Annotated in this window: 52 protein-coding genes and 1 other RNA gene (2 of these 53 running past the window's edge); 33 read left to right on the top strand and 20 right to left on the bottom strand. The window is 73.3% G+C overall.

The annotated features are described in order from the left end of the window. The 4 genes in view from OF852_RS01370 to OF852_RS01355 are tightly spaced (at most 21 nt apart) and all read left to right on the top strand, a layout consistent with a single transcriptional unit that may run on beyond the window. Window positions 1-487, top strand: the 3' portion of a protein-coding gene (locus OF852_RS01370; protein WP_271120025.1) for a crotonase/enoyl-CoA hydratase family protein. 311 nt of this gene lie to the left of the window's left edge; 487 of the gene's 798 nt are visible here — the last part of the coding sequence; its start codon lies off the left edge, out of view; the stop codon is at window positions 485-487. Window positions 488-508: 21 nt separating this feature from the next. Then, window positions 509-1,939: a dihydrolipoyl dehydrogenase family protein gene (locus OF852_RS01365; protein WP_271120024.1), complete on the top strand. Its 1,431-nt coding sequence runs from the start codon at window positions 509-511 to the stop codon at window positions 1,937-1,939. Beyond that, window positions 1,936-2,358 carry a hypothetical protein gene (locus tag OF852_RS01360; protein WP_271120023.1) on the top strand — a complete coding sequence of 141 codons (423 nt, stop codon included), beginning with the start codon at window positions 1,936-1,938 and terminating at the stop codon, window positions 2,356-2,358. The genes OF852_RS01365 and OF852_RS01360 overlap by 4 nt, the downstream gene beginning before the upstream one ends. Further along, window positions 2,355-3,167: an SDR family NAD(P)-dependent oxidoreductase gene (locus OF852_RS01355; RefSeq protein ID WP_271120022.1), complete on the top strand. Its 813-nt coding sequence runs from the start codon at window positions 2,355-2,357 to the stop codon at window positions 3,165-3,167. Before OF852_RS01360 ends, OF852_RS01355 begins: the two co-directional genes overlap by 4 nt. On the opposite strand, the gene OF852_RS01350 is transcribed toward OF852_RS01355, so the two are convergent. Both OF852_RS01350 and OF852_RS01345 read right to left on the bottom strand, forming a co-directional pair. After that, window positions 3,164-3,520, bottom strand: a complete 357-nt coding sequence (locus OF852_RS01350) for an SIP domain-containing protein (RefSeq protein WP_271120021.1) — start codon at window positions 3,518-3,520, stop codon at window positions 3,164-3,166. The genes OF852_RS01355 and OF852_RS01350 overlap by 4 nt on opposite strands. 70 nt (window positions 3,521-3,590) lie before the next feature. Next, complete coding sequence (locus tag OF852_RS01345; protein WP_271120020.1) at window positions 3,591-5,015, bottom strand: amidase; 1,425 nt, start codon at window positions 5,013-5,015, stop codon at window positions 3,591-3,593. Window positions 5,016-5,156: 141 nt separating this feature from the next. On the opposite strand from OF852_RS01345, the gene OF852_RS01340 reads away from it, so the two are divergent. From OF852_RS01340 to OF852_RS01330, 3 genes are read left to right on the top strand one after another with little or no spacing between them, the layout of a single operon-like run. Beyond that, window positions 5,157-5,513 (top strand): GntR family transcriptional regulator, encoded by a 357-nt coding sequence (locus tag OF852_RS01340; protein WP_271120019.1) that lies wholly within the window; start codon window positions 5,157-5,159, stop codon window positions 5,511-5,513. Beyond that, window positions 5,510-6,406 (top strand): ABC transporter ATP-binding protein, encoded by an 897-nt coding sequence (locus tag OF852_RS01335; protein WP_271120018.1) that lies wholly within the window; start codon window positions 5,510-5,512, stop codon window positions 6,404-6,406. The genes OF852_RS01340 and OF852_RS01335 overlap by 4 nt, the downstream gene beginning before the upstream one ends. After that, on the top strand, window positions 6,403-7,170 hold the full coding sequence (locus OF852_RS01330; protein WP_271120017.1) for an ABC transporter permease: 768 nt from the start codon (window positions 6,403-6,405) through the stop codon (window positions 7,168-7,170). Before OF852_RS01335 ends, OF852_RS01330 begins: the two co-directional genes overlap by 4 nt. Before the next feature lie 88 nt (window positions 7,171-7,258). On the opposite strand, the gene OF852_RS01325 is transcribed toward OF852_RS01330, so the two are convergent. From OF852_RS01325 to OF852_RS01305, 5 genes are read right to left on the bottom strand one after another with little or no spacing between them, the layout of a single operon-like run. Continuing rightward, window positions 7,259-7,837: a GNAT family N-acetyltransferase gene (locus tag OF852_RS01325; RefSeq protein WP_271120016.1), complete on the bottom strand. Its 579-nt coding sequence runs from the start codon at window positions 7,835-7,837 to the stop codon at window positions 7,259-7,261. 17 nt (window positions 7,838-7,854) lie between these two features. After that, entirely contained in the window at window positions 7,855-8,661 is an 807-nt protein-coding gene (locus OF852_RS01320; protein ID WP_271120015.1) for an ABC transporter permease, read from the bottom strand. Beyond that, complete coding sequence (locus OF852_RS01315) at window positions 8,658-9,566, bottom strand: ATP-binding cassette domain-containing protein (RefSeq protein ID WP_271120014.1); 909 nt, start codon at window positions 9,564-9,566, stop codon at window positions 8,658-8,660. The genes OF852_RS01320 and OF852_RS01315 overlap by 4 nt, the downstream gene beginning before the upstream one ends. A gap of 25 nt (window positions 9,567-9,591) precedes the next feature. Continuing rightward, window positions 9,592-10,275, bottom strand: a complete 684-nt coding sequence (locus tag OF852_RS01310; RefSeq protein WP_271120013.1) for a uracil-DNA glycosylase — start codon at window positions 10,273-10,275, stop codon at window positions 9,592-9,594. After that, entirely contained in the window at window positions 10,272-11,000 is a 729-nt protein-coding gene (locus tag OF852_RS01305; RefSeq protein WP_271120012.1) for a Type 1 glutamine amidotransferase-like domain-containing protein, read from the bottom strand. Before OF852_RS01305 ends, OF852_RS01310 begins: the two co-directional genes overlap by 4 nt. Before the next feature lie 59 nt (window positions 11,001-11,059). On the opposite strand from OF852_RS01305, the gene OF852_RS01300 reads away from it, so the two are divergent. Continuing rightward, a complete protein-coding gene (locus tag OF852_RS01300) occupies window positions 11,060-12,532 on the top strand; it encodes an MFS transporter (RefSeq protein WP_271120011.1) in 1,473 nt (490 codons plus the stop codon). Here OF852_RS01300 and OF852_RS01295 read toward each other — a convergent pair. Continuing rightward, window positions 12,504-13,292 carry an SDR family oxidoreductase gene (locus OF852_RS01295; protein WP_271120010.1) on the bottom strand — a complete coding sequence of 263 codons (789 nt, stop codon included), beginning with the start codon at window positions 13,290-13,292 and terminating at the stop codon, window positions 12,504-12,506. The two genes, OF852_RS01300 and OF852_RS01295, sit on opposite strands and share 29 nt — an antisense overlap. A gap of 33 nt (window positions 13,293-13,325) precedes the next feature. Here OF852_RS01295 and OF852_RS01290 point away from each other — a divergent pair, with 33 nt between their 5' ends. The 7 genes from OF852_RS01290 to OF852_RS01260 all read left to right on the top strand — a co-directional run bounded on the left by OF852_RS01290 (window position 13,326) and on the right by OF852_RS01260 (window position 21,492). After that, the gene (locus tag OF852_RS01290; RefSeq protein ID WP_271120009.1) at window positions 13,326-14,459 is read left to right on the top strand and encodes an acyltransferase family protein; all 1,134 of its coding nucleotides are present in this window, start codon (window positions 13,326-13,328) and stop codon (window positions 14,457-14,459) included. A gap of 117 nt (window positions 14,460-14,576) precedes the next feature. Continuing rightward, entirely contained in the window at window positions 14,577-15,896 is a 1,320-nt protein-coding gene (locus tag OF852_RS01285) for a bifunctional o-acetylhomoserine/o-acetylserine sulfhydrylase (RefSeq protein ID WP_271120008.1), read from the top strand. Window positions 15,897-15,951: 55 nt separating this feature from the next. After that, window positions 15,952-17,157, top strand: coding sequence for a homoserine O-acetyltransferase MetX (gene metX / locus OF852_RS01280; protein WP_271120007.1), 1,206 nt, complete (start codon window positions 15,952-15,954; stop codon window positions 17,155-17,157). A gap of 26 nt (window positions 17,158-17,183) precedes the next feature. Beyond that, window positions 17,184-18,041: a hypothetical protein gene (locus OF852_RS01275; RefSeq protein ID WP_271120006.1), complete on the top strand. Its 858-nt coding sequence runs from the start codon at window positions 17,184-17,186 to the stop codon at window positions 18,039-18,041. 313 nt (window positions 18,042-18,354) lie between these two features. Beyond that, entirely contained in the window at window positions 18,355-19,521 is a 1,167-nt protein-coding gene (locus tag OF852_RS01270; RefSeq protein WP_271120005.1) for a sensor histidine kinase, read from the top strand. Continuing rightward, the gene (locus OF852_RS01265) at window positions 19,518-20,768 is read left to right on the top strand and encodes a hypothetical protein (RefSeq protein WP_271120004.1); all 1,251 of its coding nucleotides are present in this window, start codon (window positions 19,518-19,520) and stop codon (window positions 20,766-20,768) included. The genes OF852_RS01270 and OF852_RS01265 overlap by 4 nt, the downstream gene beginning before the upstream one ends. A gap of 103 nt (window positions 20,769-20,871) precedes the next feature. Continuing rightward, complete coding sequence (locus OF852_RS01260; RefSeq protein WP_271121088.1) at window positions 20,872-21,492, top strand: response regulator transcription factor; 621 nt, start codon at window positions 20,872-20,874, stop codon at window positions 21,490-21,492. Here the strand turns inward: OF852_RS01260 and OF852_RS01255 are convergent. From OF852_RS01255 to OF852_RS01245, 3 genes are read right to left on the bottom strand one after another with little or no spacing between them, the layout of a single operon-like run. Beyond that, window positions 21,489-22,745, bottom strand: coding sequence for an MFS transporter (locus tag OF852_RS01255; RefSeq protein ID WP_271120003.1), 1,257 nt, complete (start codon window positions 22,743-22,745; stop codon window positions 21,489-21,491). The genes OF852_RS01260 and OF852_RS01255 overlap by 4 nt on opposite strands. A 58-nt stretch (window positions 22,746-22,803) precedes the next feature. Beyond that, entirely contained in the window at window positions 22,804-23,136 is a 333-nt protein-coding gene (locus tag OF852_RS01250; protein WP_271120002.1) for a thiamine-binding protein, read from the bottom strand. Continuing rightward, the gene (locus OF852_RS01245) at window positions 23,133-24,422 is read right to left on the bottom strand and encodes a glycosyltransferase 87 family protein (RefSeq protein WP_271120001.1); all 1,290 of its coding nucleotides are present in this window, start codon (window positions 24,420-24,422) and stop codon (window positions 23,133-23,135) included. The genes OF852_RS01250 and OF852_RS01245 overlap by 4 nt, the downstream gene beginning before the upstream one ends. A 138-nt stretch (window positions 24,423-24,560) precedes the next feature. Here OF852_RS01245 and OF852_RS01240 point away from each other — a divergent pair, with 138 nt between their 5' ends. Genes OF852_RS01240 through OF852_RS01230 form a run of 3 tightly spaced genes read left to right on the top strand, consistent with a single transcriptional unit; the run spans window position 24,561 to window position 27,009 of the window. Beyond that, window positions 24,561-25,400 carry an ABC transporter substrate-binding protein gene (locus OF852_RS01240; protein ID WP_271120000.1) on the top strand — a complete coding sequence of 280 codons (840 nt, stop codon included), beginning with the start codon at window positions 24,561-24,563 and terminating at the stop codon, window positions 25,398-25,400. Next, the gene (locus OF852_RS01235) at window positions 25,397-26,245 is read left to right on the top strand and encodes an amino acid ABC transporter permease (RefSeq protein WP_271119999.1); all 849 of its coding nucleotides are present in this window, start codon (window positions 25,397-25,399) and stop codon (window positions 26,243-26,245) included. Before OF852_RS01240 ends, OF852_RS01235 begins: the two co-directional genes overlap by 4 nt. Beyond that, entirely contained in the window at window positions 26,242-27,009 is a 768-nt protein-coding gene (locus OF852_RS01230; protein WP_271119998.1) for an amino acid ABC transporter ATP-binding protein, read from the top strand. The genes OF852_RS01235 and OF852_RS01230 overlap by 4 nt, the downstream gene beginning before the upstream one ends. A 6-nt stretch (window positions 27,010-27,015) precedes the next feature. On the opposite strand, the gene OF852_RS01225 is transcribed toward OF852_RS01230, so the two are convergent. Beyond that, window positions 27,016-27,840 carry an ADP-dependent NAD(P)H-hydrate dehydratase gene (locus OF852_RS01225; protein WP_271119997.1) on the bottom strand — a complete coding sequence of 275 codons (825 nt, stop codon included), beginning with the start codon at window positions 27,838-27,840 and terminating at the stop codon, window positions 27,016-27,018. A 22-nt stretch (window positions 27,841-27,862) separates the two neighbouring features. On the opposite strand from OF852_RS01225, the gene OF852_RS01220 reads away from it, so the two are divergent. Further along, the gene (locus OF852_RS01220) at window positions 27,863-28,489 is read left to right on the top strand and encodes an HAD family hydrolase (RefSeq protein ID WP_271119996.1); all 627 of its coding nucleotides are present in this window, start codon (window positions 27,863-27,865) and stop codon (window positions 28,487-28,489) included. Next, the gene (locus OF852_RS01215) at window positions 28,489-29,595 is read left to right on the top strand and encodes an NADH:flavin oxidoreductase/NADH oxidase (protein WP_271119995.1); all 1,107 of its coding nucleotides are present in this window, start codon (window positions 28,489-28,491) and stop codon (window positions 29,593-29,595) included. Before OF852_RS01220 ends, OF852_RS01215 begins: the two co-directional genes overlap by 1 nt. A 27-nt stretch (window positions 29,596-29,622) precedes the next feature. On the opposite strand, the gene ald is transcribed toward OF852_RS01215, so the two are convergent. Continuing rightward, window positions 29,623-30,738, bottom strand: a complete 1,116-nt coding sequence (ald, locus tag OF852_RS01210) for an alanine dehydrogenase (protein ID WP_271119994.1) — start codon at window positions 30,736-30,738, stop codon at window positions 29,623-29,625. 129 nt (window positions 30,739-30,867) lie between these two features. Here ald and OF852_RS01205 point away from each other — a divergent pair, with 129 nt between their 5' ends. Continuing rightward, entirely contained in the window at window positions 30,868-31,365 is a 498-nt protein-coding gene (locus tag OF852_RS01205) for an Lrp/AsnC family transcriptional regulator (protein WP_271119993.1), read from the top strand. A gap of 117 nt (window positions 31,366-31,482) precedes the next feature. On the opposite strand, the gene OF852_RS01200 is transcribed toward OF852_RS01205, so the two are convergent. The 3 genes from OF852_RS01200 to OF852_RS01190 form a co-directional block, all read right to left on the bottom strand. Further along, window positions 31,483-32,526 (bottom strand): hemolysin family protein, encoded by a 1,044-nt coding sequence (locus OF852_RS01200; RefSeq protein ID WP_271119992.1) that lies wholly within the window; start codon window positions 32,524-32,526, stop codon window positions 31,483-31,485. Beyond that, a complete protein-coding gene (locus tag OF852_RS01195; protein WP_271119991.1) occupies window positions 32,523-33,842 on the bottom strand; it encodes a hemolysin family protein in 1,320 nt (439 codons plus the stop codon). The genes OF852_RS01200 and OF852_RS01195 overlap by 4 nt, the downstream gene beginning before the upstream one ends. 138 nt (window positions 33,843-33,980) lie before the next feature. Beyond that, window positions 33,981-35,420, bottom strand: a complete 1,440-nt coding sequence (locus OF852_RS01190; protein WP_271119990.1) for a GuaB1 family IMP dehydrogenase-related protein — start codon at window positions 35,418-35,420, stop codon at window positions 33,981-33,983. Window positions 35,421-35,581: 161 nt separating this feature from the next. On the opposite strand from OF852_RS01190, the gene OF852_RS01185 reads away from it, so the two are divergent. Beyond that, window positions 35,582-39,400, top strand: a complete 3,819-nt coding sequence (locus OF852_RS01185) for a multifunctional oxoglutarate decarboxylase/oxoglutarate dehydrogenase thiamine pyrophosphate-binding subunit/dihydrolipoyllysine-residue succinyltransferase subunit (protein WP_271119989.1) — start codon at window positions 35,582-35,584, stop codon at window positions 39,398-39,400. Window positions 39,401-39,466: 66 nt separating this feature from the next. Here the strand turns inward: OF852_RS01185 and OF852_RS01180 are convergent, their stop codons facing one another. After that, complete coding sequence (locus tag OF852_RS01180) at window positions 39,467-39,703, bottom strand: anti-sigma factor family protein (protein WP_271119988.1); 237 nt, start codon at window positions 39,701-39,703, stop codon at window positions 39,467-39,469. Next, a complete protein-coding gene (locus OF852_RS01175; protein WP_271119987.1) occupies window positions 39,700-40,350 on the bottom strand; it encodes a sigma-70 family RNA polymerase sigma factor in 651 nt (216 codons plus the stop codon). Before OF852_RS01175 ends, OF852_RS01180 begins: the two co-directional genes overlap by 4 nt. Window positions 40,351-40,458: 108 nt before the next feature. Here OF852_RS01175 and aroA point away from each other — a divergent pair, with 108 nt between their 5' ends. From aroA to sufU, 10 genes are all read left to right on the top strand, one after another. Next, the gene (aroA, locus tag OF852_RS01170) at window positions 40,459-41,880 is read left to right on the top strand and encodes a 3-phosphoshikimate 1-carboxyvinyltransferase (protein WP_271119986.1); all 1,422 of its coding nucleotides are present in this window, start codon (window positions 40,459-40,461) and stop codon (window positions 41,878-41,880) included. 13 nt (window positions 41,881-41,893) lie between these two features. After that, window positions 41,894-42,928 (top strand): ribosome small subunit-dependent GTPase A, encoded by a 1,035-nt coding sequence (rsgA, locus tag OF852_RS01165; RefSeq protein WP_271119985.1) that lies wholly within the window; start codon window positions 41,894-41,896, stop codon window positions 42,926-42,928. Next, window positions 42,925-43,713 carry an inositol monophosphatase family protein gene (locus OF852_RS01160; protein ID WP_271119984.1) on the top strand — a complete coding sequence of 263 codons (789 nt, stop codon included), beginning with the start codon at window positions 42,925-42,927 and terminating at the stop codon, window positions 43,711-43,713. Before rsgA ends, OF852_RS01160 begins: the two co-directional genes overlap by 4 nt. An 88-nt stretch (window positions 43,714-43,801) precedes the next feature. After that, a complete protein-coding gene (locus OF852_RS01155; protein ID WP_271119983.1) occupies window positions 43,802-44,320 on the top strand; it encodes a septum formation family protein in 519 nt (172 codons plus the stop codon). 128 nt (window positions 44,321-44,448) lie between these two features. Further along, window positions 44,449-46,725: a glycoside hydrolase domain-containing protein gene (locus tag OF852_RS01150; RefSeq protein ID WP_271119982.1), complete on the top strand. Its 2,277-nt coding sequence runs from the start codon at window positions 44,449-44,451 to the stop codon at window positions 46,723-46,725. Beyond that, window positions 46,722-47,990: a glycosyltransferase gene (locus OF852_RS01145; RefSeq protein WP_271119981.1), complete on the top strand. Its 1,269-nt coding sequence runs from the start codon at window positions 46,722-46,724 to the stop codon at window positions 47,988-47,990. Before OF852_RS01150 ends, OF852_RS01145 begins: the two co-directional genes overlap by 4 nt. Before the next feature lie 74 nt (window positions 47,991-48,064). After that, the gene (locus OF852_RS01140) at window positions 48,065-49,411 is read left to right on the top strand and encodes an O-acetylhomoserine aminocarboxypropyltransferase/cysteine synthase family protein (RefSeq protein WP_271119980.1); all 1,347 of its coding nucleotides are present in this window, start codon (window positions 48,065-48,067) and stop codon (window positions 49,409-49,411) included. An 8-nt stretch (window positions 49,412-49,419) separates the two neighbouring features. Continuing rightward, window positions 49,420-50,739 (top strand): LLM class flavin-dependent oxidoreductase, encoded by a 1,320-nt coding sequence (locus OF852_RS01135; protein WP_271119979.1) that lies wholly within the window; start codon window positions 49,420-49,422, stop codon window positions 50,737-50,739. Between the two features lie 72 nt (window positions 50,740-50,811). Next, window positions 50,812-52,107 carry an aminotransferase class V-fold PLP-dependent enzyme gene (locus tag OF852_RS01130; protein ID WP_271119978.1) on the top strand — a complete coding sequence of 432 codons (1,296 nt, stop codon included), beginning with the start codon at window positions 50,812-50,814 and terminating at the stop codon, window positions 52,105-52,107. Next, window positions 52,104-52,559 carry a Fe-S cluster assembly sulfur transfer protein SufU gene (gene sufU, locus OF852_RS01125; protein WP_271119977.1) on the top strand — a complete coding sequence of 152 codons (456 nt, stop codon included), beginning with the start codon at window positions 52,104-52,106 and terminating at the stop codon, window positions 52,557-52,559. Before OF852_RS01130 ends, sufU begins: the two co-directional genes overlap by 4 nt. Window positions 52,560-52,734: 175 nt before the next feature. Here the strand turns inward: sufU and ssrA are convergent. Beyond that, window positions 52,735-53,105: a transfer-messenger RNA gene (ssrA, locus tag OF852_RS01120) on the bottom strand. 118 nt (window positions 53,106-53,223) lie between these two features. On the opposite strand from ssrA, the gene OF852_RS01115 reads away from it, so the two are divergent. Then, window positions 53,224-53,904, top strand: coding sequence for an SIMPL domain-containing protein (locus tag OF852_RS01115; RefSeq protein ID WP_271119976.1), 681 nt, complete (start codon window positions 53,224-53,226; stop codon window positions 53,902-53,904). 546 nt (window positions 53,905-54,450) lie between these two features. Here the strand turns inward: OF852_RS01115 and OF852_RS01110 are convergent. Continuing rightward, on the bottom strand, window positions 54,451-55,762 hold the 3' portion of the coding sequence (locus OF852_RS01110) for an MFS transporter (protein ID WP_271119975.1). 152 nt of this gene lie beyond the right edge of the window; 1,312 of the gene's 1,464 nt are visible here — the last part of the coding sequence; the start codon falls outside the window, past its right edge; the stop codon is at window positions 54,451-54,453.

Below are 55,762 nucleotides of genomic sequence, written 5' to 3'. Positions count from 1 at the left end.
GCCGGTCGTCATGGCGGTGCAGGGCGGCTGCCTGACGCTCGGCGTCGAGCTGGCGCTCGCGAGCGACATCGTCGTCGCGGCGGACTCGACGCGCTTCGGGCAGATCGAGGTCGGCCGCGGCATCCTGCCCTTCGGCGGCGCGACCATCCGCTTCCCCCGCCTCGGCTGGGGCGATGCCATGCGCTGGATCCTCACGGGCGACGAGCTCGACGCCGCCGAGGCGCACCGCATCGGGCTCGTGCAGGAGCTCGTGCCGCACGGCGCGCAGCTCGAGCGCGCGATGGCGATCGCGCGGCGGATCGCGGCCCAGGCGCCGCTCGCGGTGCAGGCGACGCTCGCGAGCGCGCGGCTCGCGGTGCGCGAGGGCGAGGCGGCGGCCGAGGCGCGACTCCAGCCGGAGCTCGTCCGTCTCGCGCAGACGGAGGATGCCGCGATCGGCATGCGCGCGTTCCTCGCGCGCGAGGACGCCGAGTTCATCGGCCGCTAGGCCGCGGAGAGAGGAGCCGGGATGGCTGAGATCAGGATCGAGACGGATGTCGTCGTGATCGGGGCGGGCGCCGTGGGCGAGAACGCCGCCGACCGCACCGTGCAGGGCGGGCTCGACACCGTCGTCGTCGAGGCCGAGCTCGTCGGCGGCGAGTGCTCCTACTGGGCGTGCATGCCCTCGAAGGCGCTGCTGCGGAGCGCCGCCGTGCTGCGCGAGGTGCGCGCCGTGCCGGGCGCCGCGGAGGCGGTGACCGGCGAGCTCGACGTCGCCGCGGTCCTCCGGCGCCGCGATGCCTTCACCCACGACTGGGACGACCGCTCGCAGGTCGAGTGGCTCGACGGGGCCGGCATCCGGCTCGTCCGCGGGCACGCGCGGCTCACCGGCGAGCGCGAGCTCCTCGTGACGGCCGAGGACGGATCGCGCACGCGCGTCCACGCGCGCCGCGCCGTCGTCCTGGCGACCGGCTCCGCCGCCCTCCTGCCGGACATCGCGGGCCTCGAGGACGCCCGCCCGTGGACGAGCCGCGAGGCGACGAGCGCGAAGCGCGGCCCCGCATCCCTCGCGATCCTCGGCGGCGGCGTCGTCGGCGTCGAGATGGCGACCGCCTACGCCGGCTTCGGCACGGCGGTGACCCTCGTCGCGCGCGGCGGTCTGCTGAGCTCGCTCGAGCCGGCGGCGGGCGATGCCGTGCTCGAGGGGCTGCGGGAGCTCGGCGTCGAGGTCCGGCTCGGGGTGGAGACGATCGGCGCGAGCCGCGGCGAGGCGGGCGTGACGCTCGCCCTCGGGGACGGCTCCAGCGTGACCGCCGAGGAGCTGCTCGTCGCGGTCGGCCGAGCCCCGCGCACGGGCGACCTCGGCCTCGAGACGGCGGGTCTCGAGCCGGGCGCCTGGCTGGAGGTCGACGACGCGCTGCGCGTGAAGGGGCTCGACTGGCTGTGGGCCGTCGGCGACGTCAACCACCGGGCGCTCCTGACCCACCAGGGCAAGTACCAGGCGCGCGCGGCGGGCGACGCGATCGCCGCCCTCGCCCGCGGCGAGGAGCTCGACGACCGTCCCTGGGGCGCGCACGTCGCGACGGCGGATCATGACGCCGTGCCGCAGGTGGTGTTCTCGCATCCCGAGGTCGCCGCGATCGGGCTCACCGCCGCGGAGGCCGAGCGACGCGGGCTCCGGAGCCGGGTCGTCGACTACGATCTCGGCGGGATCGCGGGCGCGAGCGTCGAGCAGGACGGCTATCAGGGCACCGCGCGGCTCGTGGTCGACGAGGACCGCGGCGTCGTCGTCGGCGCCACCTTCGTCGGGCCGCGCGTCTCGGATCTGCTGCAGGCGGCGACGATCGCGATCGTCGGCGAGGTGCCGATCCGGAGGCTGTGGCACGCGGTGCCGGCCTACCCGACGGTCAGCGAGATCTGGCTGCGGCTCCTCGAGTCCCTCGGGCGCGAGACGGCGTGACCGCTCGCCTCGAGCGCACCGCGCAGCGCCTCGAGCGAGCCGGACGCCGTGTCCCGGGGCTCCGAGCCGTGCTCCTCAGCCCGGTCGTCGCGCGCCCCGGCTACTGGTTCGCGAGCGCGTGCGGCTGGATCTGGGGCGCGGCTCTGCTCCTCGCGGCCCGTCCGCGACGGGAGGGCGGCCTGCTCGTCTGCGACGGCCTCCCGTCGTGGGCGTTCGGTCGCGGCGGCACGACGATCGGCGCCGTCTACCTCACCACCTCGAACACGGGCCCGGACGTCCTCGCGCACGAGGCCGTGCACCGCGCCCAATGGCGCCGCTACGGCCTCGTCTTCATCGTCCTCTACGTCGCGGCAGGAGAGGATGCCATGAGCAACCGCTTCGAGATCGAGGCGGGACTCGAACGGGGAGGCTACGCATGACCACGATCGTCATCACGGGCGCGAGCTCGGGGATCGGCGCCGCCGCCGCGAGAGAGCTCGCGGGCCCGGGCGTGGAGCTCGCCATCGTCGGACGCGACGCGGAGCGCACGGCCGCCGTCGCGCAGGAGGTCGGCGGCATCGCCTTCCTCGCCGACTTCGACCGGCTCGAGGACGTGCGCCGACTGGGCCGCGAGCTCCTCGAGGCGTACCCGAGCATCGACGTCCTCGCGAACAACGCGGGCGGCCTCCTCCGGCACCGCGCGCTCAGCGCCGACGGCGTCGAGCGCACCTGGCAGCACAACGTGCTCGCGCCCTTCGTGCTCACGCAGCTCCTGCGCGAGCGGCTCACGGCATCCGACGGCCGCGTGATCTTCACCGGGAGCGTCGCCCATCGCTGGGGCGCGCTCGAGCTGCGCGATGTCGAGTTCGAGCGCCGCCGCTGGCTCGGAGGCTGGCCCGCCTACGGGCAGGCGAAGCGGGCCGACATGATGCTCGGCCGCGAGGTCCCGCGGCGGCTCGGGATCGCGGCCTACAGCTTCCACCCGGGCTATGTGCGCTCGAGCTTCGCGGCGGAGAGCTTCGGCACCGGCCGCTTCAGCGAGCTCGCGCGCTCGGGCTCGATCCCGCCCGAGGCGGGTGCGGCGCCGCTCGTGCTCCTCGCGGGCTCCGAGGATCCCGGCGTCCCGGCGGGTGCGTACCTCGATCAGCTGCGCTACCCGGGGCGCGTCGCGCGGCAGGTCGACGACCCGGCGGCGACGGCGGCGCTCTGGACCTTCCTCGAGCGCCAGGCGGAGCGACTCGGCGGCTAGTCGCTCGTGAGGGCGTGCGCGGTGCCGGAGCCGGCGATCCACGCGTAGAGGCGGTGCTCGCGGTCGAAGCTCACGGGGAGCATCTCCGAGACCCAGGCGTCGACCGAGCGGCGCAGCTCCTGGCCGCGCTGACGGACGAGCCAGGTGACGCAGACGCGACCGGGGGCCGCGAGCTCGCCCACCTCGGCATCCGTCTCGACCTCGACGAAGACGCGGCCGCGCGCCTTGGCGGGCAGCGTCGCGAGCACCGTCTCGATGACGGGCAGATCCTCGCGCGTGCCGGCGAGCAGCACGACGTCGCGCTCGGCGGGCTGCCAGGCGATCGTGGCGGGGAGGAGGTCGGAGAGGAGCATCGTCAGGCCAGTATGGCATGCCTCACCTGACTTTGCTGAGGCTACCCTCACAAGCACTGGACTGCGCGCCTCACCACCGGGGCGGATGCCGCCGGTGCCAGCCGAGCCGGCGCTCGAGCTGGGCGCCGATGGCGAGCAGCACGCGCTCGCCGCCCGGCCGACCCACGAGCTGCACCGCCATCGGCAGCCCCGCCGCCGTCTCGTGGACGGGCAGCGAGATCGCGGGGAGGCCGGCGACGTTCACGAAGCTCGTCCAGGGCGTGTACGCGACCTGCTGGGCGAAGTTCCGCTCGGGATCCTCGTGGTCGTACCAGCCGATGGGACGCGGGGTCATCGCCATGCCGGGCATGAGGACCGCGTCGAAGCGCGAGAAGGCGCGGATCGTGCGTCGCTCGACGCCGTTCAGCGTGCGCTGCGCCGCGACGAGGGCGGAGGCCGGCAGGCGCCGTCCGGCCTCGACGAGCCAGCGTGTGAGCGGCTCGAGCAGCGCCAGCCGCTCCCCCTCGACCGGGATCGCCGAGGCGCCCGCCTGCCATGCGACGCGGAAGGCGTCCGAGTACTCGGGCTCGGGCGGCAGGTCGAAGGGCTCGAGCCCGTGGCCGATGGCGTCGAGCTCGCGCCGCGCGACGTCGAGCGCCGCGAGCGTCTCCGCCGAGGGGGCGAGCTCGAAGTCGTGCGCCCAGGGCGACCAGCTCGTCGCCCCCAGGTTGAAGCGGCCCTCGCCGCGCACGGCGGCATCCAGGTAGGCGCCGTCGGCCCAGCCGGGCGCACGGGTCGCGGAGTCGTAGTCGCCCTGCTCGACGAGCGCGTCGAGCAGGAGCGCCGCATCGGCGACGGTGCGCGCGAGCGGGCCCGGCACGACGAGCGCGCCGGGCGAGCCGAAGCCGGTGCCCGCGGGCACGAGGCCCCGCGAGGGCTTCAGCCCGACGAGCCCCGTCGCCGCAGCGGGGATCCGGATGGAGCCGCCGCCGTCGGACCCGGGGGCGAGCGGCAGGAGCCCGGCCGAGACGGCGACGGCCGCGCCGCCGCTCGATCCGCCGGCGCCGAGGCGCGGATCCCACGGCGTGCGGGCGGGTGGCGAGACGAGCGACTCGCTGTGGCTCGGCATCCCGAACTCGGGGGCGACCGTCTTGCCGAGGCTGACGGCCCCCGCGGCGTCCACCGCCTCCACGATCTCGTCCGAGGCCTCGGGCACGAAGGCGGCGAAGGCCCGCGAGCCGAACATGGTGCGGATGCCGGCGCGCGCCGAGAGGTCCTTGTCGGCGAGCGGCAGCCCCCACAGGGCGGCGGCGCGACCCGGGGATGCGGCGAGCGCCGCGGCGCGCCGCCGTGCGGCCTCGGGCGTGACGGTCGCGAAGGCGCCGAGCGCCCCCTCCCCCGTGTCGAGGCGCTCGATCCGGGCGAGGTAGTGGTCGACGAGCTCGAGCGGCGTCACCTCGCCGCGCCGCAGCCAGTCGAGCTGCTCGAGGGCGGTGAGGTGGTGCAGTTCGAACATGCGCTCGAGCCTACGGCGATGCGCGTGCGGAACGCGGGCTTGACATCGCCGGGTGAACATGGTTGGTTCATTACATGACTAATGAACCTACGAACCGCCACGAGGCAGCGAGGTTCCCCGCCCGACGGATCGCGCCCGGTCATGGATGAGGGTCGCCCGATCTTCCTCCAGATCGCGGAGCGGATCGAGAACGACATCATCTCGGGGGCGCTTCCCGAGGACACGCAGGCACCCTCCACCAACGAGCTCGCGGCCTTCCTCCGCGTCAACCCGGCCACCGCCGGGAAGGGGATCAACCGGCTCGTCGACGAGGGGACGCTCATCAAGAGGAGAGGGATCGGCATGTTCGTCGCCGAGGGCGCGCGCGCCCGGCTCGTGGCCATCCGCCGCGAGCAGTTCACGGCACAGTACGTCGCGCCGCTGCTCGCCGAGGCCGCCAAGCTCGGCATCAGCGGAGCGCAGCTGGCCGACATGATCCGAGAAGGAGAGAAGGCATGACCACCGTCATCGAGCTCGAGGGCGTCACGAAGCGCTACCGGGACGTCACCGCCGTCGACGACGTCACCCTCCGCATCGAGGAGCACCGGATCGTCGGCCTGCTCGGTCGCAACGGGGCCGGCAAGACGACGCTCATGTCGCTGCTCACCGGGCAGGAGTTCGCGACGGCCGGCGACATCCGCGTCTTCGGCGAGACGCCGGTCGAGCACGCCGCGGTCCTGCAGAACATCTGCTTCATCAAGGAGAGCCAGCGCTACCCCGAGGACTTCCAGGCCCGGCACGTGCTCCGCAGCGCGCCCTGGTTCTTCGCGAACTGGGATGCCGACTTCGCCGAGCAGCTCATCGCGGAGTTCCGCATCCCGCTCAAGCGCCCCATCAAGAAGCTCTCCCGGGGCCAGCTGTCCGCGATCGGCGTCGTCATCGGACTCGCCAGCCGCGCGCCCCTCACCTTCTTCGACGAGCCCTACCTCGGGCTCGACGCCGTCGCCCGGCAGATCTTCTACGACCGCCTCATCGAGGACTACGCCGAGCACCCGCGCACGATCGTGCTCTCGACCCATCTCATCGACGAGGTCGCCGAGCTCATCGAGCACGTCCTCGTGATCGACGACGGCCGCATCGTCGTCGACGAGGACGCCGAGTCGCTGCGGGGCCGGGCCGTCGACGTCGTCGGATCCGCCGCCGCCGTCGACGGGTACATCCGTGGCCGCGAGATCCTCCACCGCGAGGGGATGGGCGGACTCGCCTCCGCCACCCTCCCCGGTCTCACCGAGGACGACCGGCGCGCGGCGGCTGCCGCCGGTCTCACGCTCGCGCCGGTCTCGCTCCAGCAGCTCGTCGTCCGTCTCACCAGCTCCAGCACCAGCACGAAGGAAGCCGAGGTCCGCGCATGAACGCCGTGATCGACCGCCCGACCACCGTCCGACGCGAGGATGCCGCCGGCACGGGGGCGCGCCTCTGGCGGGTCGCCAAGCTCACCCTCGCCAACCCGACGACCGTGCTCATCACGCCGCTCGCGATCCTCGTCGCGATCCTCCTGGGCTACCTCGCGCTCTGGTGGGTCGTCGCGCAGTCCGTGCCCGCCGCGACCGAGGGATTCCGGTACTCGGGCGCGACCCTGTTCATCTTCGTCTACATGATGGTGGTCGCCGTGCAGGCCATGAACTCCACCTTCGGCTTCGCGCTCGGCATGGGCGCGACCCGGCGGGACTACTTCCTGGGGTCCTCGCTCGCCTTCCTCATCCTCGCGCTCGTCTTCACGACGATCATCACCGTGCTCGGCGCCGTGGAGGAGGCGACGGGCGGCTGGGGGCTCGGCGCCCGGATGTTCACGGACTTCTACTTCAGCGACGGGCCGTGGTGGGAGCGGGCGTTCATCACCTTCGCCTACTTCGCCTTCTTCCTCTTCGTCGGCACGGCGATCGCCGTGATCTACGTGCGGTGGAAGGCCCGCGGCCTCACCGTGTTCTTCCTCGCGCTGACGGCAGCGCTCATCGCGGCCGTCGCGCTCGTGATCCTCACCGACAGCTGGTCGGCCATCGGCGGCTGGTTCGCGGCGCAGGGCTTCGTCGGCGCGGTCGCGTGGACGCTCCCCGTCACCGCGGTCTCGGGACTCGTCGGGTTCCTGCTCCTGCGCCGCGCGACGCCCCGCGGCTGAGGCGGAGGCCGGCCCGACGGGTCCGACGGGTCGCGATGCACCGGCATCGCGGCCCGTCGACGCGTCCGGGAACATAGCCCGGCGAGCGCTACTTGAGGCTCTTCTGCATGAGGATCGTGCCGAGCCAGCGCCCGAACTTGAAGCCCACGCGGCCCATGCGACCCGCCTCCTTGAAGCCGAAGCGCTCGTGGATCGCGATCGATCCCTCCGCGCCCCGATCCGCGATCACGGCGACGACCTCCTTCACCCCGGCCGACTTCGCATCCGCGAGCAGCCGCTCCATGAGCGCCTTGCCGAGGCCCTTCCCGGTGGAGGCCGGCCGGAGATAGATCGAGTTCTCGACCGTGAAGCGGTAGGCCCGCCGCTCCTTCCACGGGTAGACGAAGGCGTAGCCGATGACCTGCCCGCTCGGGGTCTCCGCGACGATCCACGGGAAGCCCAGCTCGCGCACCGTCCGGAGCTTCCGCCGCATCTCCTTGAGCGTCAGCTGGTCCTCGTCGAAGGTGACCGTCGTGTTCTGCACGTAGTGGTTGTAGATCTCGAGCATGTCGGGCACGTCCTCGATGCGCGCCTCGCGCAGCGCGAAGGAGAACGGCGCCTCCGGCTCGGGGACCGGCCGGAGGTGCCGGGGCAGCTGGCGACGCGGGTTGTACTCCTCTTCCAGCATCGCCGGCTCCTCTCAGCTCAGGTGACGTCCCGGCGCCAGGTCGTGAGGCCGCCCAGCAGGAGGAGCACGCCGGCGATCCCGACCATGACGAGTCCACCCTGCCACGGCTCGAGGGGATCGACCCCGCCCGCGGCGCCGATGATCCCGAAGAAGCTCGAGCCGACGAGCGCGTCGCTCGCCGCGCCCGGCAGGAAGCGGCCGAGCTCGGCCGTCCAGTCGACGAAGGCCGTCGCGACGCGGAGCACCGGCTCGATGAACTGGGTGAAGGCGATCACGATCACGATGACGGCGACCTGGTTCGGGATGAGGGTCCCGAGGCCGACGCCCACGATCGTCCACAGGGCCATCGCGAGGACCGCGCGGCCGATCATCCACCACGTCTCGGGATCGTCGAAGCCGGTCTCCTGGCCGGTCAGGGCGAGCACGAGTCCGCCCAGGCCGGCGCTCGCGAGGAGGCCGACGACGCCGAGCACGAGCCCGACGAGGAAGGAGGCCACGACCTTGCCCGCGAGGACGGCGCCGCGCGCCGGGGTCGCGAGGAAGGTCGGCGTCAGGGTCTGGAAGCGCAGCTCGCCCGTGATCGTGAAGGCGCCGATGAGCAGCGGGAAGGCGTAGCCGACGACCGAGGTCGCGATCGCGTAGATCGCGAGATGGAGGCCGGCGCCCGTCGGCAGTCCGCCGTCGTCCTCGGCGATCGCGAGCACGCCCGCGAAGCCGGCGGCGCTGACGCCCACGTACGCGAACAGGATGAGCCCCAGGATCCAGGTGGACCGCACGGTGGTGAGCTTGAGCAGCTCGGATCGGATCGAGCGCAGGATCGTCATCGCGCGACCTCCTCGCCGCTCGCGGCTCCCCCGACGAGGGCGAGGAAGCGGTCCTCGAGCACCTGCCCCTCGGGAGCGAGATGGCTGAGCTGCACGCCGGCCGCGTAGGCGAGGCCGCCGACCTCGTCGGAGCCGAGACCGTCGACGAGGAGTCCGCGCCCGTCCGGCGCGGGCGTCGCGGCCGAGCCGAGCGCGCGGATGAGCGCCCCGCGGTCGGGAGAGTCGACGCGGACGCGCGGCTCGCCGCCCCCGAGCCCCTCGAGGGCGCCCTGGTAGGCGAGCCGGCCCTTCGCGATGACGACGACGCGGTCGACCGTCTGCTGCACCTCGCTGAGCAGGTGCGAGGAGACGAGCACCGTCCGGCCGTCGGCCGCGAAGCCCCTGAGGAGGCCGCGGATCCAGCGGATGCCCTCCGGATCGAGGCCGTTGATCGGCTCGTCGAGGACGAGGACGCCCGGATCGCCGAGCAGCGCCACCGCGAGGCCGAGCCGCTGCCGCATCCCGAGCGAGTACCCGCCCACGCGGCGCCGGCCGGCCTGGCCGAGCCCCACCTGCTCGAGCACCTCCTCGGCGCGGCGGCCCGGGATCCCGGCGGCGGCCGCGACGACCCGCAGATGCTCGCGCCCGGTGCGCCCGGCGTGGAAGCTGGAGGCCTCGAGGGCCGTGCCGACGGTCGCGAGCGGGCGCTCGAGCTCGGCGTAGCGACGGCCGTCGAAGGTGGCTCGGCCGCTCGTCGGCCGGACGAGCCCGAGGAGCGAGCGGAGGGAGGTCGTCTTGCCCGCCCCGTTCGGCCCGAGGAACCCCGTCACCACCCCGGGCTCCACCCGGAAGCTCAGCTCCTGCACGGCATCGACGCCGCCGAAGCGCTTCGTCAGCCGGTCGAACTCGATCGTCGCGCCCTGCATGCCCCCATCCTCTCAGACTCGTGCGTCAGCCCTGGAGCGACCAGTCCACCTCCGGCGCCCCGCGCTCGGCGAGGAGGGCGTTCGCGCGGCTGAAGGGACGGGAGCCGAAGAAGCCGCGGGAGGCGGACAGCGGGCTCGGATGCGCGGAGGCGACGACGGGCGTGTCGCCGAGCATCGGCCGCAGCGTCGCCGCATCCCGCCCCCACAGGATCGCGACGAGCGGCGCGGGCCGTGCGACGAGCGCGCGGATGGCGCACTCGGTGACCGCCTCCCAGCCCTTTCCGCGATGCGAGCCGGAGGCGCCCGCCTCGACGGTGAGCACCCGGTTGAGGAGCAGGATGCCCTGGTCGGCCCAGGCGGCGAGGTCGCCGTGCTCGGGGGCGGGGATGCCGAGATCGTCGCGGAGCTCGCGGTAGATGTTGCGGAGGCTGCCCGGAAGCGGGCGCACGTGCCGCTCGACCGCGAAGGAGAGGCCGATCGGGTGCCCCGGGGTCGGGTACGGATCCTGCCCGACGATGAGCACCCGGACCTCCTCGAAGGGCCGCGCGAAGGCGCGGAGCACACGCTCGCCGGCGGGGAGGTACGGCCGGCCGGCCGCCGTCTCGGCGCGGAGGAAGTCGCCCATCCGCGCCACGTCCTCGGCGACCGGCTCGAGCGCCGCGGCCCACCCGGGGTCGACGAGCTCCGCGAGCGGCTTCGGCGCGCTCATGCCGTCGAGCTCACGACGACGCCGTCCTCGCCGTCGACGACCTGCCAGACGTTCCCGAGGCCGACGACGCGGAGCTCGTCGCCCACGATGAGGGCCGTGTCCTCGTCGATCGCGACGCCGCCGTCGACGAGACCCGCCTCGGTCGTCGCCACGAGTCGCGTGAGGGTGCCCCACTGCGCGGCATGCACGTCGACCGCGATGTCGATGAGGCCGAGCCCCTCGACCACCGCGACCTCGTCGAGGTCCTCGCCGCAGTCCTCAGCGCAGACGGGGATGCCGCCGATCCGCCAGCCGCCGACGATGGCGCGGTCGGGCGCGATCATGGCGCCCGCGGAGAAGCCCAGGTACGGGAGGCCGTCGGAGACGAGCAGCCGGACCTCGTCGACGATCGGGAGGATCGCCTCGAGATAGGCGGGCGTGAGGCCGCCGCCCACGAACAGCGCGTCGATGTCGGAGAGCACGCCGCTCGGGAACGGCTCGCCGCCGTGCGCGGTCGTGACGACCGGCTCGCAGGCGCCCGCCGCGAGCAGCAGCGCCCGGTAGCGCGCCTCGGCGGCGGCCGACTCGGCCCCCGGCTCCTCCTCCGGGTCGACGAGCAGCACCCCGATCCGCGGCACCATCCGGCCGCTCCCCGCGGCGCGGGCCGCCGCCTCCGCCACGAAGGGCCCGAAGCGCTCCGGGATGCCCTCCTCGGACCAGCCGCCGCCGACGAGATGGATGCTCATCCCACCACCGTAGCCGCGCCGGGCGCGGCCCCGGGGTCTCGCGGGTCTAGCATCCGAGCATGGTCGCCGCGAGCCGAGGTCACATCACGTTCGCGCTCGTCGGCGCGCTCTTCCTCCTCGAGATCACGAGCGGCATCCTGCAGGGCTTCTACGTGCCCCTCATCTCGGACCTCGTGCGCCACCTCGGCATCCGCGACGCCGACTACAACTGGTTCGAGGCGGCGCAGCTGCTGCTCGCGGGCATCGCCGTGCCGATCATGGCGAAGCTCGGCGACATGTTCGGCCACAAGCGGATCCTGCTCGTCTCGACCGTCATCACCGCGATCGGCACGTGGTGGCTCGCCGTGGCGCCCGACTTCTGGTCCTTCCTCGCGGCCTGGACGCTGCAGGGGTTCCTCACCGTCTGGCTGCCGCTCGAGGTCGCGCTCATCTTCGACCGCGGGCGCCGGGCGGAGGCCGGGGTCTCGCAGACGAGACGGGCCGCGGGGATGCTCGTGGTCGGCCTCGAGGCGGGCGCCATCATCGGCGCGCTCTCGGCCGGGAGGATCTTCGCGGCGACCGGCGAGGACGTGACGCTCACGCTGATCGCCCCCGCGATCGCCGTCACGCTGGTCTTCTTCGCGATCCTGTTCTGGGTGCCCGAGTCGGAGCCGCTGCCCGGCCGGCGACTCGACGCGACGGGCTTCGTCCTCCTCGGGCTGTCGCTCCTGCTCGTCACGTCGGGGCTCACCTTCCTGCGGCTGAACGGGCCCGGCGCCTGGTGGGTGTGGGCGCTCATCGCGCTCGGACTCCTCGCGATCGTCCCCTTCGCGCGCCACGAGCTGCGCACGCCCGACCCCGCGATCGACCTCCGCACCCTCGCCCAGCCGACCATGTGGCCGATCGTGCTCACGGCGGGGCTCGTCGGCATCAGCCTCCTCGGCGCGCAGGCCCCGCTCTCGACCTACGCGGGCACCGACCCCGCGCTCGGCTACGGCCTCGGCCTCGACGCCTCCGACCGCTCGACGCTCATCGGCGTGTACCTGGTGTCGATGATCGTCGGCGCGGTGCTGTTCCCGACCGCGTCGAAGCGGCTCTCGCCGCGGACCGCGATCATCGGGGCGACCTTCCTCGTCGCCCTCGGCTACGGCCTCTTCCTGCCCTTCCACGACGAGACCTGGCAGGTCGTGACGAACATGGTCGTCGCGGGGCTCGGCTCGGGCGCGCTCGTCGGCGCGCTGCCCGCGGCCGCGGCCGCCGCCGCGCCGCGCGGCCAGACGGGCGTCGCCACGGGGCTCACGAACACCTCCAAGACGGTCGGCGGCGCCTTCGCGAGCGCCGTCTTCGGCGTCGTCCTCGCGACGGGGGCCATGGATGCGCTCGGCCAGGCCGCGAGCTTCGCGGGCTACGCGGCCGTCTGGTCGGTGTGCGCGGGCGCGGCGCTCGTCGCGGGCGTGCTGCTCTTCTTCGTCCCCCGCCTCGCCTTCGCCGACGAGCATCCGGACCCCGAGGATCCGGGCGGGCTCAGCTCCTCGGACGCAGCTCGCCCTTGACGACCTTGTGCGGCGCGGCCTGCGCGACCGGCTTGATCGTCACGAGGTCGAGGTTCACGTTGCCGGGCAGCTCCAGGGCGTGGACGATGGCGCTCGCGATGTCCTCCGCGACGAGCGGGCCGTCCACGTCGGCGTAGACGGCATCCGCCTTCGCCTGGTCGCCGCCGAAGCGCACGAGCGAGAACTCCTCCGTCCGGACCATGCCGGGCGCGACCTCCACGACGCGGATCGGCTCGCCCGCGAGCTCGAGCCGCAGGACCGCCGTCATCGCGTGCTCCGCGAACTTCGAGGCGTTGTAGCCGCCCCCGCCCTCGTAGGCCACGTGACCCGCGATCGAGGTGACCATGATGATCGTCGCGTCGCCCGCCGCGCGGGCGCCGTCGCGGAGCAGCGGCAGGAGGGCGGAGGTCACGCGCTTCGCGCCGAGCACGTTGACCTCGAACATGCGCCGCCAGTCCTCCACGTCGGAGTCCTCGACGCTCGCGAGCCCGAAGGCGCCGCCCGCGTTGTTGACGAGCGCACGGAGTCCGCCTCGATCGGCGACCGCGGCGCGCACGCGCTCGACATCCGCGCCGTCGGTGATGTCCGCGGGGAGCGCCGTGATCGAGCCCTCGAGCCCGGCCGCGCCGGCGACGAGCTCCTCGAGCCGCTCGGCGCGTCGCGCGACCGCGAGCACCTCCCACCCGTGCTCCGCGAGGAGGCGGGCCGTCGCGGCACCGATCCCCGAGCTGGCTCCCGTCACGACCGCCGTCTGCACCATGCCGTCAACGCTAGCGCCGATAGGCTGGCGAGGATGACGAGCGAGACGACGAAGCCTGCCGCCCGCACCGCGACCGGATCCATCCCGCGGCCTCGCGTGCGCGTCCCGCTCTGGGACAACGCGCGCTTCGCCTGCGTCGCCCTCGTCGTCGTCGGCCACGCGATCCAGCGGCAGACCTACGACAGCAACAACGCGCTGAGCCTCTACCTCTTCATCTACGCGTTCCACATGCCGGCCTTCGCGATCATCTCCGGCTACTTCTCGAAGGCGGCGCCTCCCGGGGCGCGGCAGATGAAGAAGGTCGTCACCGACATCCTCCTGCCCTACGTGATCATGGAGACGATCTGGACGCTCGTGAAGTTCGCGGTCGAGGGCGACCCGAAGTTCAACCCCACCGAGCCGAGCTGGACGCTCTGGTTCCTGCTCGCCCTCGCCATCTTCCGGCTGATCCTCCCCTACCTGGCGCTGCTGCGCGGTCCCCTCGTCTGGACGCTCGTCTTCTCGGTCGGCGTCGGCTATCTCGCGAACGTCGACTCCACCTTCTCGCTCTCGCGCGCGATCGGCATCCTGCCGTTCTTCGTGCTCGGCTGGAAGCTCGCCGACTGGTCGCTCGTCGACCGCTGGCGGAACGCCCCGACCCGCGTCGTCTACCCGGTGCGCGCGCTCGCGCTCGGCGTCTTCGCGGCCTGGATGGCGGTCATCCTCCTCAACATCAACGCCTTCCGCGAGTTCGACCTCCAGCTCTGGTTCTTCTACGACGACAGCTACCAGGGGCTCGGCGCGGCGGTCTGGTGGGCGGGGGTGCTGCGGCTCGGGCTCATCCTGCTCGCCACGCTGCTCAGCGCCGCGTTCTTCGCGCTCATCCCGCGCCGCGAGACCTGGTTCACGGCCTTCGGGCAGGCGACGATGTACATCTACCTGCTCCACTCCTTCGTGCTCTACCCGATCCGGGAGGCCGGGATCCTCCGCGAGGAACACGCCTCCGCGACGTGGCTGCTCTCGATGGTCCTCGCGAGCCTCGCGATCTCGATGCTGCTCGCGAGCACGCCCGTCCGCCGCCTGTTCCGGCCGATCATCGAGCCGAAGCCGCGCTGGATCTTCCGCGACGGCAGCGACGCGCCCGCGCGCGAGTCGCGAACCGACCCGACGGGCGCCCGTCGCCGCTGAGGCGCCTGTGACGCCGTGTGAAGCGGCGCGTTGCCGCCCCGACGGCCCCTCCCTAGGCTCGCTGCACGCCGCGGCGAGCGCCGCGGGGTGCCCGAGACCACATGAGGGAGCAGGACGATGGCGGACTGGCAGTTCGAGACGAAGCAGATCCACTCCGGGGCCCAGCCCGACCCCGTGACCAACGCGCGGGCCACCCCGATCTACAAGACGACCTCCTACGTCTTCAACAGCGCCGACCACGCGAAGAACCTCTTCGCCCTCGCCGAGTTCGGCAACATCTACACCCGCCTCATGAACCCCACGACGGACGTCGTCGAGCAGCGCATCGCGGCGCTCGAGGGCGGCACGGCGGCCCTCGCGACCGCCTCGGGCTCGGCGGCCATCACCTACGCCGTGCTCAACATCGCGCAGGCGGGCGACCACATCGTCTCCTCCTCGTCGATCTACGGCGGCACCTACAACCTCTTCAAGTACACGCTGCAGCGCCTCGGCATCGAGGTCACCTTCGTCGAGAACCAGGACGACGCCGAGGAGTGGCGCGCCGCGATCCGGCCGAACACGAAGCTCCTCTTCGCGGAGACGATCGGCAACCCGCGCATCAACGTCCTCGACATCCGCCTCGTCGCGGACGTCGCGCACGACGCCTCCGTCCCGCTCATCGTCGACAACACCATCGCGACGCCGTACCTCATCCGCCCCTTCGAGCACGGCGCCGACATCGTCGTCCACTCGGCGACGAAGTTCCTCGGCGGCCACGGCACGGTCATCGCGGGCCTCATCGTCGACGGCGGCCGCTTCCCGTGGTCGCAGCACGTCGAGAAGTTCCCCGGCCTCACCGAGCCGGACCCCTCGTACCACGGCGCCAGCTACACGGGCGTGCTCGGCGACGCGATCGCCTACGTCATCAAGGCGCGCGTGCAGCTGCTCCGCGACACGGGCGCCGCGCTCTCCCCCGACAGCGCCTTCACGCTGCTCCAGGGCATCGAGACGCTGAGCCTGCGCATCGACCGCCACACGGCGAACGCGCAGGCGATCGCGGAGTGGCTCGAGAACCACCCCGACATCGCGAGCGTCAACTACTCGGGGCTCCCCACGAGCCCCTGGTACGCGGCGGCGAACCGCTACGCGCCGCAGGGCGTCGGCGCCGTGCTGAGCTTCGAGCTCAAGGGCGGCGTGGATGCGGGACGCGCGCTGGTCGAGAGCGTCTCGCTCTTCAGCCACCTCGCGAACATCGGCGACGTGCGCAGCCTCATCATCCACCCCGCGTCGACCACGCACTCGCAGCTCACCCCGGAGCAGCAGCTCACGACCGGCGTCACCCCGGGCCTCGTCCGCCTCTCGGTGGGGCTCGAGCACGTCGAGGACCTCATCGCGGACCTCGAGGCCGGCTTCGCGGCGGCGCGCGCCGTCACGGCGGCGAGCCGCGCCGGCGCCTGAGCCGCTCCGTGCCGGGCGGACGTAACACGCCGCCCGGCACGGGACAATGGGGTCGATGGACTGGCAGACCCCCGAGGACGCGATGCCGTCGGCCTTCGTGACCGAGGCCGAGCGGCGGAGCCTCAGCGCGCTCCCGCCCGCGAGCGGCGCCTGGCGGGTCGGCGACGACCCCGGCGACCGCCGCTTCCAGGGCATCGGCGCCCTCGAGCTCGAGGCGGGCGGCGCCCTCCCGCACGTGACGATCGCCTACGAGACCTGGGGCGAGCTCAACGAGGCGCGCGACAACGCGATCCTGCTGCTCCACGCCCTCACAGGCGACAGCCACGTCATCGGGCGCGCGGGCGCGGGGCACGCGACCGCCGGCTGGTGGTCGGGGGTGCTCGGCGAGGGTCTCGCGATCGACACGAGCCGATGGTTCGTGATCGCGCCGAACATGCTCGGGGGCTGCCAGGGCACCACCGGCCCCTCCTCCTTCGCACCCGACGGCGCCGAGTGGGGCTCGCGGTTCCCCTTCCTCACGATCCGAGACCAGATCCGGGCGCAGGCGGCCTTCGCGGACGCGCTCGGGATCGCGAGCTGGGCGGCCGTGATCGGCGGCTCGATGGGCGGCATGCAGGCGCTCGAGTGGGCGGCGACCTTCCCCGATCGCGTCGAGCGGCTCGCGGTCCTCGCCGCGCCGGCGCTGAGCGGCGCCGACCAGATCGCGCTCGACTCCGTGCAGATCGAGGCGATCCGCATGGACCCGGCCTTCGCCGGCGGCGACTACTACGAGGCGCCCGACGGCCAGGGCCCGCATCGCGGGCTCGCGCTCGCGCGGCGCATGGCGCTGCTCAACTACCGCTCCCCGACCGAGCTCGACGAGCGCTTCGGGCGCAACTGGCAGAGCGGCATCGACCCGCTCGGCGACGGCGGCGTCTTCGCGGTCGAGAGCTACCTCGGCTTCCACGGCAACAAGTTCACCCGCCGCTTCGACGCGAACAGCTACCTCACCCTGGTGCACGCCATGGACTCCCACGACGTCGGCCGCGACCGGGGCGGCGTCGCGGCGGCGCTCTCCCGGGTGACCGCCCGAGCGCTCGTCCTCGGGGTCGACAGCGACCGCCTCTACCCGCTGGAGGGCCAGCGCGAGATCGCGCGGCACCTCGCGGGGAACATCGATGGCGACCGCGCGGTCGAGATCTCCTCCCCCTTCGGCCACGACGCCTTCCTCATCGAGCACGAGGCCGTCGGCCGCGAGCTCGCCCGACTGCTCTCCGCGTGAGCCGCGGGCGCGGCTAGGATCGCGCCATGACGGCCGCCCGCCCGCTCGGCGCCCTCGCGGCGACCGTGCTCGCGGCCGCGGTCCTCGCCGGGTGCGGGCCGGCCGCGACGGCGCCCGAGGGCGAGCTCGAGGTGTTCCGGACGCGATTCGACCTCGGCGGCGACACCGCCCGGATCGCGGTCGAGAACACCGGCGAGCGCGCCTTCACGATCGTCGCCGCCGAGATCGACTCCGAGCGCTTCGCCGATCGGATGCGGTGGTCCGGCCGGGCGACGACGCTCGAGCCCGGCGACCGGGTCGACCTCCCCGTCGAGCTCGCGGCCGTCGCGTGCCCCGCCCCGACGACGCCCGTCGAGCGCATCCGCGTCGAGACGCGGGACGGGGGCGAGCTGCTCGCGGACGGCCTCGGCGACCCGTACGGCCAGATCGACGCGCTCGTCGACGAGGCCTGCTTCGCGCGGGAGATCGCCGCGCTCGTCGAGCTCGAGCCCCTCGGCGTCCGCGAGCCGCCGCGCGCGGGGGCGCCCGGGCAGCTCGTCGTCCGGGCGCGTCCGACGGGTGCCTCGGGCGAGGTCCGGCTCACCGGCCTCCGCTCGACCGTCCTGCTCGCGCTCGACGACGGCGCCGGGCGGGTCGAGCACCTGGATCGCGACGCGCCCCTCACGGGACCCGACGCGGTCGGCGGCTTCCGCATCCCCGTCGTCCCGGCGCGCTGCGACGCGCACGCCCTCGCGGAGGACAAGGTCGGCACGGTCATGCCCCTCGAGCTCGAGCTCGACGGCGGCGGGATGCGGCTGCTGCACCTGCGCATGCCCGACGGGGTGCGGCTCGCGCTCTACGAGCTCGTCGCGGCGAGCTGCGGGCTCCCCGACGCGGGCGGCTGAGCCGCCGGAGCCGGCCGAGAACGAGGTCGGGGGCCGCATCTCGCGATGCGGCCCCCGGCGTTCCCCCGGTCCATCGCCATCCCCCGATGGCGGAACCCGGACCGATGACCGCCCTGTCGACCCCTCGACAGCATCGCGGTGACACCGGCTCGGATGGTGTGGCTGCTGGTGCAGTCCCCTCTATCCGTGATCGACTGTACCCCGCATATTGTGCCCCGTCGCCCCCGCGTGGCACCCCCATTTCGGGTCACGGGGTGTGGAATAGTGACCCCGGCGGGGGACCTGACCCCTCCTCATGAGAAAGCACGTGCCGATGGACCTGATCACGAAGGAGCGGGACCGACTGCTCCAACGCGCGGGGCAGGTGTACGGTCTCTGCTTCACGGTCGTCTCGCTGCTGTGCCTCGTGATCCCCGGCTCGGTCGACCAGCTCGCCCTGCTCGTCTCGCTGCCGCTCTACGTGCTGCTCGGGATCGCCCAGCTCCGCGTCGGCTCGAGCCCCTCGCTCGTCTGGGTGATCGTCGTCGTCGCGGCGGGTGCCGCCATCCTCGTCATCGTCGCGACCGTCGGCGAGCGGGCGCCGGGTCAGGGCGCGCTCGCGGCGATGTTGCAGCTCGCCGCCGCCGCGATCCCCTCCGTCGCGCTCGTGCTCACGAGCTCCGCCCTCCGCGTCGCGATCCTCGCCGTCTCGGCACTCGCCGTCGGGGCGGCGGCCACGCTGCTCCTCGCGCCGCTCCAGCAGCCGCTCCGCACCCTCGGCATCCTCGCGATCGGCTGGGCCGTGCCGACGGCGGTCGCGATCTGGATCTCGGCCGGCGTCCCGCAGGTGGCGCGCCGCATCTCGAGCATCGGCCGGGCGCACCGCGCGGAGCGCCAGGCGAGCGAGCTCGAGGCGCAGCGCCGCCAGGGCGCGCGCCTCCTCCACGACACCGTCCTCGCGACCCTCACGCTCCTCGCCCACTCGGGCGTCGGCGTCTCCGCCGACGCGCTCCGGCAGCAGGCAGCGGACGACGCGAGACTGCTGCGGCAGCTCCGGCTCGGGGGCTCCCCCACGCCCGAGGGCGCCCCCGTGCAGGATGCCGCCACCCCCGTCGACGAGAGCCAGCTCGGCACGACCCTCGAGTCCGTCAAGCAGCGCTTCGGGCGCATGGGGCTCGAGGTGAGCTGGCACGGCACCGGGCAGGTGCTCCTGCCGAGCCACGTGCTCGACGCCTTCCTCCTCGCGCTCGCCGAGTGCCTCGAGAACGTGCGCCGGCACTCCGGCGTGACCCAGGCCCACGTCACCATCACGGAGGACGACACGACCGTGCGGGCGCTCGTCACCGACTCGGGCGTCGGCTTCGACATCAACGACGTCGACGAGGCGAAGCTCGGCTTCGCGGAGTCGGTCGTCGCCCGCCTGCGCGACGTCGACGGCAACGCCCGCCTGTTCTCGGCGCCGGGGTCCGGCACCACCGTCGTGCTGGAGGTGCCGCGGTGAGCGCCTACCAGCCGCCCGAGGAGAACACGCTCGGCGTCGTCGTCGGCAACGCGCGCCGCGCCATGTCGAGCACCGCCCGGCGCCTCGCCCGCGCCAGCGCGACCCACCGCGCGAGCCTCGGCACGCGCTTCCTCGGCCTCGGCGCCGCCGTCCTCGTCGGCCTCCGCTCGCTCTACGGCCTCGTCGTGTTCACCGGCTCCTGGAGCGCGTACCCGAACCCGTGGCTCGCGCTCGCCGCCTGGGTCGTCCTCATCGCCGTCCTCGTGGCCGCCTTCGTCATGGCGCGGGTCATCGGGGACCGCCTCCCGGACTGGATGTTCGGGCTGTTCCTCACCGGGCTCGCGGTCGCCTTCGCGCTCGACATGGCCGCCGTGTGGACCATGGGCGACATCGGGCGCTACGCGACCGCCGGGCTCGCGGCGGGCATGGGCCTGCTCATCGTCGTCACCATCCGCGGCACCGCCGAGGTGCTCATCGCGATCGGCGCGCTCGGCCTCGCGCTCGCGCTCATCATCGGGCTCACGACGCCGCTCACCGCGACGACCGGCGCGAGCCAGATCACCGCGCTCGCGCTGGCCGTCATCCCCGTCGTGATCGGCGTCGTGATCGTGGGCGCCTTCCGGCGCATGGTGCAGGTCGAGATCGATCGGGTGCTCGTGCAGTCGAACGTCACCGCGCCGCGGTTCGCGGTCGGCATGCTCGCCTCGGAGGAGCTCGCCCGCCTCGACCTCGCGGCGGAGGAGCTCCTCGACTCGATCGCGAAGGGCCAGACGCCGCTGCCGCTCGAGCCGAAGACGGCCTCCGTGGCGGCCTCGCTCGCGACCGAGCTGCGGCTCCACCTCATCGAGGGGCGCCGCGAGACCTGGCTGTACCACGCCGTCAGCGAGTCGGAGCTGCTCGGCAAGGCCGTCACGCTCGTCGACAAGTCGAGCCTCGCCGGGCTCCTCGACCCGGCACAGCGCGACGGCCTGCTCTCGACGGCCTGGCTCATCATCAACGACATCGCGAAGCCCAACGCGGCCAGGTCGATGACGATCCAGATCGGCCCCGTCGTGCCCGGCGCCCCGGCACCGGATCACAAGATCGCCATCCCGATCACCATCACGACGCAGGGCCTCGCGCGGAACCGCGTGGACCCGGCCGTGTGGGACGCGCTGGGACGGGTCGGGCGATACTCTGACTCGACCCAGGATTCCAGCCTCCGCGTGGACATCGACTGCATCGTCGACAACCCGGCCGACAAGTGACGACCCCGGCGGCGCACCCGGCGACCGCCCAGAATCCGGAAGGACCCCGACCGTGAGCAACTACCCAGAGCGCATCCGCCTGGCACTCGTGGACGATCACAAGATGCTCCTCGGCGCCCTCACCGAGTGGATCCGCAACGCCGCGGACGACATCAGCATGGTCGCGGCCGTCGCGAGCTGGCCGGAGCTGCTCACGCACCCGGAGTTCCCGGTCGACGTCGTCCTCCTCGACCTCGACCTCAAGGACAACATCCCGGTCGCGCTCAAGATCTCGACGCTCAAGACCACGGGCGTCCGCGTCGTCCTCATGTCGACCTACTCCGAGCCGAACGTCGTGCGCGAGGCCCTCGCGGCCGGCGCGCTCGGCTACCTCGTCAAGAGCGAGGACGCCGGCATGATCGTCGAGGCGATCCGCGCGGCCGCGCAGGGCGAGAGCTTCATCTCGGCCGAGCTGGACCTCGCGCTCAACGCGGCCGACATCGGCGGCGCCCCCAAGCTCAGCGCCCAGGAGCGCCGCGTGATGGCCCTCTACGGCGGCGGCGAGCCGGTCAAGGCGGTCGCGTACGAGCTCGGCATCTCCGAGGAGACGGCGAAGAGCTACCTCAAGCGCATCCGCGAGAAGTACCGCGTCGCGGGGATCGACGTCGGCACGAAGGTCGCGCTGCGTCGCCGCGCGATCCAGGACGGCATCCTCATCCAGGACGCGCCCAACGGCGGCTTCTAGCCCTCGAGCGCCGAGCCGACGGAGCGGGCGGTCGCGATGGCCCCCGTCTCCGGGCGCGGCCGGAGACGGCCGACGAGGATCGCGACGCCCGTCAGGGCGACGCCGAGCAGCGCGAGCACCACGCCGACCCAGGTGGGCGCGACATAGCCGAGACCGGCCGCGATGACGACGGCGCCGAGCGCGGCACCCGCGCCGTTGCCGATGTTGAGCGCCGAGTGGTTGAGCGCCGCCGCGAGCGTCTGGGCGTCGCCCGCGACGTCCATGAGCCGCGTCTGCACCGCGGGCACGAGGACCGACGAGGTCGCGCCGACGAGGAACAGGAACGCGAACAGCCCCGGCCCGGTCGAGGCGGTCAGCGCGAGCCCGATCATCGCGGCGATGAAGCTCGCGAAGCCGATCAGGAGCGCCCGCACCACACCGCGGTCGGCGAGTCGGCCGCCCAGCAGGTTCCCGACCGTCATGCCGAGGCCGAGGGTCGCGACCGCGAGCGGCACGACCGGCGCCGGAAGCCCGGTCACCTCGGTCGTGAGGGGCGAGACGTAGCTGTAGACGGCGAAGAAGCCGCCGAAGCCGATCGCGCCGATCCCGAGCGCGAACCACACCTGACCCCGCCGGAACGCGCGCAGCTCGCGGGCGATCCGCGCCGCGGGGTCGCCCGGCGACGCCGGCACGACGAGGATGATCGCGACGGTCGTCGCCGCGAAGATCGCGGCGACCGCGAGGTAGGCGACGCGCCATCCCGAGGTCTGGCCGAGGAGCGTCACGAGGGGCACCCCGACGACGTTCGAGATGGTGAGCCCCGAGAGGACCAGCGCGACCCCCTGCGCGCGGCGGCCCGGGCCCATGAGCTGCGCGGCGACGAGCGACGCGATGCCGAAGTAGGCGCCGTGCGGGAGCGCCGCCAGGAAGCGCGCGACGACCGCCACCTCGAAGGTGGGGGCGAGGGCGGAGAGGATCGTGCCCGCCGTGAAGGCGACCGCGAGGACCGTGAGCAGCGACTTCCGCGGGAAGCGCGCGGCGGTCGCCGCGATCGTCGGCGCGCCGACCACGACGCCGAGCGCATAGGCCGAGATGAGGATGCCGACCTGCGCGTTCGCCTGATCGGGCGAGGCCGCCCACACGGCCGGGAGGAGGTCCTGCGCGATCTCGGGCAGGAGGCCCATCGCCACGAACTCGGTCGTGCCGATGCCGAAGCCGCCGAGGGCGAGGGCGAGGAGCGCGAGGCGCGTGCGCGCGGGCGAGAGCTGGGGCATGGAGGCGGGCCGTCCGATCGTGAGGCGGGTGGTGGCTCGCCGTCGAGTCGAATCGATTCTAGCGCCGCGCCACGGGCACGGCTCGGGCCTCCTGACGGGCGATCGCGGCCTCCAGGCGCTCCAGCTTGCCGTCGAGCTCGCCCGTGCGGCCGGGCCGGATGTCGGCCTTGAGCACGAGGGAGACGCGCGTGCCGTAGGCCGCGACCGCCTCCGTCGCCTGCTTCACGACCGCCATGACCTCGTCCCACTCCCCCTCGATCTCGGTGAACATCGAGGAGGTGCGGTTCGGCAGACCCGACTCGCGCACGACGCGGACGGCGGCCGCGACCGCGTCGTGGACGGAGTCGTCGGAGCGGCCGCCCGAGGGGGCGACGGAGAAGGCGGCGATCATGGGGCGGTTCCTTCCGGCGGGACGGGTGCGGCATGCGCCGCGAGGTGCGGGATCGGGCGGGCGCCGCGCACGAGGCGCGCGAGCGCGGCGATCGCCCAGGCGAGGAGGACGAGCTCGAGCACGTTGCGCAGCGTCAGGGCGAGCAGCGCCGGCAGCTCGAGCGAGATGAGCCGGCCGTAGGCGACGGGATAGAACGCCTGCGTCAGCAGCGCGAGCAGGATGCCGAGGACGAGCGGCACGCGGAGCCCGCGCAGGCCGCCCGCGGCCCCGGCCGAGAGCGCCGCCGCCGCGACGAGCGGGACGGCGAGCCAGGAGATGAACTGCGGCGAGCCGACCTTGTTGAAGACGATGAGCGCGGTGGTGAGCGCGAGCGCGACGGGTGCGATGAGCTCCTCCGCGCGGAGGCCGCGGCGGACGCCGACGACGAGCAGCGCGAGCACCCCCGCGACCGCGACGACCATGAGCGGCGTCATGACCGAGCTCCACGCCTCCGTCCCGGCACCGCGCACCTGATAGGTGAGGATGCCGGTGTCGTAGTAGACCTCCGGGCCGAGACCGAGGCGCGCCGCCCACAGCCAGGGCGTCGCGACGGGCGACTCGACCTGCAGGCCGCGGCCCGTCTGCTGCGTGACGAAGCTGAAGAGCGCACCGCCCCCGCCGAGGACCAGCGAGACGCCCGCGACCGCGAGGCACACCGCGACCGCCGCCGTGACGATCTCGCGGCGGGCGCGCCCCCGCAGCGCGATCGCCGCGGCGACGCCGAGCGCCGCGGGCCACACCTTGATCCACGCGGCGACCGCGAGGAGGATTCCGGCCGCGTAGGCGTGCCGGACCGCGAGCAGGAGGCCCGCGAGCGCGATCGGCACCGTGACGGAGTCGATGCGGCCGACCGCGATCGGCCCGAGCGCGACGAGGAAGGCCGTCCACCACCAGCCGGCGGCGAGGCGAGCCGGCTCCGGGCGGCGGCTCGGCCCGAGGATCACGAGGAGCGCCGCGAGGTCGAGGGCGAGCACGAGCCAGAGCCAGACCGCCGCGTAGTTCTCCGGGCCCGCGACCCAGGCGAGCAGCATGGGCACGAGCGCGAGCAGCGGGTACACCCAGACGGTGTCGAGGCCGACCCAGACGCCCGTCCGGAGCCCGTGATCCACCCAGAAGCGGTACACGCCCGTGACATCCCCGAGCGGCGCGCCCGGCTGCGTCAGCGCGAGCCAGCAGAGCCAGGCGTGGGCGAGCACGAAGGCCGCCCACAGCGCGAGCGGATGCCGCAGCGCGCGGAAGGGTGGCATGGGCTCCAGCCTAGGCCAGCAGGACGGGCCGTCCCCCCGCGCGCGGGGGCCGCGGATGTCATGCGGCGACACGGAACACGCCGGAAACGTGCCGCACGGCAGAATCGGAGCACACAGCATCCCGCCCTGGAGGCCACCATGACCCGACCCCGCATCGCCCGCATCGCCGCCGCGGGCGGCATCCTGCTGCTCGGCGCCGCCCTCGCCGCCTGCCAGACGCCCGCAGCCCCCGCCGAGGAGGGCGACGGCTACGTCACCGAGGGCAAGCTCACGATCGGGACCGGCGAGCCCGCCTACTTCCCGTACGTCATCGACGACGACCCGGAGTCCGGCGACGGCTTCGAGTCGGCGGTCGCCTACGCGGTCGCCGCCGAGCTCGGCTTCGACGCCGAGGACGTCGTGTGGGTCCGCTCGACCTTCGAGGCCGCGATCGCGCCGGGCCCGAAGGACTTCGACATCAACCTCCAGCAGTTCACGATCAGCGAGGATCGCGCGCAGAACGTCGACTTCTCGAGCCCCTACTACTCGACGCCGCAGGCGGTCGTGACGGTCGAGGGCTCCGCCGTCGCGGGCGCGAGCTCGATCGACGACCTGAAGGACGCCGTGCTCGGCGCCCAGGTCGGGACCACGAGCCTCCAGACGATCGAGACCGTCATCGAGCCGAGCCAGGCCGCGCAGCCGTACAACTCGAACGACGACGCCGTGCTCGCGCTGCAGAACGGCCAGGTCGACGCGCTCGTCGTCGACCTCCCGACCGCCTTCTACATGTCCGGCGTGCAGCTCGAGGGCGGCGTGCTCATCGGCCAGCTCCCCGCGGATGCCGGCATCAGCGACGAGTGGGGTCTCGTGCTCGCGAAGGACAGCCCGCTGACCGAGGAGGTCACGGCCGCCGTGGACGCGCTCACCGAGGACGGCACCCTCGCCGAGATCGCCGAGGCGCAGCTCGGCGCCGACGCGGGAGCCCCGCTGCTGCAGTGATCTCCGACCCGAGTCCGATCGAGCTCGAGCGTCGAGCCTGGCGACGCCGGCAGAGCATCCGCTCCGTCGGCGTCGCCGCCGTGTCGACCCTCGTGTTCGCGGTCGTCGTCTGGGTGACGATCGTCAACACGCCCGGCTGGGCTCGGGTCCAGCAGTCCTTCCTCGACCCGGAGACCGCGATCCGGGCGCTCCCCCGGGTCTGGGACGGCTTCCTGCTCAACCTCCGCGTGCTCGTCGTCGCGGCGCTCGGCGTGCTCGTCTTCGGGCTCCTCATCGCCACGATCCGCACCCTTCGCGGTCCCGTCTTCTTCCCGCTCCGCGCGCTCGCGGCCGGCTACACCGACCTGTTCCGCGGCATGCCGCTCATCATCGTGCTCTACCTGGTCGGCTTCGGCATCCCCGGCCTCCGCTTCACGGAGGGGCGCATCCCGCTCGAGGTCCTGGGAACGATCGCGCTGGTCCTCACCTACTCGGCCTACGTCTCGGAGGTGTTCCGGGCGGGCATCGAGGCGGTGCACCCCTCGCAGATCCAGGCCGCGCGCTCGCTCGGCCTGCGGCACGGCCAAGCGCTGCGCATCGTCGTGCTCCCGCAGGCGGTCCGCAAGGTGACGCCCGCGCTCATGAACGACTTCGTCGCGATGCAGAAGGATGTCGGCCTCATCTCGGTGCTCGGCGCGGTGGATGCGGTGCGGGCCGCGCAGATCGAGACGGCCACCGCCTTCGACTTCACGCCCTACGTCGTCGCCGGCCTCCTCTTCGTGCTGCTCGCGCTGCCGCTGATCCGGCTCACCGACTGGTACTCGGCGCGCCTGCGCGCCCGCGAGCAGATCGGATCGGCGCTGTGACCGCCGCGCTCCGACTCCAGGAGGTGCGGAAGGCCTACGGCGAGCACGAGGTGCTCGCCGGGATCTCGCTCGATCTCGCCGCGCACGAGGTCGTCGCCCTCATCGGCGCCTCGGGCTCGGGCAAGTCGACCCTGCTGCGCTGCGCGAACCTCCTCGAGCGCATCGACGACGGGCGGATCCTCCTCGGCGAGGAGGACATCAGCGACCCGCGGGTCGACGTCGACCGGGTGCGGGCGCGCTTCGGGGTCGTGTTCCAGCACTTCAACCTGTTCCCGCATCTCTCCGTGCTCGACAACGTGACGCTCGCCGCCCGCAAGGTGCACCGGGTGCCGCGCGCGGAGGCGGAGCGGCAGGGCCGCGAGGTGCTGGAGCGGATCGGGCTGGGCGGGAAGGCACGCGAGTTCCCGGACCGACTGTCCGGCGGCCAGCAGCAGCGCGTCGCGATCGCGCGCGCGATCGTCACGGAACCCGAGGTGCTGCTCCTCGACGAGATCACGAGCGCCCTCGACCCGGAGCTCGTGGGCGAGGTGCTCGATCTGGTGCGCGAGCTCGGCCGAGGCGGCGCGACGATCATCATGGCGACGCACGAGATGGCGTTCGCACGCGAGGTCGCGGACCGGATCGTGTTCCTGGAGGGCGGCCGCATCGTCGAGCAGGGGCCGCCCGCGCAGCTCTTCGAGGCGCCGCGCGAGGAGCGCACCCGCGCCTTCCTCGCGCGCTTCCGCGGCGAGCCCCCGCTCCCCCGCGAGCGCGGGGCGGGCTGAGCCGAGTCAGGCCCGGGAGGCGAGCAGCTCTCCGACGAGCGCGGGGAGCTCCGCGCAGAGGTCGAGCACCGCGATCGGCCCGCCGCCGTGGCGCTCGCTCGCGCGGCCCGCGGCGAGGCCGTGGAGGAGGGATGCCGTCGCCGCCAGCTCGGCGAGGCGATCGCCCGAGCCGTCCGGGAGCTCCTCGTGCGCGCCCGCGAGGAGGGCGCCGAGGATGCCGGCGAGCGCATCGCCCGTGCCGGCGGTCGCCAGCCAGGCCGTCGGCGCCTCGATGAGGATCGCGCGTCCGGCGGGCGTCGCCGCGATGGTGCGGTGTCCCTTGAGGAGCACGACGCCGTCGAGCGCCGCGGCGGCGGCGATGGCAGCGCTCTCCGGATCCCCCTCGATCTCGGCGCGATCCCGGCCCGTGAGCCGGGCGAGCTCCCCCGCGTGCGGCGTCAGCACGACCGGTCCGGATGCGGCGGACGCGAGATCGAGCGCTCCGCCGTCCAGGACGGCCGGGACCCCCTCCTCGAGCGCCGAGCGGAGGAGCCCCTCGTCGCGGTGCTCCGTATCCTGCCCCGAGCCGAGCACCCAGGCCTGGACGCGGCCGCGCGCCGTCACGACCTCGGGCCGACGGGCGAGCACGAGCGAGGACGGGCGCTCGGGGCCGAGATAGCGCAGCATCCCGACGCCGGTCCGGATCGCGGCCTCCACGCCGAGCACCGCGGCGCCCGGGTAGCGCTCGGAGCCGGTCGCGACGCCGAGGACGCCGCGCGAGTACTTGTCGTCCGAGGGTCTCGGCGCACGCAGGCGCGAGGCCGCCGCCTCCGTCGTCCAGCGCTCCGTCATGCCCTCACGATACGTTCGATCGGTGAGCATCAGCATCCCCGGCCGTGTCGTCGTCTTCGACTACGGGGAGGTGATCTCCCGCTCCCCCGACGAGCACGACCGGGCCCGGCTCGAAGCCGTCGCCGGCATCGACGAGGCCGGCCGGGACGCCTTCTGGAGCGCCTACTGGGCTCGCCGCGAGCCGCTCGACCACGGCCGGGTCACGGTGCCCGAGTACTGGGCCCAGGTGGCCGCCGACCTCGGCACCGCGTTCCGCGCCGCGAAGGTGCACGAGCTCTGGGTGGCCGACTTCCGCGGCTGGATCAGCGTCGAGCCCGGCACGCTCGACCTCCTCGAGGAGCTCCGCGAGGGCGGCACCCGCATGGCGCTCCTGTCGAACGCGGGCTTCGACTTCGGCGACCCCTTCCGCCGCTCCCCCATGGGCAGCTACTTCGAGCGCGTCTTCGTGAGTGCCGAGATGGGCCTCGTGAAGCCCGACCCCGAGATCTACCGGGTGACCGCGCGCGAGCTCGGCGTCGAGCTCCCCGAGATGGTCTTCGTCGACAACAAGGCGGAGAACGTGGATGCCGCGGTCGCCCTCGGCGTGCGCGGCCACGTGTTCACGAGCCCCGAGGGCCTCCGCGGCTTCCTCGAGGAGCTGGCCGCCTGATGCCGGGACTGTTCGACCCCATCCGCATCCGCGGCCTCGAGATCCGCAACCGCATCTGGGTGCCCCCGCTGTGCCAGTACAGCGTGCCCGAGCGCGACGGCGTGCCGACCGACTGGCACCTCGTGCACCTCGGCTCCTTCGCGCGGGGCGGTGCGGGCCTCGTCATGGCGGAGGCGACCGCGGTGGCGCCCGAGGGCCGGATCTCGCCCCACGACACCGGGATCTGGAACGACGAGCAGGCGGCCGCCTGGCGCCGCGTCACCGACTTCATCCGATCTCAGGGCGCCACCGCCGGCATCCAGCTCGCGCACGCCGGCCGCAAGGCCTCCGTGTTCCCCGGGTGGGGCGTCGAGGGGCTTGGGACGATGCCGGCCGAGCTGGGCGGATGGGAGACGGTCTCCGCCTCGGACGTCGCCTTCGACGGCCACGCCGCGCCGCGGGCGATGACGCTCGAGGAGCTCCGCGAGCAGCCGGCGATCTGGGCGGCGGCCGCACGCCGTGCGATCGACGCGGGCTTCGAGCTCGTCGAGGTGCACGCCGCGCACGGCTACCTCATGCACCAGTTCCTCTCGCCGCGCGCCAACCGCCGCGACGACGAGTACGGCGGCGATCTCGCCGGCCGCGCCCGCCTCCTCCTCGGGGTCGTCCGCGCGGTGCGCGAGGAGCTCGGCGAGGACGTGCCCGTGCTGGTGCGCGTCTCGGCGACGGACTGGGCGGACCCGGAGGACGGCCCCGCCTGGGATCTCGCGCAGTCCACCGAGCTGGCCGGGCTGCTCCGCGACGCGGGGGCCGACCTCGTCGACGTCTCGACGGGCGGGCTGCTCGCCGGCGTGCGGATCCCGGTCGGGCTCGGCTACCAGGTGCCCTTCGCCACGGGCATCCGCGAGGGCTCCGAGGTGCCCGTGAGCGCGGTCGGCCTCATCGTCGAGCCGCGTCAGGCGGCCGAGATCGTCGAGTCGGGTCAGGCGGATGCCGTCATGCTCGGGCGCGCCATGATGCGCGACCCGCACTGGCCGCTGCGCGCCGCCCACGAGCTCGGCGTCGAGGGCGCCCCGTGGCCGCCGCAGCACCGGCGCGCGATCCCGGGACCGGGCATCCCCTGGTAGGAGGCGCCGGCTCGCGCGGGCCGCGGCTCAGGCGAGCAGCGACTCGACGGCCGTCTGCGGCAGGCCGAAGGCGGCGGCGACACCCGCGTTGACGACCTCGCCGTCGTGCGTGTTCAGGCCCTTCGCGAGCGCGGCATCCGCCGAGAGCGCGCCCTGCCATCCCCGGTCGGCGAGCGCGACGACGTAGGGCAGGGTCGCGTTCGTGAGCGCGCGGGTGGAGGTCTCGGGGACCGCGCCCGGCATGTTCGCGACGCAGTAGTAGCGCGTGTCGTGGACGGCGAAGGTGGGGTCGTCGTGGGTCGTCGCGCGCGAGCCCTCGAAGCACCCGCCCTGGTCGATCGCGATGTCGACCAGCACGGAGCCCGGCTTCATCTGCGCGACCATCTCGTCGGTGACGAGCTTCGGCGCCTTCTCGCCGGGGATGAGCACGGAGCCGATGACGAGGTCGGCGTCGAGCACCTGCTGCGTGATCTCGTAGGGCGAGGAGTGCCGGGTCTGGAGCCGACCGCCGAACTGCACCTCGAGCTGGCGCAGGCGCGGCAGGGAGAGGTCGATGACGGTGACGTCGGCGCCCATCCCGAGCGCGTTCGCGGCGGCGTGCTCGCCGGCGACGCCGCCGCCGATGACGACGACGCGCGCCTTCGGCGTGCCCGGGACGCCGCCGAGCAGGATGCCGCGGCCGCCCGCCGCCCGCATGAGGTGGTAGCCGCCGACCTGGATCGACAGACGGCCCGCGACCTCGCTCATCGGCTGGAGGAGCGGGAGCGAGCGGTCGGCGAGCTGGACGGTCTCGTAGGCGATCGCGGTCGTGCCGGCCGCGAGGAGCGCGTCGGTGCAGGCACGGGATGCCGCGAGATGCAGGTAGGTGAAGAGCACCTGGTCGCGGCGCATGCGGCCGTACTCGGCCTCGATCGGCTCCTTGACCTTGAGGAGGAGCTCGGCCTCCGCCCAGACCTCCTCGGCGGTCTCGACGAGGCGCGCGCCGGCCGCCGCGTAGTCCTCGTCGGCGATGCGCGAGCCGTGGCCGGCGCCGGCCTCGACGAGGACCTCGTGACCGTGCCGCACGAGCGAGTCGACGCCGGCGGGCGTGATCGCGACGCGGTTCTCGTTGTTCTTGATCTCGGTGGGGACTCCGACGCGCATGGCGACCTCCTCGTGCGGGATGCGGTTGCGTGCCATGATGACGGCGATTCGTTGCGATCGCGTTTCATCCGAAGATGATTCGGAGCAGGGCGCGAACCGCACGCCCCAGCTGGCCGACCGGGAGCGACCATGACCTCGACGCCGAACGATCGTCGGAGCACGACGCAGCTGGACGAGCTCGACCTCCGGCTCGTGGAGCTGCTGCGCGCCGACGGACGCATGAGCAACAGCCAGCTCGCCGCCGCGCTCGGCGTCGCCCCCTCGACCGCGCACGTCCGCCTGCGCTCGCTTCAGGAGCGCGGGGTCATCGACGGCTTCGCCGCGAGCGTCGACCAGGCGCGGCTCGGCCGCACGCTCCAGGCGCTCGTCGGGGTGACCCTCCGCCACGGCTCGCGCCAGGCGAGCATCACCGGCTTCGCGGAGACCATCCGCGACCTGCCCGAGGTGCTGCAGGTGTTCTTCCTCGGCGGCGTCGACGACTACATCATCCACGTCGCCGTGCCGGACTCCTCGGCGCTGCGCCGCTTCGTCGTCGAGAACATCTCCGCGAACCCCGGGGTCGCGTCGACGCGCACGAGCGTCGTCTTCGACTACCACCGCAACGGCGTCGCGGCGTCCTTCCGCTAGCCGCGAGATGCCCCGGAGCGGACCGGAACTCGGAGGATCGGGCCGGATCGGGCCGCCCCGAGCAGTCCCGTCCCGGATCTCCGAGATCCGGGACGGCCTCGCCCGGCGGGATGCGCGCTAGCGACGCCGCGTCGCGTCCTGCACCTCGCCGACGAGCTCCTCGATGATGTCCTCGAGGAAGATCACGCCGCGCGTGGCCCCCGACTCGTCGAAGACGCGCGCCACGTGGGTGCCGCTGCGGCGCATCGTCTGCAGCGCGTCCTCGAGCTCCATCTGCCGGTACAGCGAGATGAGCTGGCGGATGCGCTTCGGCGGCACCGGGTCGTCGTGCTCGTCGTCCTCGATGTCGATGACGTCCTTGAGGTGCACGTAGCCGGTCGGCTCCCCCGCCTCGTCGACGAGGACGTAGCGGCTGAAGCCGTGCCGCGAGACCGCGTGTTCGACCTGCGCGGGCGTCGCGTCCTCCGCGAGCGTCACGAGGTCCGCCATGCCGGTCGCCGAGTCCTCGACCGTCTTCTCGGTGAACTCGAACGCGTTCGAGAGCGCACCCGTCGAATCGGTGAGCACGCCCTCCCGCGTCGAGGTCTGGACGATCGTCTGCACCTCGTCGACCGTGAACGCGCTCGCGGCCTCGTTCTTCGGCTCCACGCCGAAGAGCCGCAGGACGCCGTTCGCGATCCCGTTGAGCGCCCAGATCACGGGCTTGAACACGGTCGCCACGAAGACGAGCGGCGGCGCGAGGATGAGGACGGCGCGATCCGGCACCGAGAACGAGAGGTTCTTCGGCACCATCTCGCCGAGCACCACGTGGAGGTAGGAGACGACGACGAGCGCCACGACGAACGCGACCGTCCCGACGACCTCCTCCGACCAGCCGGTGACCGCGAGCGGCACCTCGAGGAGGTGGTGGATGGCGGGCTCGGAGACGTTGAGGATGAGCAGCGAGCAGACGGTGATGCCGAGCTGGCTCGTCGCGAGCATGAGCGTCGCATGCTCCATCGCCCAGAGGGCGGTCTTCGCCGAGCGGCTGCCGGCCTCCGCGCGGGGCTCGATCTGCGAGCGCTTCGCGGAGATGACGGCGAACTCGGCGCCGACGAAGAAGGCGTTCGCGGCGAGGAGGATCCAGAGCCAGGCGAGGCCCCACCAGTCGGATGTGCTCATCGTCCGCTCTCCTCGAGCTCGGCGACCGGGGTCGGCGTGAAGCGGATGCGGTCGATGCGGCGGCCATCGAGGCGCTCGACCCGGAAGGTGCCCGCCTCGATCTCGACGATGTCGCCGACGAGGGGCAGGCGCCCGAGCTCGGCCATCATCCAGCCGGCGACGGTCTCGTACGGGCCCTCCTCGGGGACGACGACGCTCGCGCGCTCCTGCAGCTCGTCGGGCCGGAGCGCACCCGGGAAGGTCAGCCAGTCGCGGCTGCGGACGACGTCGACGCGGGAGCGGTCGTGCTCGTCGGCGACCTCGCCGATGAGCTCCTCGACGAGATCCTCGAGGGTCACGACGCCCGCGGTGCCGCCGTACTCGTCGACGACGACGGCCATCTGGTAGCCGCGACCGCGGAGGACCTCGAGCAGCGTGTCGAGCATCATCGTCTCGGGGACGCGCAGCGCCTCCGACTGGAGCGCCGAGGCGGGCACCTCGGCACGCCGCTCGCGCGGCACCGAGACGGCCTGCTTCACGTGGACGATGCCGACGATGTCGTCGATGTCGTCGTCGATGACGGGGAATCGCGAGTAGCCGGTGCGGCGCGCGAGCGCGACGACCTCCTCGGCGGGCGTCGCGCGCTCGACGCTCGCGATCCGCGGCCGGGGCGTCATGGCATCCGCCGCCGTGTGCTCGGAGAAGACGAGCGTGCGCGAGAGCAGGGTGGCGGTGTCGCGGTCGAGCGAGCCCTCGGTGGCCGAGCGGCGGAGGAGGCTGCGGAGCTCCTCGGCGGTGCGGGCGCCGCTGAGCTCCTCCTTCGGCTCGATGCCGACCGCGCGGAGGAGGCCGTTCGCCGAGTTGTTGAGGAGGAGGATGGCGGGCTTGAAGACGGTCGTGAAGACGGTCTGGAAGCCGATGACGAGCTTCGCGGTCTGCCGCGGGAGCGCGAGGGCGAAGTTCTTCGGCACGAGCTCGCCGACGATCATCGACAGGAGCGTCGCGAGGATGATCGCGACGACCGTCGCGACCGGCGGGATCGCGCCCGCGGGCAGCCCGACCGCGGTGAGCGGCGGCGTGAGGAACACGCTGAACGCCGGCTCGAGCGTGTAGCCCGTGAGCAGCGTCGTGAGCGTGATGCCGAGCTGCGCGCTCGAGAGGTGGGTGGAGGTGACCCGGAGCGCGGCGATCGTCATCCCCAGCATGCTCTCGCCGCGCGCCTGGCGCGCCTCGAGGTCAGCCCGGTCGAGGTTGACGAGGGCGAACTCGCTGGCCACGAAGAAGCCGGTGCCCACGGTGAGCACGAGGCCGATCGCGAGTCCGATCCACTCGTTCATGCCGCACCGCCGATCACCGGCAGGGGTCTATGGGTTGGCGCTGACGTCTGAGACGGAGGGTCATCCATGGTCCGGCGAGTCTAGCGGCACGCCCCGCTCCCCCGCCTGAGCGATCGCCGACAGGTGGGGATGCGGCGATCACCAGGAGACAGGGAGCGCCTTGCCCTCCTCGTAGCCCGCCGCGCTCTGGAAGCCGACGACGGCGCGCTCGCGGAACTCGGGCAGCGTCGCCGCGCCCGCGTAGGTGAAGGAGCTGCGCACGCCCGAGGTGATCATGTCGAGCAGGTCCTCGACGGAGGGCCGGAGCGGATCGAGGTAGATGCGCGAGCTCGAGATGCCCTCCGCGAAGAGCTCCTTGCGGGCGAGCTCGTAGGCGTCGAGCCTCGAGAAGCGGGCGTGGACGGCCTTCGTGGAGGCCATGCCCCAGCTCTGCTTGAACACGCGCCCGTCCTCGTCGGTCTCGAGCGCGCCGGGCGCCTCGATCGTGCCCGCGAACCAGGAGCCGATCATGACGGAGCTCGCACCGGCCGCGAGGGCGAGCGCGACATCCCGCGGGTAGCGCACGCCGCCGTCGGCCCAGACCGAGGCGCCCAGCTCGCGGGCGGCCTCCGCGGTCTCGAGCACGGCCGAGAACTGCGGCCGGCCGACGGCCGTCATCATGCGGGTCGTGCACATCGCGCCCGGCCCGACGCCGACCTTGAGGATGTCGGCGCCGGCGGAGACGAGGTCGCGCACGCCGTCCGCGGTGACGATGTTGCCCGCGACGATCGGGATGCCGAGCTCGAGTCCGCTCACCTGCTCGAGCGCGCGCAGCATCCCCTCCTGGTGTCCGTGCGCGGTGTCGACGACGAGCACGTCGACGCCGGCCTCGGCGAGGGCGCGCGCCTTGCCCGCGACGTCGCCGTTGATGCCGACGGCGGCCGCGACGCGGAGGCGCCCCGAGCCGTCGAGCGCGGGGCGGTAGATCGTGGAGCGGAGGGCCGAGCGGCGACCGAGCGCGCCCACGACGCGGCCGTGCCGGCGGACCAGCGCGAACTCGATGCCCGCCTCGGCCATGAGGTCGAAGGCGGCGCGCGGGCCGTCGAGGTCCTCCGCGTCGAGGGATGCCGTGCCGCCGGCCACGAGGTCGCCGATCCGCGCGTCGGGGAGCGCGGTCGCGAGGCGCTCCGCGGGGACGGCGCCGAGCTCCGCGCCGTCCGCGTCCCGGACGAGCACGCCCGCGCCCACGAGGGCGGGTGTGAGGGCGAGCGCCTCGCGCACGGTCTGCTCCGGGCGGATCTCGAGCGGGGCGTCCCACGCGATCGGCTGCTCCTTCACCCAGCGGATCGCGCGGTCGAGCTCCTGCAGCGGCAGGTCCTGCGGCAGCACGCCGAGCCCGCCGCGGCGCGCGAGCACCGCCGCGAGCCGGTGGCCGGTCACCGAGTTCATGTTCGCCGAGACGATGGGGATGCCGGCCCCGGTGCCGTCGTCGGGCGCGAGGTCGACCGCGAGGCGGCTCGCGATCCCCGATCGGCTCGGCGTCAGGAAGACGTCCGAGTAGGTGAGGTCGTGCGCGGGGATCTGGCCGGAGAACCGCATGCGCCCACGGTATCCGCGAAAGCTGGGCTTTCTCAGGGGCGGCGCCCGACGCGACGCGCCGCGCGGCCCCGCCCGAGACGTTAGGCTTGACCGCGGCGCCTCCAGCGAGGGAGACGCGATTCCTGACGCAGCGATAGAGAACTGAGAGTGGGCGGTCGGCCTTGTCGAGCCACGTGACCGGAACGGTGCCTGAGGACGCGAACTCGGGCGAATTCGGAGCCAATGCATGGCTCGTCGACGAGATGTACGAGCGGTACCTCGTCGACAGGGACTCGGTCGACCGGAGCTGGTGGCCGATCCTCGAGAACTACGGGAAGACCGCCGAGGCCGACCCGACGCCGACCACCGCCATCCCGGTCCAGCCGGCCACCTCGGAGGCATCGGCGGCACCCGCCTCGCAGGAGGGCGGCGAGCCGCAGATCCCCGCCGAGGTCCCCGGCACCGACGAGGCGGCCCCGCCGCCCGCCGCCGTCGAGGCGGCCCCCGCGACCGGCAGCACCCCCGTCGCCGCGCGCACGACCTCCGTCCAGGCGCGCCCCCAGCCGATCCCCGCGCAGGCCCCGCAGACCGCGTCGACGCCCGCGCAGGACCCGGCCGCCGAGGCGCAGCCCGTCGTCACCGCCCTCAAGGGCATGGCGAAGACCCTCGCGACGAACATGGACGCCTCCCTCACGGTCCCGACCGCGACGAGCGTGCGCACCATCCCCGCGAAGCTGATGATCGACAACCGCATCGTCATCAACAACCACCTCCGCCGCGCCCGCGGCGGCAAGGTCTCCTTCACGCACCTCATCGCCTGGGCGATCGTCCGCACCCTCGGCGAGTTCCCCAGCCAGAACGTCGGCTACGCGGAGGTCGACGGCAAGCCCTCGCTCGTCGTCCCGCCGCACGTCAACCTCGGCATCGCGATCGACCTCCCGAAGCCGGACGGCACCCGCTCGCTGCTCGTCCCGAGCATCAAGAAGGCCGACACGATGGACTTCGCCGAGTTCCTCGGCGCCTACGAGGACACCGTCAGCCGCGCGCGCGCCAACAAGCTCACGGCCGCCGACTTCCAGGGCACCACGATCTCGCTCACGAACCCGGGCGGCATCGGCACGGAGCACTCGGTTCCGCGCCTCATGAAGGGCCAGGGCTGCATCGTCGGCGCGGGCGCCCTCGAGTACCCGGCCGCCTTCCAGGGCTCCGCCGAGAAGACCCTCGTCGAGCTCGGCATCGGCAAGACGATCACGCTCACCTCGACCTACGACCACCGCGTCATCCAGGGCGCGGGCTCGGGCGAGTTCCTGAAGCGCATCCACGAGAAGCTCATCGGCGGCGAGGGCTTCTACGAGGACATCTTCTCGGCCCTCCGCATCCCCTACGACCCGATCCACTGGGCGAAGGACATCAACGTCGACCTCTCCGAGCGCGTCGGCAAGACCTCCCGCGTCCAGGAGCTCATCAACGCCTTCCGCGTGCGCGGCCACCTCATGGCCGACGTCGACCCGCTCGAGTACCTGCAGCGCTCGCATCCCGACACCGACATCTCGAGCCACGGCCTCACCTTCTGGGATCTGGACCGCGAGTTCGTGACGGGCGGCTTCGGCGGCAAGCGCGCCGCCAAGCTCCGCGACATCCTCGGGGTCCTGCGCGACTCCTACTGCCGCACCACGGGCGTCGAGTACATGCACATCCAGGACCCGGCGCAGCGCGCCTGGTTCCAGGACCACCTCGAACGCCCCTACGAGAAGCCGACGCACGACGAGCAGCTCCGCATCCTCGGCAAGCTCAACGAGGCCGAGGCCTTCGAGACCTTCCTGCAGACCAAGTACGTCGGCCAGAAGCGCTTCAGCCTCGAGGGCGGCGAGTCGACGATCCCGCTGCTCGACGAGATCCTGCAGGGCGCCGCCCAGGCGGGCCTGCAGGAGGTCGCGATCGGCATGGCGCACCGCGGCCGGCTCAACGTCCTCACCAACATCGCGGGCAAGACCTACGGCCAGATCTTCCGCGAGTTCGAGGGCACCCAGGACCCGCGCACCGTGCAGGGCTCGGGCGACGTGAAGTACCACCTCGGCACCGAGGGCACCTTCACGAGCGCCACCGGCGAGCAGGTGCCGGTCTACCTCGCGGCGAACCCCTCGCACCTGGAGGCCGTCAACGGCGTCCTCGAGGGCATCGTCCGCGCGAAGCAGGACCGGGTCACGGACGGCATCGGCTCCGCGCTCCCGATCCTCGTGCACGGCGACGCCTCCATGGCCGGCCAGGGCGTCGTCGTCGAGACGCTGCAGATGTCGCTGCTGCGCGCCTACCGCACGGGCGGCACGATCCACCTCGTCATCAACAACCAGGTCGGGTTCACGACGCCGCAGTCCGAGGCGCGGAGCTCCGTGTACTCGACCGATGTCGCCAAGACCATCCAGGCGCCGATCTTCCACGTGAACGGCGACGACCCGGAGGCGGTGGTCCGCGTGGCTCAGCTCGCCTTCGCGTACCGCCAGGAGTTCAAGCGCGACGTCGTCGTCGACCTCGTCTGCTACCGCCGTCGCGGCCACAACGAGGGCGACGACCCCTCGATGACGCAGCCGCTCATGTACAACCTCATCGAGGGCAAGCGCAGCGTGCGGACCCTCTACACGGAGGCCCTCGTCGGCCGCGGCGACATCACGCAGGAGGAGTACGACCAGGCGCACAAGGACTTCCAGGAGCGCCTCGAGCGCGCCTTCGCGGAGACCCACGCGGCGCAGACCGGCTCCCTCCCGGTCGTCACCTCCGACGGCCGAGCCGTCGCCGACCTCGAGCGCCCCGACTCGCAGCAGGCGGAGGACGTCGCCCGCGACGGCTCGCAGACCGCGATCGAGGAGGCGCTCGTCCACCAGATCGGCGACGCCCACGGCAACCCGCCGGCCGGCTTCACGGTCCACCCGAAGCTCCAGCAGCTGCTCAGGAAGCGCGTCGACATGAGCCGCAACGGCGCCATCGACTGGGGCTTCGGCGAGCTGCTCGCGCTCGGCTCGCTCCTCACGGAGGGCGTGCCGGTCCGGCTCGCCGGCCAGGATGCGCGTCGCGGCACCTTCGTCTCCCGCCACGCCGTGCTCCACGACCGCGAGAACGGCCAGGAGTGGCTGCCGCTCGGCAACGTCACCGAGGATCAGGCGAAGTTCTGGATCTACGACTCGCTCCTCAGCGAGTACGCCGCCCTCGCCTTCGAGTACGGCTACTCGGTCGAGCGCCCCGACGCGCTCGTGATGTGGGAGGCGCAGTTCGGCGACTTCGTCAACGGCGCCCAGACCGTCATCGACGAGTTCATCTCCGCGGCCGAGCAGAAGTGGGGTCAGCGCTCCGGCGTCGTGCTCCTCCTCCCGCACGGCTACGAGGGCCAGGGCCCGGATCACTCCTCGGCGCGGATCGAGCGCTTCCTGCAGCTCGCCGCCGAGGACAACATGATCGTCGCGCGCCCCTCGACGCCCGCGTCGTACTTCCACCTGCTGCGCCGCCAGGCCTACGCCCGGCCCCGCAAGCCGCTCATCGTCTTCACCCCGAAGTCGATGCTCCGGCTCCGCGGCGCGACGAGCGAGGTCCAGGACTTCACCTCGGGCGCCTTCCAGCCGGTCATCGACGACGCCCGGGTGCAGGATGCCGGGGCCGTCACGCGGGTCCTGCTCCACGCCGGCAAGATCCACTACGACCTCGTCGCAGAGCTCGGCAAGCGCGACGACGACGGCACGATCGCCCTCGTCCGCGTCGAGCAGTTCTACCCGGTCCCGGTCGACGGCCTGCGCGCCGTGCAGAACCGGTACCCGAACGCGGAGCTGGTGTGGGTCCAGGAGGAGCCGGAGAACCAGGGCGCCTGGCCGTTCTTCAACCAGGAGGTCGCGCCGCAGCTCGACCGCCCGATCCGCGTCGTCTCGCGTCCGGCCTCCGCGTCCCCCGCGGCGGGCTCGACGAAGCGCAGCAACGCGGAGCAGACCGAGCTCATCGGGCGGGCGCTCGAGCGGTAGGCTCACGACCTCGCTGGTCGAGGAGCGCCGCCGAAGACGGCACTCCTCGACGAGCGTGGAGACGCGCTAGAGGCTCGGCTGCTGCAAGCGCTCGAGGATCGCCGAGCGGAGCTGCTCCGGCGCCTTCTCGGGGCAGGCGCGCTGCAGCTTCTGGGTGAGCGTCAGCCCCACGAGGTGCTCGGTGGTGCAGTCCTCGCAGTGGGCGAGGTGCTCGGTGATGTCGCGGAAGTCCTCCGCGCTGAGCTCCTGGTGCAGGTACTCCTCGAGCTCGGCTTTGGCCTTGTCGCAGCCGCAGTCGGTCATCGCGTGCTCCCGGTGGTGGTCGATTCGGTCGAGTAGCCGCGCTCGCGCGCGTAGTCCGCGAGGCGCTCGCGCAGGAGGCGGCGTCCGCGGTGGAGTCGGCTCATGACCGTGCCGACGGGGGTCTTCATGATGTCCGCGATCTCCTGATACGCGAAGCCCTCCACATCCGCGAGGTACACGGCGAGCCGGAAGTCCTCGGGGATCGACTGCAGCGCCTCCTTGACGTCGCTGTCGGGGAGGTGGTCGATCGCCTCCGCCTCGGCGGAGCGCGTCGTGCGGCCCTGGCTGAGCGACTCGGCGTCGCCGAGCTGCCAGTCCTCGAGCTCGTCGATGGAGTTCTGGTACGGCTGGCGCTGGGCCTTGCGGTACTGGTTGATGTAGGTGTTCGTGAGGATGCGGTACAGCCAGGCCTTCAGGTTGGTGCCCTGCTTGAACTGCCGGAAGGCCGCGTAGGCCTTCACGTAGGTCTCCTGCACGAGGTCCCCGGCATCCGCCGGGTTGCGGGTCATGCGCATGGCGGCCGCGTAGAGCTGATCCATGAAGGGGATCGCCTGCTCCTCGAACAGCCGGCGGGCCTCGCCGGGCTCGAGCTCGGCGCGCGCGGTGTCGTCGACGTCGTAGTCCGCGTCGAAGGTGTCGTCGTCCATCGGGACGGATTCTACGTCCGTCCCCCGGGTCGACAGCGCCACGAGCGTCATCCGGCCTCCGTTCACAGCCTCCGCGGGGGTCGCGGAGGGCGATATCGTGGTCAACCGATGCAGATCACGCCGTATTCCGCGCCCGACTTCGACCCCTACGGCGATCGGGACACGCCCGACGAGGAGGGCGGTCCCTGGATCGCGCCGACGGCGAGCGGTCCCCTGGCGGCCCGGCTCCGCATCCCCGGGTCGAAGAGCCTCACGAACCGCGAGCTCGTGCTCGCCGCGCTCGCCGACGGCCCCTCGCTGCTGCGGGCGCCGCTGCGCTCGCGCGACACCGCGCTCATGGTGGAGGCGCTGCGCTCGCTCGGGGTCGCGATCGAGGAGGTGCCGGGCGAGGGCGGCTTCGGCCCGGACCTGCTCGTGACCCCGCCCGAGGAGCTCACGGGCTCGACCTCGATCGACTGCGGGCTCGCGGGCACCGTCATGCGCTTCGTGCCGCCGCTGGCGGCGCTCGCCCTCGGCCCGGTCGCCTTCGACGGCGACGAGCACGCGCGCAGGCGCCCGATGCGCACGAGCATCGAGGCGCTCCGGGCGCTCGGCGTCGAGGTCTCCGACGAGGGGCGCGGCGCGCTCCCCTTCACCGTCCACGGCTCGGGTGCGATCCGCGGCGGCGAGCTCGAGATCGACGCCTCGGCCTCGAGCCAGTTCGTCTCGGGCCTGCTGCTCGCCGCCCCGCGCTTCGAGGAGGGCCTGCGGCTCCGGCACACGGGCGAGCGGCTGCCGAGCCTCCCGCACATCGAGATGACGATCCACGCGCTCCGCGCGCGCGGGGTCGAGGTCGCCAGCCCCGAGCCCGGGGTGTGGTCGGTCGAGCCCGGGCCGATCGGCGCGCTCGACGTCGACATCGAGCCGGATCTCTCGAACGCGGCCCCCTTCCTCGCCGCGGCGCTCGTCGCGGGCGGGACGGTCTCGATCGACGGCTGGCCCGCCTCCACCACCCAGGTCGGCGACGACCTCCGCGAGCTGCTCCCGCGCCTGGGCGCCGAGGTGCGGCTCGAGGAGGGCACGCTCACGGTCGACGGGGGCGCCGGCGTGCTCGGCGGCTCGCGCCCTCCCGCGCTCGACCTCGACCTCTCGACGGGCGGCGAGCTGGCGCCCGCGATCGTCGCCCTCCAGGCCTTCGCCGAGGGGCCCGGGACGGTCACCGGGATCGGGCACCTCCGCGGCCACGAGACCGACCGGCTGATGGCGCTCGCGGCGGTCTTCGCGGATGTCGGCGGGCAGGTCACGGAGCTCGACGAGGGCCTCGCGATCACGCCGCGCGCGATGCACGGCGGCCCGTGGCGGGTCTTCGCCGACCACCGCATGGCGACCGCCGCCGCGATCGTCGGGCTCGCGGTCGAGGGCATCGCGGTCGACGACATCGGGGCCACCGCGAAGACGCTGCCCGAGTTCCCGGAGCTCTGGGCGCGGATGCTGCGCGGCTCGGAACCCGAGCCGGCGGGCCCGGCCGGCATCGACCTCCTCGGACTCTGAGCCGGACGCGCGCGTGAGCTGGCTGCCGGGCGTCGACGACGACGACGAGTACGAGGAGTGGGACGAGTCCGCCGCGCGGGTCCGCCCCAACCCGAAGGCGAACCGTCCGCGCACGAAGCGGCGCCCCGAGCACGAGGACGCGGTCGTCGGGCGCGTGCTCACGGTCGACCGGGGTCGCTACGGCCTCCTCGTCCACGAGGGCGAGCCCGAGGAGCGCGAGGTCACCGCGACGCGCGCCCGCGAGCTCCGCACGCAGTCGATCGTGACGGGCGACCGCGTGGATGTCGTGGGCGACACGAGCGGGGACGAGGGCTCGCTCTCGCGCATCGTCCGCATCCGCGAGCGCACGACGCTGCTGCGACGCAGCGCCGACGACACGGACGAGGTCGAGCGCATCGTCGTCGCGAACGCGGACCAGCTCATGATCGTCGTCGCCGCGGCGAACCCGGAGCCGCGCCCGCGGCTCGTCGACCGCTACCTCGTCGCCGCCTACGACGCGGGGATCGCGCCGCTCCTCGTCGTCACGAAGACGGACCTCGCGGACCCGGCGCCCTTCCTCCGGAACTTCGCGGGCCTCGACCTGCCCGTCGTCACGAGCGCGAAGGGCGAGGCGCCCCTCGACGCCCTGGCGCCGCTCCTCGACGGCCGGACGACGGTCGCGGTCGGGCACTCCGGCGTCGGGAAGTCGACCCTCGTCAACGCCCTCGTGCCGAGCGCGGGGCGGGCGACCGGCCGAGTCAACGAGGTGACGGGCCGCGGCCGGCACACCTCCTCCTCCACCGTCTCGTACCGCGTGCCCTCGGGCGGCTGGATCATCGACACCCCCGGCATCCGCTCCTTCGGACTCGGCCACGTCGACCGCGACAGCATCCTCCGCGGCTTCCCCGACCTCGCGGCGATCGCCGAGGACTGCCCGCGCGGCTGCACGCACCTCGCCGACGCGCCCGACTGCGCGCTCGACGAGGCGGCGGAGCGCGGCGAGCTCGACGAGGTGGGCCGACTGCGGCTCGACTCCCTGCGCCGCCTCCTCGCTACGCTGGCGGGGTGACGGAGTACAGCCTCGCCGACGACCTCTCGACCGCCCTCGCCCTCGCGGCCGAGGCCGACCTCATCTCGCTCGAGCGATTCCGGGCGCGCGATCTCGACGTCTCGCTGAAGGCCGACGCCTCCCACGTGACGGATGCGGACACCCGCGTCGAGCGCGTCATCCGCGAGCACCTGCAGGCGGCGCGACCCGGGGATGCGATCCTCGGCGAGGAGTTCGGCACGGAGGGCGAGTCCTCCCGGCAGTGGATCGTCGACCCGATCGACGGCACCGCGAACTTCATGCGCGGCGTCCCGATCTGGGGCACCCTCATCTCGCTCGTCGTCGACGGCGTCCCGCAGGTCGGCGTCATCAGCGCGCCCGCGCTGGGCCGGCGCTGGTGGGCCGCGACCGGCCACGGAGCCTGGGTGCGCGAACTCGACCGCGAGCCCCGCCGGATCGAGGTCAGCGCGATCTCGAGACTCGACGAGGCCGCCGTGAGCTACAACAGCTTCAAGGGCTGGGACGACGCCGGGCGCCTCCCCCAGCTCACCGCCCTCAACCGCGCGGTCTGGCGCTCGCGCGCGATCGGCGACCTCTGGTCGTACATGCTCGTCGCGGAGGGCGCGCTCGACGCCGCGGGCGAGCTCGACCTCAAGCCCTGGGACATCGCGGCGCTCGCGCCCATCGTGCGCGAGGCGGGCGGCCGCTTCACCTCGCTCGACGGCGCCGACACCATCTGGAACGGCACGGCGCTCGCGAGCAACGGCCGCGTCCACGATCTCGTGCTCGATCTCGTCCGGGCCTGACTCGCTCGGCGTTCTCTCAGCTTGTAGGATTCATGAGCGCTCCGCGCCTTTCCTCCCCACGAGCATCCTGAGATCGAGAGACCCTGCCATGGCATCCCGCACCCGTCCCCGCTTCGCCCGTCTCGCCGCGCTCGGCGCCATCGCCGCGCTCGGCGTCGCACTGAGCGGCTGCAGCGTCATCAACGAGCTCACCGGCGGCGTCGAGCGCGACGAGGACGGCCAGGTCGTCACCGGCAACGAGAACGCCGACGTCTTCTCGATCAAGATCGGCGACTGCATCGACAGCGACGCGCTCTCCGGCGAGATCGACTCCGTGCCGATCGTCCCCTGCTCGGAGGAGCACGACGCCGAGGCCTTCGCGAACGTCCTCCTCGAGGACGGCGACTACCCGAGCCAGGACGTCATCGACCAGGCGGCCGAGGAGGCCTGCTACACCGACAACTTCGAGGAGTTCGTCGGCGTCGCCTACGACGACTCGGAGCTCGACGCGACCTACCTCTCCCCCACGCAGGAGAGCTGGACGAGCGGCTCGGACCGCGAGATCCTCTGCCTCATCACCGACCCGGCCGGCAAGTCGACGGGCTCCCTCGAGGGCGCCGACCGCTGAGCCCTCGCGCGACGGCTGATCGTCGCGCGGATTTCACGCACGCGTAACACGAGCGGGCGGCCCGGCACGTAGCGTCCCATCATGGGACCGACGCCGCCGTGCCGCCCGTCGCTGCGCGAGGGGACCGCGTGATCGAGCGCGTCGACCCGTTCATCGGCACCGAGGCGACCGAGCTGCCGCCCCCGAGCGGCATCGCGGCGAGCTGGTGGTGGCCGAAGCCGCAGATCGGCAACACCCACCCGGGCGCGACGCACCCGCTCGGCATGGTCTCGGCGTGCGCGTACTCCGGCGCCTATCCGACGGGCTACGGCCGCTACGACCTCGCGACCGAGGGCGTGCCGCCGACGCTCCACGACCGGCAGCTCGCCTCCGGCTTCACGCACTTCCAGCAGTCCGGCACGGGCGCGATCCGCAAGTACTACAACTACCTCCGGGTGACGCCCATGGTGGTGCCGCTCGACGAGCTCGGCGCCCGGTGGGAGATCACCGAGGAGGAGGCCTCCCCCGGCCGCTACGCCGCGACGCTCGCCTCCGGGGTGCGCGACGAGATCACGGTCGGACCGAAGAGCGCCGTCCACCGGGTGACCTTCCCCGCGGCGCGGAGCGCGCGCGTCGTCATCGACTTCTCGCTCGGCGGCCTCGACATCCCCTACGGCGCGACCGTGCCGCTGCGCGCGCAGCTCGAATCGGTCGGCCCCGGCATCGCGCAGGGCGAGATCGTCGTCGAGGGCACGCCGCTCGCGGTGCACATCGAGTGCGACGCCGAGGACTGGCGCCAGATGCTCTGGTACGACCGCCGGCTCATGCCGGGCGGCAGCCGCCTCGACTTCAGCCACATCCGCCCCACCACGCTGCGGCCGTTCGGGCTGATGTGGGCGGGACCCGCGGAGGCCGGCCGCACGGTCGAGCTGCGGATGGGCTTCTCGCTCCGCGGCGTCGAGCAGGCCCGCGAGAACCTCCGGCGCGACCTCGGCGCCGACGGCGGCTTCGCGGAGCGCCGGGACCGCACGGCGAAGGCCTGGCGGCGCGAGCTCCGCAAGGTGTCGATCGAGACGGCCTCCGAGGAGCGCGAGACGGTCTTCGCGACCGCGCTCTACCACTCCCTCATCAAGCCGTGCCTGGCCCGCGACGAGAGCCCGTTCTGGCCGACCTCGGGCCCATTCGCCTTCGACCTCAGCACCATGTGGGACATCTACCGCACCCAGCTGCCGCTGCTCACGACGCTCATGCCGGAGCGCGCCGTCGAGCTCGCGAACGCCCTCCTCACGATCTGCGAGGAGGAGGGGAACTTCCCGATCGGCTACCGGATGGCCCGCGGCAGCGACCGGTTCTCACGGCAGGGCAGCGCGCTGGCGCACACCTTCCTCGCCGACCTCTGCCAGCTCGGGCTCCCCGGCATCGACTGGGACTGGGCGCTCGTGCACATGCACGCCGACCTGCGGCGCACCTACGGCGAGGACTTCCTGCTGCACGGCGAGGCGCATCCCATCAGCCACACGCTCGATCTCGCCTTCGGCTACTGGTGCACCGCGAAGGTCGCCGAGCGGATGGGCGACCGGGCGCTCCTCGAGGAGCTGCGGCCGCTCGCGGCCCGCTGGGCGAACGCCTACGACCGGGAGACCGGGCTGCTCAAGGACTCGACCTTCTACGAGGGCAGCCGGTACAACTACTCGTTCCGGCTGCAGCACGACATGGCCGGCCGGATCGCGCTGAGCGGCGGCGAGGACGCCTTCGTCGCCCAGCTCGACCGCTTCTTCGGGATCGGGGCGGATGCGGTGCGCCAGCCCGGCGTCGCACCGGGACTCGACGAGATGGCCGCGGGCTACGCGCTGGGCCGCTTCGAGGGGCTCAACAACGAGCCCGACATGGAGGCGCCGTGGGCGTACCACTACGCCGGCCGGCCGGATCGCACGGCCGAGATCGTGCACGCCGCCCTCCACCAGCAGTTCGGCACGGGACGGGGCGGGCTGCCCGGCAACGACGACTCCGGGGGCCTCAGCTCCTGGCTGGTCTGGGCCACCCTCGGGCTCTTCCCGGTCGCCGGCCAGAACGTGCTGCTCGTCAACGCGCCCGCCGTGAAGCGCGCCGACCTCCGGGTGGGCGAGGAGCGCTTCGCGATCCGCACGCGCGGGTTCCGCGAGCCCGAGCGCGACGGGCCGGCGCAGTACGTCCAGACCGTCGAGCTCGACGGCGCGACGGTCGAGGGCGGCTGGATCCCGGGCGACGCCCTCCACCGCGGCGGCGAGCTGCTCGTGACCCTCGGGCCCGAGCCGAGCGGCTGGGCGAGCTCGGCGGCGCACCGGCCGCCCTCCTCCCCCGGCGCGTCCTCGCCGCAGACGGCCGCCGCATCCCCGGCCGCACCTCCCACGACCACCACCGCACCCACCGCAGGAGCCGCATCATGACCGACCGACGCCTCGTGATCGTCGTCCGAGCCGACCCCGTGATCTGCGGGCACAGCGTCGAGGCGCGCAACCTCGCCGAGGTCGCGCTGACGCGCGGCTTCGACGAGGTCCGCATCGTGACCTGGCCGATCGAGCGGCTCGAGGCGAGCGGCCTGCCGCTCAAGCCGCTCGACCGGGTGCTGCCCTACAGCCCGGGGATCGTCGTCGAGCGCCCCGCGCCCGTCGGCGACTACAAGGTGCCCGACGGCCGCTACCTGGCGGGGCTCACCGGCCGCCTCGTCGAGCTCTTCACCGACGGCGTGCCGACCGTCGCGCTCTCCCTCTACCTCTCGCCGCACACGATCGCGGTCGCGGACGCGGTGCGCGCCGCACGCGCCACCGGCCTGCCGGTCGACGTGCAGACGATCGCGGAGGCCGTCGGCTCCGACGTCACGAACGTCGTGCGCGCCTGCCTCGACCGCGACGAGTTCGGCGCCGCCGCCCACATCCTCACGAGCTACCTCTCGCAGGACCACGTGGTCGCGGTCTCCGACTACACGCGCGAGCTCATCATCGCCTCGGCCGCCGAGATCGACGTGCGGCACGGCACCGCCTTCGCGGCGCAGGTGCGCGACCGCGTGCGCGTCTCCTACCCCGCGATCGACACGAGCGCCTACCTCGACCTCGACCCGTCGCGGACGGCGGCCGTGCTCGCCTCCCGCGGGCTCGAGCCGGAGGGCTACATCCTGTTCCTCTCGCGCCTGCAGCGCGCGAAGGGGGTCGACGACCTCATCGCGGGCTTCGAGCGCGCGTCGCGCGTCGGCGACAAGGTGCTCGTCATCGCGGGTCGCGGTCCCGAGGCGGCGGCGCTCCGCGAGCGCGCCGCGGCCTCCCCGGCGGCCTCCCGCATCCGCTTCCTCGACGACGTCGACGACGAGGAGAAGCCGCACCTCATGGCCGGCTGCGCGAGCTACGTGCTGCCGAGCAAGGCGACGCCGGAGTTCGTCGAGACCTTCGGCATCGCGCTCGCGGAGAAGATGCTCGCGGGCGGCGGACCCGTCATCACGGCCCTCACGGGCGGGATCGGGGAGGCGGTGGGCGAGCACGCGACCATCGTCCCCGTCGAGGATGCCGACGCCATCGCGGCGGCGATCGACGGCTCGCTCGAGCTCGACCCCGCGGAGCGCGCGCGACGCGCGGACGCGGCCCGCGCCCACGCGATGCAGTTCGATCGGGCCGTCGTCTTCGACCGCCTCGTCGCGCCGCTCGAGCGGGTGCCCGCCTAGGACCGCCGGAGGCCGCCCGCAACGCGGCGTCACACGGCTTCGCGCGGCGCGGACGGCGTGCGAGCATGGCCCGCATGTCCGCGACGTGGGAGCCCGAGCCGCACGGCTTCGCGACCGCGCAGGTCCACGCGGGCGCCTCGCCCGACGGCGACCACGGCGCCCGCATCCCCCCGATCCACCTCACCGCCGGCTTCGTCTTCGAGGACTTCGACACCGCGCGCGACCGGTTCGCGGGCGAGGCCGATGGCTACACCTACACGCGGATGGGCAACCCGACCGTCGAGGCGGTCGAGCGGCGCATCCAGGTGCTCGAGGGGGGCCTCGGCGCGCTGCTCGTCGCGAGCGGGCAGGCGGCCGTGACGACGGCGCTCCTCGCCCTCGCGGGCTCCGGCGACCATCTCGTCGTCTCGAGCGCCATCTACGAGGGCACCCGCGGGCTCGTCCGCGACGACCTCGGCCGGCTCGGGATCGCGGTCGACTTCATCGACGACCCGCTCGACCTCGCCGCGTGGCGCGCCGCGATCCGCCCCGAGACGCGCGCGCTCTTCACGGAGTCGATCGCGAACCCCGGCACCGACCTCGTCGACACGGGGGCGATCGCGGCCCTCGGGCGCGAGCACGGCGTGCCGCTCGTCGTCGACAGCACCTTCGCGACGCCCTACCTCTTCCGGCCCGCCGAGCACGGGGCCGCCGTCGTCGTGCACTCGGCGAGCAAGTTCCTCGCCGGGCACGGGGCCGCCCTCGGCGGGGTCGTCGTCGACGGCGGCTTCGACTACCCGGCGGAGCGCTTCCCGCACCTGCATGCACCGCATCCCTCGCTCGGCGGCGACAGCTTCGCGGGCCGATACGGACGGCAGGCGCTCGGCGCCTACGCGCGCGGCGTCGTCGCCCCGCGGTTCGGGCCCGTGCTCTCGCCGCTCAGCGCCTTCGTCATCCAGCTCGGGATCGAGACGCTGTCGCTGCGGATGGCGCGGCAGACCGCGAGCGCGCTCGCCCTCGCGACCTGGCTCGCCGAGCAGCCCGCCGTCGAGCGCGTCGACCACGCCGCCCTCCCCGGCAGCCGCCACCTCGAGCTCGCGCGCCGCGACTTCCCGCGCGGTGTCGGCGCGGTGTTCTCCTTCACCGTGCGCGGCGGGGAGCCGGCAGCGCGAGCGGTCCTCGGCGCGGTGCGGCTCGCGAGCCACATGACGCACGTCGGCGACGTGCGGACGCTGCTGCTCCACCCCGCCACCACCTCGCACGCGCAGCGCACCCCCGAGGAGCGGCGCGCGGGCGGCGTCGAGGACGGCACCCTGCGGATCTCGGTCGGCATCGAGGAGCTCGAGGACCTCCGCGCCGACCTCGGCCGAGCGCTCGACGCCGCCACGGCCGCCACCTCGCCGGACCGGGAGCGCGAGTCGGCTGCGGCCGCCGTCGCCTAGGAGCGCCCATGACCCGGATGCAGCACCTCGGCTGGTTCTTCTCGCGCGGCTTCGGCCCGCAGGGCTGGAAGCGGCCCTCCCAGCGCTGGGACTGGCGCTGGACCGACCCCGCGATCTACCAGCAGGCCGTGCGCGAGCTCGAGCAGGCGGGCCTCGACCTCGTCATCGCGGAGGACGCGATCTCGCTCGGCACGGAGGAGACCCTCGACGTGCGCATCCGCGAGGCCTACGGCGGGCCCAAGCTCGACCCGCTCCTGCTCGCGCCCTACCTGTTCCAGGCCACCCGCTCGATCGGCGTCGCCCCGACCGTGAACGCCGGCATCACGCCGCCGTACCTCGCCGCGCGGCAGGCGGCCACGCTCCACCATCTCAGCCGGGGGCGCTTCGGCCTCAACGTCGTGACGGACGTCAAGAGCGCACGGCACGTCGGCCTCCCCGAGCTCGCCCACGACGCCGCGTACGAGCGCGCCGAGGAGTGGACCTCGCTCCTGCGGCGCCTCTGGCGCAGCTGGGGCGATGGCGCGCTCGTCGAGGATGCGGAGACGGGACGCTACGCGGACGCCTCGAGGCTCGACGCCTTCCGCCACGAGGGCGAGCACTTCCGGGTCGCGGGGCCGCTCAACGCGCCGCCCTTCGGGGACCTGGGCGAGCCCGCCATCGTCTCCCCCGGCGGCTCGGGCCCCGGCCTCGCCTTCGCGGGACGCAACTCGGACGTGCAGCTCGCGCTCTCGCCGCTCGACGTCGACTCGATCCGCGCCTACCGGGCCCGCATCCACGAGGCCGCCCGCGAGCACGGGCGCAGCGCCGCCGGCATCCGCATCCTCTTCGTCGTGAAGCCCGAGCTCGTCTCGAGCCCCGAAGAGGCGGACCGGCTCGTGCGCGCCTCCGCCTCGCCCGACGACGCGGCGATCGCGGACATCCTCGCGGGCCAGTCGAGCGATCTCGAGACCGATCTCACGGTGCTCGACTGGGACCGGCCGCTCGACCCGGCGATCTTCGGCGACCACGTCTCGCAGGGCACCATCCGCGGCCTGCGAGGCCCCTACGAGCGCTTCGAGGATGCGACGCTGCGGGAGCTCGCGGCTGCGAAGGCCCGCCGGCGGCGCCTCCCCGACGGCGGCACGGTCGGCACCGCCGAGGAGCTCGCCGATGTGCTCGAAGCGCTCGGCGACGACGCCGACAACGACGGCATCATCCTCTCCGGCGACCTCCACCCCGTCACGGTGCACCGCATGCTCGACGAGCTCGTGCCGGTGCTGCGCCGACGCGGCGTCCTCCGCACCGAGTACGGCGACGGCGGCATCCGCGCCAACCTCTTCGACTTCTGACAGCGGCGGCCGCCCGATCGCGAGACAATGGGTGGTCCGCGCACCGCGGAACGGCCGAGCACCAGAGCGAGCATGACGACGACCACGAGCACCGCACCCCTGAGCGACGACGAGATCCGCCGCATCCGAGCCGACTTCCCGATCCTCGGCGAATCGGTCAACGGGCGGCCGCTCGTGTACCTCGACTCGGGCGCCACCTCGCAGCGTCCGCGCACCGTGCTGGATGCCGAGCGCGAGTTCGCCGAGCACCGCAACTCCGCCGTCCACCGCGGGGCCCACACGCTCGCCGCCGAGGCGACCGAGGAGTTCGAGCAGGCTCGCGAGCGCATCGCCGGCTTCGTCGGCGTCGGCGCCGACGAGGTGGTCTGGACCGCGAACGCGACCGCGGGCCTCAACCTCGTCGCCTACGCGCTCTCGAACGCCGCCGTGCAGGAGGAGCCCGCGATGCGCGAGCTCGCCCTCGAGCCGGGCGACGAGATCCTCGTCACCGAGCTCGAGCATCACGCGAACCTCGTGCCGTGGCAGCAGCTCGCCCTCCGCACCGGCGCGGTGCTCCGATTCATCCCCGTCGACGACGACGGCGCGCTCGTGCTCGACGAGCTCGACGCGCTCCTCGGCGAGCGCACCCGCGTCGTCGCGCTCGCGCACGTCTCCAACGTCATCGGGACCGTCTCGCCGATCGCGCCCGTCATCGCCCGCGCGCGCGAGGTCGGCGCGCTCGTCGTCCTCGACGCGTGCCAGTCCGCCCCGCAGCTCCCCCTCGACCTCCGCGCGCTCGACGTCGACCTCGCGGTCTTCTCCGGCCACAAGATGCTGGGGCCCTCGGGCGTCGGCGTCCTCGCGGGCCGCCGCGAGATCCTCGCCGCGCTGCCGCCCGTCACGACCGGCGGCTCGGTCATCACGCGCGTCACGATGGAGCGGTCCGAGTTCCTCCCGCCGCCGCAGCGCTTCGAGGCGGGCACGCAGCCGGTGTCGCAGGCGGTCGGGCTCGCGGCGGCCGTCGACTACCTCGAGTCGCTCGGCATGGATCGCGTGGCGGCGCACGAGCGCGAGCTCGGTGCGCAGATGGTCGACGGGCTCGCCGCGATCCCGGGCGTGCGGGTCCTCCGCGGGGCGCCCGGCGCGGAGCGGGTCGGTCTCGCGAGCTTCGCCCTCGAGGGCGTGCACGCGCACGACCTCGGCCAGTTCCTCGACGACCGGGGCATCGCGATCCGCGTCGGCCACCACTGCGCGCAGCCCCTGCACCGTCGCCTCGGCCTCACCGCCACGGCTCGCATGAGCGCCGCCGTCTACACGACGGCCGAGGAGGTCGAGCTCGCGCTCGCCGCCGTCCGCGACGCCGCCGGCTTCTTCGGGGTGCGCGCATGAGCTCCGCCGACCTGCAGACGCTCTACCAGGAGCTCATCCTCGATCATTCGCGAACCCCCGAGGGCCGCGGCGACACGAGCGGGCTGGCGCACCGCTCGCACCAGATCAATCCGACCTGCGGCGACGAGATCACGCTCGGCGTCGAGCTCGGGGCCGGCCGCGTCATATCGATCACCTGGGAGGGCGAGGGCTGCGCGATCTCGCAGGCCTCCGCATCCCTCCTCTCGGAGCTCGCGACGGGGCTCGAGGTCCCGGTGCTGCACGAGCGCATCGAGCGCTTCCGCGAGGTGCTGCGGTCGCGCGGACGCGAGGAGCTCGACCCCGAGCTCTTCGGCGACGCCGTCGCGCTCGGCGGCGTCTCCCGCTACCTCGCGCGCGTGAAGTGCGCCATGCTCGGCTGGGTCGCGCTCGAGCACGCGCTCGAGAGCGCCGAGGGCGCCGGCCGCTCCTGACGCCGCCCGCGCCTGACGCTGATTCAGGAGTGCGCGCCGCCCGGGCCTCAGGGCGGCGCGCCGAAGCCGGGCGCGCGGCAGCACATCCCGAATCCGCGCTGGCGCGAGCGTGCGAACAGACCGGACGCGAGCAGGACGCGGTACGCGACTCCGACAGCACGTGATGACGACCTGATGGTGGAGATGGGGGGAATCGAACCCCCGTCCACTGCTGCGGTCATGCGCCTTCTACGGGTGTAGCTCGTGAAAGCGTTCTGCTCGGCCCCGACCTTTGCCACGAGCATCCAGGTCGACGGGCCCAGCCTCAGTTCGAGTCCCGCGACGCCCTGAGGCGCGACGTCGCAGCGAGCCCCCTTGCTGACGCCAGGATCCGGGACGGGGGCGAGCCCGGACTGACGGACTTACGGCCTGGCCTTAGGCGGCGAGGGCGAAGTCGGTGCGCTTGGAATTGGCACCTATGGTTTGCCGGGAGCGTTCACGAGATAACCCGGCATCCTCGACCCGCTTCTCGCAGTCTCACAGGCAATGTCGAAACCGATCATCCCCGTGCTCGCTCGCCGCCGGATCAGCCGGCGGGGCGGGTCGTCATCACGCGCTGTGGAGTTGCGAAGCCGCACGGGTGACGTGCGGTCTCGCAGTCTATCGCGGATGCGAGGATGTGGCCATGAGCGAGACCATCATCACCGTCCGGGGACACCATGAGGCCTGGTTCCCGGCCGAGCGTGCGACCGTCCGCCTCACGATCGGCTTCGAGGGGTCACGACGGGAGCCCGTGTTCCAGCGGGCGACGGATGCCGCCGCCGCCGTCACGGCCGGCATCCGGGCGCTGCACGACCCCCAGGCGGGCCCCGTGACCTGGTGGTCGGCGGACTCGATCCGGGTGTGGTCGCATCGCCCGTGGAACCAGGACGGGAAGCAGCTGCCGCCCGTCTTCCACTCCGCGCTCGCCGCGACGGCGAAGTTCCGGGACTTCGACGCGCTCGCCCGCTGGATCGAGCAGACCGCCGAGCTGGGCGGCGTCACGATCGACGGGGTCGGCTGGGCGCTCACGGAGGCGAAGCGCACGGCCGTGACCGCGGAGGTCCGATCGCGGGCGGTGCGCGATGCGAGCGACAAGGCCCGCGTCTTCGCGCAGAGCATCGGGCTGGGCGAGATCACGCCGATCGCGCTCGCCGATCCGGGCATGCTCGGCGACCCGGGCGGCCCCGGCGCCTCGGGCGGCGCCGGCGACGGCTCCATGAGCCGCATGATGAAGGCCGGCGGCGGGGCGGGCGGCACACTCGCCTTCGCGCCGGAGGACATCAGCATCTCGGCGAGCGTCGACGCGCGCTTCGTCGCGCGCTGAGCCGGCGGGCGGCGCCGCTCAGCCGCGCGGGCCGATGCCGAAGAAGCGGCGCAGTCCGCTGAGTTCCGCGGCGGCAGGCGCGGGCTCCGGCGACGTCGCGATCGTCGCGCCGCCGGGGGCGAGGGCGGGATCGTCCGGCAGGATCGATCCGCCGCGCCCCCGTCGGATGCCAGATGGGATGCCGGGCTCCGCCGGCGGGACGAGCAGGCTCGGCCCCCGTCGACGGCGAGGAGGGCGAGGCCGGCCGCGGTGCCACGGTCATCGCGCCGGGTGCGGCGACACCGGGTGCCGGGGGCTGCGGACCGCGCGCGAGCGGCTCGCCGAACGCCGCATCGAAGCGGTGATCGAGGCGCGCGGGATGCGCGACGGCCGGGAGGTGGGCCGGCGCGAAGGCCACGTCGAATCGACGACCGAGGTCGTCGGACTGCTGCTCGGAATGCATCGGGGGACTGCTCTCCGCATCGACGCGTCGGGTCGGACGCCCGCCGGGGGTGCGGGAGGTCGATGCTGCCTCATGGCCCTCGTTCGGGGGCGCTGAGCAGAACTCTACAAGGTCGCGGCCTCGCGCGCGGCATGCCGCCGACGGCGGAGATCCAGCAGCCCGAAGACGAGCGCGGCGACGACGAAGGCGACGCTCACGGCGACCGCGTTCCGGTAGGCGTCGTGATAGACCACGAGCTCTGCCGCATCCCCCGTCTCCAGCGTCAGGGTCGCGTAGAACGCGGCGGTCGCGGCCGCGAGCCCGACCGCCGTGCCGATCCGCTGCCCGAGCTGCGCGATGGAGCCGGCGACCCCGCCCGAGACGACGGGGATGTCGGCGAGCAGCAGCGTCTGGTTCGGCGAGATGACGGCACCGCCGCCCACGCCCGCGACGAGCATGCCCGCGGCGATGCCCCACGGCGCCGCCTCCGCCGGGAGGAGGATGCCGAGCAGCGCCGCCGTGGTGAAGCCGGTGGCGACGACGGCCGTGCCCCCGACGACGAGCGCGCGGCCGAAGCGGTCGACGACGCGTCCGCTCAGCCACGAGGTGATCGCCGACACGAGCGCGAAGGGGATCGTCACCATGCCGGCGAAGACGGGCGCCAGATGCAGCCCCTGCTGCAGGTACAGCGTCAGCGTGAGGAAGGTCGCGGGCATCGCGGCGAAGTAGAAGGTGCCGACGAGGATGCCGTTGCGGTAGCTCGGGATCCGGAGCAGCCCGAAGTCGACGACGGGGGTCTCGCCGCGCGCCGCGACCCGGCGCTCCCAGACCACGAAGGCGGCGCCGGAGGCCGCGAAGAGCACGAGCCACCACCAGCGCGCCGGATCGTCGGAGTCGGAGCCGGTCGTGAGCACGAAGGGCAGCATGAGCGCGAGCACCGCGATCCCGAGCAGCACGATGCCGACCGGGTCGAGCCCCGCGCCGCCCGCCTGGTGCGCCTGGCGTCGCGGCAGCAGCCGCCACGCGATCGGGAACAGGATGAGCACGAGCGGCACGTTCATCCAGAACAGCAGCCGCCAGCCGTCCTCCGGGCCGCCGATCGCGATGAGGAGGCCGCCGAGCGTCGGCCCGAAGGCGGTCGAGAGGCCGATGATGGCGCCGAAGAGCCCGAAGGCACGGCCTCGGTCCGGCCCCTGGAAGAGCTGTTGCAGGAGCCCGAACACCTGCGGCATGAGGATGCCGGCGGAGGCGCCCTGGAGGATCCGCGCGACCGCGAGGGTCACGACATCCGGGGCGAGCGCGCAGACGAGGCTCGCGAGCGCGAACACCCCGAGGCCCACGAGGAACAGGGTGCGCCGCGAGCGGAGGTCGCCGAGGCGCCCGGCCGGCACGAGCAGGAGGCCGAAGGCGAGCGCGTAGCCCGCGACGATGAGCTGG

It is taken from the genome of Homoserinibacter sp. YIM 151385 (genome assembly GCF_027912415.1).
Lineage (GTDB): Bacteria > Actinomycetota > Actinomycetes > Actinomycetales > Microbacteriaceae > Schumannella.
This window is presented reverse-complemented; position numbering and strand designations above follow the sequence as displayed.

Excerpts from the sequence above, each read along its gene's own strand:
- OF852_RS01255 (WP_271120003.1), bottom strand. The coding sequence starts at position 22,745 with ATGCCCCAGCTCTCGCCCGCGCGCACGCGCCTCGCGCTCCTCGCCCTC.
- OF852_RS01260 (WP_271121088.1), top strand. The coding sequence starts at position 20,872 with ATGCTCCTCGGCGCCCTCACCGAGTGGATCCGCAACGCCGCGGACGAC.
- OF852_RS01240 (WP_271120000.1), top strand. The coding sequence starts at position 24,561 with ATGACCCGACCCCGCATCGCCCGCATCGCCGCCGCGGGCGGCATCCTG.
- OF852_RS01190 (WP_271119990.1), bottom strand. The coding sequence starts at position 35,420 with ATGCGGTTCTCCGGCCAGATCCCCGCGCACGACCTCACCTACTCGGAC.
- OF852_RS01275 (WP_271120006.1), top strand. The coding sequence starts at position 17,184 with ATGACGGCCGCCCGCCCGCTCGGCGCCCTCGCGGCGACCGTGCTCGCG.
- OF852_RS01225 (WP_271119997.1), bottom strand. The coding sequence starts at position 27,840 with ATGACGGAGCGCTGGACGACGGAGGCGGCGGCCTCGCGCCTGCGTGCG.
- OF852_RS01270 (WP_271120005.1), top strand. The coding sequence starts at position 18,355 with ATGGACCTGATCACGAAGGAGCGGGACCGACTGCTCCAACGCGCGGGG.
- OF852_RS01365 (WP_271120024.1), top strand. The coding sequence starts at position 509 with ATGGCTGAGATCAGGATCGAGACGGATGTCGTCGTGATCGGGGCGGGC.
- OF852_RS01130 (WP_271119978.1), top strand. The coding sequence starts at position 50,812 with ATGACGACGACCACGAGCACCGCACCCCTGAGCGACGACGAGATCCGC.
- ald (WP_271119994.1), bottom strand. The coding sequence starts at position 30,738 with ATGCGCGTCGGAGTCCCCACCGAGATCAAGAACAACGAGAACCGCGTC.
- OF852_RS01290 (WP_271120009.1), top strand. The coding sequence starts at position 13,326 with ATGACGAGCGAGACGACGAAGCCTGCCGCCCGCACCGCGACCGGATCC.
- OF852_RS01245 (WP_271120001.1), bottom strand. The coding sequence starts at position 24,422 with ATGCCACCCTTCCGCGCGCTGCGGCATCCGCTCGCGCTGTGGGCGGCC.
- OF852_RS01330 (WP_271120017.1), top strand. The coding sequence starts at position 6,403 with ATGAACGCCGTGATCGACCGCCCGACCACCGTCCGACGCGAGGATGCC.
- OF852_RS01350 (WP_271120021.1), bottom strand. The coding sequence starts at position 3,520 with ATGCTCCTCTCCGACCTCCTCCCCGCCACGATCGCCTGGCAGCCCGCC.
- OF852_RS01340 (WP_271120019.1), top strand. The coding sequence starts at position 5,157 with ATGGATGAGGGTCGCCCGATCTTCCTCCAGATCGCGGAGCGGATCGAG.
- OF852_RS01180 (WP_271119988.1), bottom strand. The coding sequence starts at position 39,703 with ATGACCGACTGCGGCTGCGACAAGGCCAAAGCCGAGCTCGAGGAGTAC.
- OF852_RS01315 (WP_271120014.1), bottom strand. The coding sequence starts at position 9,566 with ATGCAGGGCGCGACGATCGAGTTCGACCGGCTGACGAAGCGCTTCGGC.
- OF852_RS01195 (WP_271119991.1), bottom strand. The coding sequence starts at position 33,842 with ATGAACGAGTGGATCGGACTCGCGATCGGCCTCGTGCTCACCGTGGGC.
- OF852_RS01115 (WP_271119976.1), top strand. The coding sequence starts at position 53,224 with ATGAGCGAGACCATCATCACCGTCCGGGGACACCATGAGGCCTGGTTC.
- OF852_RS01175 (WP_271119987.1), bottom strand. The coding sequence starts at position 40,350 with ATGGACGACGACACCTTCGACGCGGACTACGACGTCGACGACACCGCG.
- OF852_RS01215 (WP_271119995.1), top strand. The coding sequence starts at position 28,489 with ATGCCGGGACTGTTCGACCCCATCCGCATCCGCGGCCTCGAGATCCGC.
- OF852_RS01145 (WP_271119981.1), top strand. The coding sequence starts at position 46,722 with ATGACCGACCGACGCCTCGTGATCGTCGTCCGAGCCGACCCCGTGATC.
- OF852_RS01250 (WP_271120002.1), bottom strand. The coding sequence starts at position 23,136 with ATGATCGCCGCCTTCTCCGTCGCCCCCTCGGGCGGCCGCTCCGACGAC.
- OF852_RS01355 (WP_271120022.1), top strand. The coding sequence starts at position 2,355 with ATGACCACGATCGTCATCACGGGCGCGAGCTCGGGGATCGGCGCCGCC.
- OF852_RS01325 (WP_271120016.1), bottom strand. The coding sequence starts at position 7,837 with ATGCTGGAAGAGGAGTACAACCCGCGTCGCCAGCTGCCCCGGCACCTC.
- OF852_RS01155 (WP_271119983.1), top strand. The coding sequence starts at position 43,802 with ATGGCATCCCGCACCCGTCCCCGCTTCGCCCGTCTCGCCGCGCTCGGC.
- OF852_RS01300 (WP_271120011.1), top strand. The coding sequence starts at position 11,060 with ATGGTCGCCGCGAGCCGAGGTCACATCACGTTCGCGCTCGTCGGCGCG.
- OF852_RS01285 (WP_271120008.1), top strand. The coding sequence starts at position 14,577 with ATGGCGGACTGGCAGTTCGAGACGAAGCAGATCCACTCCGGGGCCCAG.
- metX (WP_271120007.1), top strand. The coding sequence starts at position 15,952 with ATGGACTGGCAGACCCCCGAGGACGCGATGCCGTCGGCCTTCGTGACC.
- OF852_RS01140 (WP_271119980.1), top strand. The coding sequence starts at position 48,065 with ATGTCCGCGACGTGGGAGCCCGAGCCGCACGGCTTCGCGACCGCGCAG.
- OF852_RS01345 (WP_271120020.1), bottom strand. The coding sequence starts at position 5,015 with ATGTTCGAACTGCACCACCTCACCGCCCTCGAGCAGCTCGACTGGCTG.
- OF852_RS01335 (WP_271120018.1), top strand. The coding sequence starts at position 5,510 with ATGACCACCGTCATCGAGCTCGAGGGCGTCACGAAGCGCTACCGGGAC.
- OF852_RS01320 (WP_271120015.1), bottom strand. The coding sequence starts at position 8,661 with ATGACGATCCTGCGCTCGATCCGATCCGAGCTGCTCAAGCTCACCACC.
- sufU (WP_271119977.1), top strand. The coding sequence starts at position 52,104 with ATGAGCTCCGCCGACCTGCAGACGCTCTACCAGGAGCTCATCCTCGAT.
- OF852_RS01310 (WP_271120013.1), bottom strand. The coding sequence starts at position 10,275 with ATGAGCGCGCCGAAGCCGCTCGCGGAGCTCGTCGACCCCGGGTGGGCC.
- OF852_RS01135 (WP_271119979.1), top strand. The coding sequence starts at position 49,420 with ATGACCCGGATGCAGCACCTCGGCTGGTTCTTCTCGCGCGGCTTCGGC.
- OF852_RS01305 (WP_271120012.1), bottom strand. The coding sequence starts at position 11,000 with ATGAGCATCCATCTCGTCGGCGGCGGCTGGTCCGAGGAGGGCATCCCG.
- OF852_RS01200 (WP_271119992.1), bottom strand. The coding sequence starts at position 32,526 with ATGAGCACATCCGACTGGTGGGGCCTCGCCTGGCTCTGGATCCTCCTC.
- aroA (WP_271119986.1), top strand. The coding sequence starts at position 40,459 with ATGCAGATCACGCCGTATTCCGCGCCCGACTTCGACCCCTACGGCGAT.
- OF852_RS01205 (WP_271119993.1), top strand. The coding sequence starts at position 30,868 with ATGACCTCGACGCCGAACGATCGTCGGAGCACGACGCAGCTGGACGAG.
- OF852_RS01295 (WP_271120010.1), bottom strand. The coding sequence starts at position 13,292 with ATGGTGCAGACGGCGGTCGTGACGGGAGCCAGCTCGGGGATCGGTGCC.